54 protein-coding genes and 1 tRNA gene are annotated in these 56,311 nt (G+C 64.1%); 31 read left to right on the top strand and 24 right to left on the bottom strand.

Features of this window, described 5'->3' with window-relative positions:
* The first annotated feature begins 126 nt into the window (after positions 1-126).
* The 4 genes from QCE49_RS08515 to ftsB all read left to right on the top strand — a co-directional run bounded on the left by QCE49_RS08515 (position 127) and on the right by ftsB (position 4,860).
* The gene (locus QCE49_RS08515; RefSeq protein WP_008341880.1) at positions 127-1,815 is read left to right on the top strand and encodes a CTP synthase; all 1,689 of its coding nucleotides are present in this window, start codon (positions 127-129) and stop codon (positions 1,813-1,815) included.
* A complete protein-coding gene (gene kdsA, locus QCE49_RS08510) occupies positions 1,812-2,666 on the top strand; it encodes a 3-deoxy-8-phosphooctulonate synthase (protein WP_008341878.1) in 855 nt (284 codons plus the stop codon). Before QCE49_RS08515 ends, kdsA begins: the two co-directional genes overlap by 4 nt.
* Positions 2,667-2,995: 329 nt before the next feature.
* Positions 2,996-4,279 (top strand): phosphopyruvate hydratase, encoded by a 1,284-nt coding sequence (gene eno / locus QCE49_RS08505; protein WP_250458350.1) that lies wholly within the window; start codon positions 2,996-2,998, stop codon positions 4,277-4,279.
* A 113-nt stretch (positions 4,280-4,392) separates the two neighbouring features.
* Complete coding sequence (gene ftsB, locus QCE49_RS08500) at positions 4,393-4,860, top strand: cell division protein FtsB (RefSeq protein ID WP_008341875.1); 468 nt, start codon at positions 4,393-4,395, stop codon at positions 4,858-4,860.
* An 86-nt stretch (positions 4,861-4,946) separates the two neighbouring features.
* Here ftsB and QCE49_RS08495 read toward each other — a convergent pair whose 3' ends face one another.
* From QCE49_RS08495 to QCE49_RS08485, 3 genes are all read right to left on the bottom strand, one after another.
* A complete protein-coding gene (locus QCE49_RS08495) occupies positions 4,947-5,297 on the bottom strand; it encodes a hypothetical protein (RefSeq protein WP_008341874.1) in 351 nt (116 codons plus the stop codon).
* Between the two features lie 164 nt (positions 5,298-5,461).
* Entirely contained in the window at positions 5,462-6,412 is a 951-nt protein-coding gene (gene hslO, locus QCE49_RS08490; RefSeq protein ID WP_008341872.1) for an Hsp33 family molecular chaperone HslO, read from the bottom strand.
* A gap of 50 nt (positions 6,413-6,462) precedes the next feature.
* On the bottom strand, positions 6,463-6,987 hold the full coding sequence (locus QCE49_RS08485) for a gamma carbonic anhydrase family protein (protein WP_250458349.1): 525 nt from the start codon (positions 6,985-6,987) through the stop codon (positions 6,463-6,465).
* A gap of 175 nt (positions 6,988-7,162) precedes the next feature.
* On the opposite strand from QCE49_RS08485, the gene QCE49_RS08480 reads away from it, so the two are divergent.
* The 10 genes from QCE49_RS08480 to QCE49_RS08435 all read left to right on the top strand — a co-directional run bounded on the left by QCE49_RS08480 (position 7,163) and on the right by QCE49_RS08435 (position 16,329).
* On the top strand, positions 7,163-8,002 hold the full coding sequence (locus tag QCE49_RS08480) for a ferritin-like domain-containing protein (protein ID WP_250458348.1): 840 nt from the start codon (positions 7,163-7,165) through the stop codon (positions 8,000-8,002).
* 58 nt (positions 8,003-8,060) lie between these two features.
* Positions 8,061-8,945, top strand: a complete 885-nt coding sequence (locus tag QCE49_RS08475) for an alpha/beta fold hydrolase (RefSeq protein WP_008341868.1) — start codon at positions 8,061-8,063, stop codon at positions 8,943-8,945.
* 85 nt (positions 8,946-9,030) lie between these two features.
* Complete coding sequence (locus QCE49_RS08470; RefSeq protein ID WP_008341867.1) at positions 9,031-9,861, top strand: 3',5'-nucleoside bisphosphate phosphatase; 831 nt, start codon at positions 9,031-9,033, stop codon at positions 9,859-9,861.
* Positions 9,862-10,018: 157 nt separating this feature from the next.
* Positions 10,019-10,648: an L-threonylcarbamoyladenylate synthase gene (locus QCE49_RS08465; RefSeq protein ID WP_008341865.1), complete on the top strand. Its 630-nt coding sequence runs from the start codon at positions 10,019-10,021 to the stop codon at positions 10,646-10,648.
* Positions 10,649-10,778: 130 nt separating this feature from the next.
* Positions 10,779-11,444 carry a site-2 protease family protein gene (locus tag QCE49_RS08460; RefSeq protein ID WP_008341863.1) on the top strand — a complete coding sequence of 222 codons (666 nt, stop codon included), beginning with the start codon at positions 10,779-10,781 and terminating at the stop codon, positions 11,442-11,444.
* A 4-nt stretch (positions 11,445-11,448) separates the two neighbouring features.
* Complete coding sequence (locus QCE49_RS08455; RefSeq protein WP_008341861.1) at positions 11,449-12,651, top strand: tryptophan--tRNA ligase; 1,203 nt, start codon at positions 11,449-11,451, stop codon at positions 12,649-12,651.
* Entirely contained in the window at positions 12,651-13,238 is a 588-nt protein-coding gene (locus QCE49_RS08450) for a bifunctional 2-polyprenyl-6-hydroxyphenol methylase/3-demethylubiquinol 3-O-methyltransferase UbiG (RefSeq protein WP_250458347.1), read from the top strand. Before QCE49_RS08455 ends, QCE49_RS08450 begins: the two co-directional genes overlap by 1 nt.
* Before the next feature lie 63 nt (positions 13,239-13,301).
* A complete protein-coding gene (dapA, locus tag QCE49_RS08445) occupies positions 13,302-14,207 on the top strand; it encodes a 4-hydroxy-tetrahydrodipicolinate synthase (RefSeq protein WP_008341856.1) in 906 nt (301 codons plus the stop codon).
* A 182-nt stretch (positions 14,208-14,389) separates the two neighbouring features.
* On the top strand, positions 14,390-15,532 hold the full coding sequence (gene bamC, locus QCE49_RS08440; RefSeq protein ID WP_008341855.1) for an outer membrane protein assembly factor BamC: 1,143 nt from the start codon (positions 14,390-14,392) through the stop codon (positions 15,530-15,532).
* A gap of 23 nt (positions 15,533-15,555) precedes the next feature.
* Positions 15,556-16,329 carry an MBL fold metallo-hydrolase gene (locus tag QCE49_RS08435; protein ID WP_008341854.1) on the top strand — a complete coding sequence of 258 codons (774 nt, stop codon included), beginning with the start codon at positions 15,556-15,558 and terminating at the stop codon, positions 16,327-16,329.
* Between the two features lie 127 nt (positions 16,330-16,456).
* Here the strand turns inward: QCE49_RS08435 and QCE49_RS08430 are convergent, their stop codons facing one another.
* Positions 16,457-16,711, bottom strand: a complete 255-nt coding sequence (locus QCE49_RS08430) for a hypothetical protein (RefSeq protein ID WP_074168913.1) — start codon at positions 16,709-16,711, stop codon at positions 16,457-16,459.
* A 268-nt stretch (positions 16,712-16,979) separates the two neighbouring features.
* Positions 16,980-18,218 carry a cupin domain-containing protein gene (locus QCE49_RS08425; protein ID WP_033535775.1) on the bottom strand — a complete coding sequence of 413 codons (1,239 nt, stop codon included), beginning with the start codon at positions 18,216-18,218 and terminating at the stop codon, positions 16,980-16,982.
* Between the two features lie 33 nt (positions 18,219-18,251).
* Between QCE49_RS08425 and QCE49_RS08420 the strand changes: the two genes are divergently transcribed.
* Positions 18,252-18,800 carry a peptidylprolyl isomerase gene (locus QCE49_RS08420; protein ID WP_008341850.1) on the top strand — a complete coding sequence of 183 codons (549 nt, stop codon included), beginning with the start codon at positions 18,252-18,254 and terminating at the stop codon, positions 18,798-18,800.
* Between the two features lie 43 nt (positions 18,801-18,843).
* Here QCE49_RS08420 and QCE49_RS08415 read toward each other — a convergent pair whose 3' ends face one another.
* From QCE49_RS08415 to QCE49_RS08395, 5 genes are all read right to left on the bottom strand, one after another.
* Positions 18,844-20,097 (bottom strand): hypothetical protein, encoded by a 1,254-nt coding sequence (locus QCE49_RS08415; protein ID WP_250458346.1) that lies wholly within the window; start codon positions 20,095-20,097, stop codon positions 18,844-18,846.
* Between the two features lie 49 nt (positions 20,098-20,146).
* Positions 20,147-22,840, bottom strand: coding sequence for a DNA mismatch repair protein MutS (gene mutS, locus QCE49_RS08410; RefSeq protein WP_409014100.1), 2,694 nt, complete (start codon positions 22,838-22,840; stop codon positions 20,147-20,149).
* Between the two features lie 222 nt (positions 22,841-23,062).
* A complete protein-coding gene (locus QCE49_RS08405; protein WP_008341847.1) occupies positions 23,063-23,431 on the bottom strand; it encodes a YqjD family protein in 369 nt (122 codons plus the stop codon).
* A 205-nt stretch (positions 23,432-23,636) separates the two neighbouring features.
* Positions 23,637-24,935 carry a lysophospholipid transporter LplT gene (lplT, locus tag QCE49_RS08400; RefSeq protein ID WP_250434900.1) on the bottom strand — a complete coding sequence of 433 codons (1,299 nt, stop codon included), beginning with the start codon at positions 24,933-24,935 and terminating at the stop codon, positions 23,637-23,639.
* A 195-nt stretch (positions 24,936-25,130) separates the two neighbouring features.
* Positions 25,131-25,934, bottom strand: a complete 804-nt coding sequence (locus QCE49_RS08395; RefSeq protein ID WP_250458345.1) for an inositol monophosphatase family protein — start codon at positions 25,932-25,934, stop codon at positions 25,131-25,133.
* Positions 25,935-26,056: 122 nt separating this feature from the next.
* Here QCE49_RS08395 and QCE49_RS08390 point away from each other — a divergent pair, with 122 nt between their 5' ends.
* Together QCE49_RS08390 and cysE are read left to right on the top strand one after the other, a co-directional pair.
* Entirely contained in the window at positions 26,057-26,956 is a 900-nt protein-coding gene (locus tag QCE49_RS08390) for an RNA methyltransferase (RefSeq protein ID WP_250458344.1), read from the top strand.
* 127 nt (positions 26,957-27,083) lie between these two features.
* Entirely contained in the window at positions 27,084-27,890 is an 807-nt protein-coding gene (cysE, locus tag QCE49_RS08385; RefSeq protein WP_250458343.1) for a serine O-acetyltransferase, read from the top strand.
* On the opposite strand, the gene QCE49_RS08380 is transcribed toward cysE, so the two are convergent.
* The 4 genes from QCE49_RS08380 to QCE49_RS08365 form a co-directional block, all read right to left on the bottom strand.
* On the bottom strand, positions 27,887-28,690 hold the full coding sequence (locus QCE49_RS08380) for a UDP-2,3-diacylglucosamine diphosphatase (RefSeq protein WP_175982700.1): 804 nt from the start codon (positions 28,688-28,690) through the stop codon (positions 27,887-27,889). The genes cysE and QCE49_RS08380 overlap by 4 nt on opposite strands.
* 13 nt (positions 28,691-28,703) lie before the next feature.
* Positions 28,704-29,195, bottom strand: a complete 492-nt coding sequence (locus tag QCE49_RS08375) for a peptidylprolyl isomerase (protein ID WP_008341836.1) — start codon at positions 29,193-29,195, stop codon at positions 28,704-28,706.
* Between the two features lie 74 nt (positions 29,196-29,269).
* Entirely contained in the window at positions 29,270-29,851 is a 582-nt protein-coding gene (locus QCE49_RS08370) for a peptidylprolyl isomerase (RefSeq protein WP_008341835.1), read from the bottom strand.
* A 54-nt stretch (positions 29,852-29,905) separates the two neighbouring features.
* The gene (locus tag QCE49_RS08365; RefSeq protein WP_081987188.1) at positions 29,906-30,583 is read right to left on the bottom strand and encodes a tetratricopeptide repeat protein; all 678 of its coding nucleotides are present in this window, start codon (positions 30,581-30,583) and stop codon (positions 29,906-29,908) included.
* Positions 30,584-31,138: 555 nt separating this feature from the next.
* Here QCE49_RS08365 and cysS point away from each other — a divergent pair.
* The 6 genes from cysS to QCE49_RS08335 all read left to right on the top strand — a co-directional run bounded on the left by cysS (position 31,139) and on the right by QCE49_RS08335 (position 38,018).
* Positions 31,139-32,536, top strand: coding sequence for a cysteine--tRNA ligase (gene cysS / locus QCE49_RS08360; protein WP_250458342.1), 1,398 nt, complete (start codon positions 31,139-31,141; stop codon positions 32,534-32,536).
* A gap of 47 nt (positions 32,537-32,583) precedes the next feature.
* Complete coding sequence (locus tag QCE49_RS08355) at positions 32,584-33,603, top strand: endonuclease III domain-containing protein (RefSeq protein ID WP_175982698.1); 1,020 nt, start codon at positions 32,584-32,586, stop codon at positions 33,601-33,603.
* A 119-nt stretch (positions 33,604-33,722) separates the two neighbouring features.
* The gene (locus QCE49_RS08350) at positions 33,723-34,694 is read left to right on the top strand and encodes an acetyl-CoA carboxylase carboxyltransferase subunit alpha (RefSeq protein ID WP_008341830.1); all 972 of its coding nucleotides are present in this window, start codon (positions 33,723-33,725) and stop codon (positions 34,692-34,694) included.
* Positions 34,695-34,737: 43 nt separating this feature from the next.
* On the top strand, positions 34,738-36,165 hold the full coding sequence (gene tilS, locus QCE49_RS08345; RefSeq protein ID WP_034473076.1) for a tRNA lysidine(34) synthetase TilS: 1,428 nt from the start codon (positions 34,738-34,740) through the stop codon (positions 36,163-36,165).
* A gap of 327 nt (positions 36,166-36,492) precedes the next feature.
* Positions 36,493-37,743 carry an aspartate kinase gene (locus tag QCE49_RS08340; protein WP_175982697.1) on the top strand — a complete coding sequence of 417 codons (1,251 nt, stop codon included), beginning with the start codon at positions 36,493-36,495 and terminating at the stop codon, positions 37,741-37,743.
* A 182-nt stretch (positions 37,744-37,925) separates the two neighbouring features.
* A tRNA-Ser gene (locus QCE49_RS08335) sits at positions 37,926-38,018 on the top strand.
* 176 nt (positions 38,019-38,194) lie between these two features.
* On the opposite strand, the gene QCE49_RS08330 is transcribed toward QCE49_RS08335, so the two are convergent.
* The 9 genes from QCE49_RS08330 to QCE49_RS08290 all read right to left on the bottom strand — a co-directional run bounded on the left by QCE49_RS08330 (position 38,195) and on the right by QCE49_RS08290 (position 45,957).
* The gene (locus QCE49_RS08330; protein ID WP_175982696.1) at positions 38,195-38,953 is read right to left on the bottom strand and encodes a M48 family metallopeptidase; all 759 of its coding nucleotides are present in this window, start codon (positions 38,951-38,953) and stop codon (positions 38,195-38,197) included.
* A 169-nt stretch (positions 38,954-39,122) separates the two neighbouring features.
* Positions 39,123-40,058, bottom strand: a complete 936-nt coding sequence (mdcH, locus tag QCE49_RS08325; protein WP_250458341.1) for a malonate decarboxylase subunit epsilon — start codon at positions 40,056-40,058, stop codon at positions 39,123-39,125.
* Positions 40,055-40,696, bottom strand: coding sequence for a malonate decarboxylase holo-ACP synthase (locus QCE49_RS08320; protein ID WP_250458340.1), 642 nt, complete (start codon positions 40,694-40,696; stop codon positions 40,055-40,057). The genes mdcH and QCE49_RS08320 overlap by 4 nt, the downstream gene beginning before the upstream one ends.
* Positions 40,696-41,511 (bottom strand): biotin-independent malonate decarboxylase subunit gamma, encoded by an 816-nt coding sequence (mdcE, locus tag QCE49_RS08315; protein WP_250458339.1) that lies wholly within the window; start codon positions 41,509-41,511, stop codon positions 40,696-40,698. Before mdcE ends, QCE49_RS08320 begins: the two co-directional genes overlap by 1 nt.
* A complete protein-coding gene (locus QCE49_RS08310) occupies positions 41,508-42,350 on the bottom strand; it encodes a biotin-independent malonate decarboxylase subunit beta (RefSeq protein ID WP_250458338.1) in 843 nt (280 codons plus the stop codon). The genes mdcE and QCE49_RS08310 overlap by 4 nt, the downstream gene beginning before the upstream one ends.
* Positions 42,347-42,655, bottom strand: a complete 309-nt coding sequence (locus QCE49_RS08305) for a malonate decarboxylase subunit delta (protein ID WP_250458337.1) — start codon at positions 42,653-42,655, stop codon at positions 42,347-42,349. Before QCE49_RS08305 ends, QCE49_RS08310 begins: the two co-directional genes overlap by 4 nt.
* Positions 42,656-42,668: 13 nt before the next feature.
* Positions 42,669-43,526: a triphosphoribosyl-dephospho-CoA synthase gene (locus tag QCE49_RS08300; protein WP_250458336.1), complete on the bottom strand. Its 858-nt coding sequence runs from the start codon at positions 43,524-43,526 to the stop codon at positions 42,669-42,671.
* Positions 43,526-45,187, bottom strand: a complete 1,662-nt coding sequence (gene mdcA, locus QCE49_RS08295; protein ID WP_175982690.1) for a malonate decarboxylase subunit alpha — start codon at positions 45,185-45,187, stop codon at positions 43,526-43,528. The genes QCE49_RS08300 and mdcA overlap by 1 nt, the downstream gene beginning before the upstream one ends.
* Positions 45,184-45,957 (bottom strand): GntR family transcriptional regulator, encoded by a 774-nt coding sequence (locus QCE49_RS08290; protein ID WP_250458366.1) that lies wholly within the window; start codon positions 45,955-45,957, stop codon positions 45,184-45,186. Before QCE49_RS08290 ends, mdcA begins: the two co-directional genes overlap by 4 nt.
* A 142-nt stretch (positions 45,958-46,099) precedes the next feature.
* Between QCE49_RS08290 and QCE49_RS08285 the strand changes: the two genes are divergently transcribed.
* From QCE49_RS08285 to QCE49_RS08275, 3 genes are all read left to right on the top strand, one after another.
* Positions 46,100-47,413, top strand: coding sequence for an MFS transporter (locus QCE49_RS08285; RefSeq protein WP_244807413.1), 1,314 nt, complete (start codon positions 46,100-46,102; stop codon positions 47,411-47,413).
* Between the two features lie 188 nt (positions 47,414-47,601).
* Positions 47,602-47,952 (top strand): hypothetical protein, encoded by a 351-nt coding sequence (locus tag QCE49_RS08280; protein WP_008341804.1) that lies wholly within the window; start codon positions 47,602-47,604, stop codon positions 47,950-47,952.
* Between the two features lie 265 nt (positions 47,953-48,217).
* Positions 48,218-48,613, top strand: a complete 396-nt coding sequence (locus QCE49_RS08275; RefSeq protein WP_008341803.1) for a hypothetical protein — start codon at positions 48,218-48,220, stop codon at positions 48,611-48,613.
* A gap of 84 nt (positions 48,614-48,697) precedes the next feature.
* Here the strand turns inward: QCE49_RS08275 and fabI are convergent, their stop codons facing one another.
* Positions 48,698-49,495, bottom strand: coding sequence for an enoyl-ACP reductase FabI (fabI, locus tag QCE49_RS08270; RefSeq protein ID WP_008341802.1), 798 nt, complete (start codon positions 49,493-49,495; stop codon positions 48,698-48,700).
* A 240-nt stretch (positions 49,496-49,735) separates the two neighbouring features.
* Between fabI and QCE49_RS08265 the strand changes: the two genes are divergently transcribed.
* From QCE49_RS08265 to QCE49_RS08245, 5 genes are all read left to right on the top strand, one after another.
* On the top strand, positions 49,736-51,601 hold the full coding sequence (locus tag QCE49_RS08265; RefSeq protein WP_250458335.1) for an extracellular solute-binding protein: 1,866 nt from the start codon (positions 49,736-49,738) through the stop codon (positions 51,599-51,601).
* A 12-nt stretch (positions 51,602-51,613) separates the two neighbouring features.
* Entirely contained in the window at positions 51,614-52,654 is a 1,041-nt protein-coding gene (locus QCE49_RS08260; protein WP_008341800.1) for a microcin C ABC transporter permease YejB, read from the top strand.
* 1 nt (position 52,655) lies between these two features.
* Positions 52,656-53,777 (top strand): ABC transporter permease, encoded by a 1,122-nt coding sequence (locus QCE49_RS08255; RefSeq protein WP_008341799.1) that lies wholly within the window; start codon positions 52,656-52,658, stop codon positions 53,775-53,777.
* A complete protein-coding gene (locus QCE49_RS08250) occupies positions 53,774-55,372 on the top strand; it encodes an ABC transporter ATP-binding protein (protein ID WP_250458334.1) in 1,599 nt (532 codons plus the stop codon). The genes QCE49_RS08255 and QCE49_RS08250 overlap by 4 nt, the downstream gene beginning before the upstream one ends.
* Before the next feature lie 147 nt (positions 55,373-55,519).
* Positions 55,520-56,176, top strand: a complete 657-nt coding sequence (locus tag QCE49_RS08245) for a C40 family peptidase (protein WP_008341795.1) — start codon at positions 55,520-55,522, stop codon at positions 56,174-56,176.
* Positions 56,177-56,311 lie beyond the last annotated feature (135 nt).

The following is a 56,311-nucleotide window of genomic DNA, read 5'->3' as shown; positions in this document are numbered from 1 at the left end:
GGCCCGCGTCACGTTCCGCAAAAATGACGCCGAAATGCGCGGATTTGTAGCCAATATCCGCGCCGGGCGCGCTTCGTGGGAACCGGCCTTTACGGTATAATCCGTTTTTCCCGCGAGCATCTAGCGATGACCAAATATGTATTCGTCACCGGCGGCGTAGTTTCGTCCCTTGGCAAGGGTATTGCCGCCGCCTCTCTCGCCGCGATCCTCGAATCGCGCGGTCTCAAAGTCACTCTCCTCAAGCTCGATCCCTACATCAACGTCGACCCCGGCACGATGAGCCCGTTCCAGCACGGGGAAGTGTTCGTGACGGAAGACGGAGCGGAGACCGACCTCGACCTCGGCCATTACGAGCGCTTCATCAGCACGAAGATGCGCAAGGCCAATAACTTCACCACGGGCCAGATCTACGAATCGGTGATCCGCAAGGAACGCCGCGGCGAGTATCTCGGCAAGACGGTGCAGGTCATTCCGCATATCACCAACGAAATCCAGGCATTCGTGGAGCGCGGCGCCGCTGCGGCGACGTGCGGCCAGCCGGACGTGGCGATCGTGGAAATCGGCGGCACGGTGGGCGACATCGAATCGCTGCCGTTCCTCGAAGCCGCGCGTCAGATGAGCCTGCGCATGGGCCGCAACAGCGCGTGCTTCGTGCACCTCACGCTCGTGCCGTTCATCGCGACGGCGGGTGAACTCAAGACGAAGCCCACGCAGCACAGCGTGCAGAAGCTGCGCGAAATCGGTATCTATCCGAACGTGCTCCTGTGCCGCGCCGACCGCCGCATTCCCGACGACGAGCGCGCCAAGATTTCCATGTTCTCGAACGTGCCCGAAGACGCGGTCATTTCCGTTTGGGACGCGGACAGCATCTACAAGATTCCGCAGATGCTCAACGACCAGCACCTCGACGACATCATCTGTGAAGAGCTGAAGCTCGCGCCGCCGCCGGCCGATCTGGCGATGTGGTCGAACCTCGTCGAGAAGCTCGAAAATCCGAAGCACGAAGTGACCATCGGCATGGTCGGCAAGTATGTCGAGCTCACCGAATCGTACAAGTCGCTGATCGAAGCGCTGCGTCACGCGGCCATCCATACGTCGACGAAGGTCAACATCGAGTACATCGATTCCGAGCAGATCGACGCCGAAGGCACCGACGCACTGAAGCACCTCGACGCCGTGCTGGTGCCGGGCGGTTTCGGCCGTCGCGGCACGGAAGGCAAGATCAAGGCGATCCGCTACGCACGCGAATCGAAGACGCCGTATCTCGGCATCTGCCTCGGCATGCAGCTCGCGGTGATCGAGTTCGCGCGCGATGTCGCCGGTCTCGCCGATGCGAATTCCACCGAGTTCGATCAGGACACGGGCAACCCGGTCGTCGCGCTCATCACGGAGTGGTACGACCGCGCGGGCCGCATCGAAAAGCGCAACGAAGAGTCGGATCTCGGCGGCACCATGCGCCTCGGCTCGCAGAAGTGCCCGATCAAGCCGGGAACGATGGCCGAGCGCATCTACGGCAGCGATGTGAACGAGCGTCATCGTCACCGTTATGAAGTCAATAACCGTTTCGTGCCCCAGCTCGAAGCCGGCGGGCTTATCATCAGCGCCCGTACGCCGAGCGAGGATCTGCCCGAGATGATGGAGTTGCCGCAGTCGCTGCACCCGTGGTTCGTCGGCGTGCAGTTCCACCCCGAATTCACGTCGACGCCGCGCGACGGGCATCCGCTCTTCAAGGCATTCGTCGATGCAGCGCGCGCGCACGCCGAAGGCAATGGCGTGAAGGCGCCGGCGAAAGCCACCGCGGGAGCGCAAGCATGAAGCTGTGTCATTTCGAAGCGGGCCTCGACAAGCCGTTCTTCCTGATCGCGGGCACGTGCGTCGTCGAGTCGGAGCAAATGACCATCGACGTCGCCGGCCGGCTGAAGGAAATCACGCAGAAGCTCGGCATTCCGTTCATCTACAAGTCGTCGTTCGACAAGGCGAACCGCAGTTCGGGCAAGTCGTATCGCGGTCCGGGCATGGACGAAGGCCTGCGCATTCTCGGCGAAGTGAAGAAGCAGCTCGGCGTGCCCGTTCTCACGGACGTGCACACCGAGGAAGAAATCGAAGCGGTCGCATCGGTCGTGGACGTGCTGCAAACGCCCGCGTTCCTCTGCCGTCAGACCGACTTCATCCACGCGTGCGCGCGCTCGGGCAAACCGGTCAACATCAAGAAGGGCCAGTTTCTCGCGCCGCACGACATGAAGAACGTGATCGACAAGGCGCGCGACGCCGCGCGTGAAGCGGGTCTGTCGGAAGACCGCTTCATGGCGTGCGAGCGCGGCGTGTCGTTCGGCTATAACAACCTCGTGTCCGACATGCGCTCGCTCGCGATCATGCGCGAAACCAACGCGCCGGTCGTCTTCGATGCCACCCATTCGGTGCAGTTGCCGGGCGGGCAGGGCACGAGCTCGGGCGGTCAGCGCGAATTCGTGCCGGTGCTGGCGCGTGCGGCGGTCGCGACGGGCGTGGCGGGCCTCTTCATGGAGACGCATCCGGACCCGGCCTGCGCGAAGTCCGACGGCCCGAACGCGGTGCCGCTGCATCACATGGAAGCGCTGCTTTCGACGCTCATCACGATCGATCGCGCGGTGAAAAGCGGTTCGTTCCTCGAGAACGACTTCAACTGAGCGTCGGCAGCAAAAAGTAGTACGGCGCGGGCGTCATCATGGGCGCCCGTGTTGCGAGATCAGGCCGTCCGGCGTCATCCGGGCAACGGAGGAGCGTGCAACGCATCGGGGCGGCATCCGCAACCGGCGGATGAGACGCCCGCTCCCCACGAAAGCGATGCGGACCGGATTCGATCCGGTCCCGAAACGACCGCTCTTTGCGCCGGAGCTGAACCCGGCGGTCATCGAATGGGTCTGAGCGAAGCCAGTGAAGCGTGTATCGAAGTGTAAAAACAGGCGGCGCGCTTCGTTGTGACTGACAGAATTCATCGTCATTTCTTGAGGAAACCATGAGTGCTATCGTAGATATCATCGGCCGCGAGATTCTCGATTCGCGAGGCAATCCGACCGTCGAATGCGACGTGTTGCTCGAGTCGGGCACGATGGGCCGCGCGGCGGTGCCTTCGGGCGCATCCACCGGCTCGCGCGAGGCCATCGAATTGCGCGACGGCGAAGCGGGCCGCTACGGCGGCAAGGGCGTGCTTAAGGCCGTCGAACACATCAACACCGAGATTTCCGAAGCCATCATGGGCCTCGACGCCTCGGAACAGGCTTTCCTCGACAAGACCCTGCTCGAACTCGACGGCACCGACAACAAGTCGCGTCTCGGCGCGAACGCGATGCTCGCGGTGTCGATGGCGGTCGCGAAGGCTGCCGCCGAAGAAGCCGGCCTGCCGCTGTACCGCTACTTCGGCGGCTCGGGCGCGATGCAGCTTCCGGTGCCGATGATGAACATCGTCAACGGCGGCGCGCACGCGAACAACAGCCTGGACATCCAGGAATTCATGATCGTCCCGGTGAGCCAGCCGACGTTCCGCGAAGCGCTGCGTTGCGGCGCGGAAGTGTTCCACGCGCTGAAGAAGATCCTGGCCGAGCGCGGCATGAGCACCGCGGTGGGCGACGAAGGCGGCTTCGCGCCGAACTTCGGCAGCAACGACGAGTGCCTGTCGACGATTCTGCAAGCCATCGAGAAGGCCGGTTATCGCGCCGGTGAAGATGTGCTGCTCGCGCTCGACTGCGCGGCGAGCGAGTTCTATCACGACGGCAAGTACCAACTGGCTGGCGAAGGCCTGCAACTGTCGTCGACCGAATTCGCGGATTACCTCGCCACGCTCGCCGACAAGTTCCCGATCGTGTCGATCGAAGACGGCATGCACGAGTCGGACTGGGAAGGCTGGAAGACGCTGACCGACAAGCTCGGCGAGAAGATCCAGCTCGTCGGCGACGATCTCTTCGTCACGAACACGCGCATTCTGAAGGAAGGCATCGAGAAGGGCATCGCGAACTCGATCCTCATCAAGATCAACCAGATCGGCACGCTGACGGAAACCTTCGCGGCGATCGAAATGGCCAAGCGCGCGGGCTACACGGCGGTCATCTCGCACCGCTCGGGCGAGACGGAAGATTCGACCATCGCGGACATCGCGGTCGGCCTGAACGCCGGCCAGATCAAGACCGGCTCGCTGTCGCGCAGCGATCGCATCTCGAAGTACAACCAGTTGCTGCGCATCGAGGAAGATCTCGGCGATATCGCCAGCTACCCGGGCAAGTCGGCGTTTTACAACTTGCGCTAAAGCTTTTGCCGCTTTAGTCGATAAGGACGCTTAGTGGTCTTTGAAGCGTCATCTTTTGAAGCCCGTCGCCCGGGGCAGCTTGCCGCCGGGCGGCGCTTATTTCGGCTACGTGAATGCGGCTCGTAACTGTCGTTCTGGTTCTTTTGCTGGTGCTGATCCAATACCCGCTCTGGTGGGGACATGGCGGCTGGCTGCGCGTGCATGAATTGCAGCAGCAGCTCGCGCAGCAGACGGACAAGAACACGAATCTGAGACTGCGCAACGAGCGCGTCCAGGGCGAAGTGCAGGACCTGCAAAACGGCACCGCCGCCGTGGAAGAGCGCGCGCGCTACGAGATGGGCATGGTGAAGGACAGCGAGGTGTTCGTGCAGTTCGTCTCGCCGAATTCGAACGCGCCCGTCAATTCCGCGAACGTGCCGGGCATGAACGGCTCGACGCGCGGTCAGGTTTCAGCGGCGCCGCTGCGCGTGGTGCCGAATCCCGTGTCGCGCTCGAAGCAGGAGTTGCGCGAGCTGGACAAGAAGGCGCAGAAGGAAAAAGCGGCCGAAGCGAAGAAAAAGCAGCAGGGCGCGGCGCAGTAAGACGCCGGCTGGTTGAGAGAAAAAATGGCGCGGTCACGACCGCGCCATTTTTGTATTTGGCAAACAAAGGTGGATGGCCGCCTCGCCTACCACGAAGTGCCGAATCCGATGCCGGTGCCCCAGTACGGGCCGCCCCAGCCGCCGCTCGAATAGCCGCCGTAGACCGACACCGGCGCGGGCGCGTAGAACTGCGACATCGTCTTCGCGGCGTTGCCAGCCGCGGCTGCCTGCTGCGATTCGTTGAGCGCCTGCTTGTCGATGGCGTTGTAGCGGTCCATCTCCTGCTGCGGCGTGAGCGTCTGTTGCGGCGCAGGCGATGTGTCGGGCAAGCGGCTATAGATCGGCGACGGGCCGGGCGGATCCATCATGCAGCCGGCGACGAGCGCGACCCCGGCCAGACACGGCAGCAATTTCCAGTTGAGCGTTGCGGTTTTCATTTTGCGACCTCCAGCGGGCCGGACATCTGTGCAGGAGTCCCATCATAGCTTGCGGAATCTGTCGTGAGAGCCGGGCCGAAAGCAGGCCGCAAGCGGCGCGCCGTGCTTCGAGCGCCACCGGCGCGCGTGGCGAAACCTCGACTGGACAAGGCTTGCGCGGCGTTTCAGTGGCGCCGGTCCGACGCCGGGCTCACACCTTGTGAGAGTTCGTTTGCGACAAAAAGTTGCGCAACGTCGACGGAGTCGAAGTCATAGCGCTGGTTGCAGAACTCGCAATGCACTTCGACATTGCCGCGCTCCACGATCACGCTGTCGACTTCCTCGCGGCCGAGCATCTTCAGCATGCCGCCGACCTTCTCGCGCGAACATGTGCACTGGAAGCGCGCCGCTGCCGGCTCGAAGTGCTGGACGTTTTCTTGCCAGAAAAGGCGCTTGAACACGGTATCCGGCTCTTCCTTCAGCAATTCCTCGTTCGAAAGCGTGCTGCCGAGATGGCAGACGCGCTGCCACGTATCGGCGTCGTGCTCGCCCGGATGCGGAACGATGCCGCCATCGCCCGGCAGCTTCTGCAGCAGCAGGCCGACGGCGCGGTCGGTATCGGCGGCGAGCCACAAGCGTGTGTCGAGCTGCTCGGAGTGATGCATGTAGTGCTCGAGCACTTCGGCCATCGACTTGAGCGCGCCATGCTCGTCCGACAGCGGCACGATGCCCTGATACGGTTGCTGCCCCGGCTTTTTGTCGGAGGGATCGAGCGTGATGACGCAGCGGCCGCGCCCGTGACGGTTCAGCAGGTCCGGCAGCGACATTTCGCTGTCGAGCTCGCTCTCGCCGCCATCGGCCAGCTTCGCCGTGGCGCGCAGCGACAGGTTGGAATTGCACTGCACGACCAGCATCTTCACGGGACCGTCGCCGTAGATCTGCATGATGAGCGTGCCGTCGAACTTGAGGTTCGCGGACAGCAGCGCGCATGCGGCCATCATTTCGCCGAGCACGTTGCGCACGGCCACGGGATACGAGCGGCGCGCGAGCACTTCCTGCCACGTATGACGCAACGAGACGATCTCGCCGCGCACCGGCGCCGCGTTGAACATGAATTTCTGCAACTGGTCGTTCACAACTCTTCCTTGGGTGTTGAGGCTGCTGCGCCGTCTCGTGCGGCGTCCGTTCAGCCGATACGCACGAGGTGCGCCTTGCAATATTCGCGACGGTCGGCATAACTCGCCGTGGCCGCACGCATGCGGGCGATATCCGCCTCGCCGATTTCCCGCACTGCCTTTGCGGGCGCGCCGAGAATCAGCGTATTGTCCGGAAACACCTTGCCTTCGGTGACGACGGCGCCCGCGCCAACCAGACAGTTGCGGCCGATCACCGCGCCATTCAAGACCACCGCCTGGATTCCGATCAGCGAGCCTTCCTTGATCGTGCAGCCGTGCAGCATTGCCTGATGGCCGACGGTGACATCGCTCTCGATCGTCAGAGGAAAACCCGGATCGGCGTGGAGTACCGCGCCTTCCTGCACGTTGCTGCCGCGTCCGACGACGATCGGCTCGTTGTCGCCGCGCAGCGCCGCGCCGGGCCAGACACTCGCGTTTTCCTCGAGCGTCACCCGGCCGATGATGGTCGCGGTGTCCGCGAGAAACACGCTTTCGTGGATGGTCGGGGCGTCGTCGCCGAGTTTGTAGATGGCCACATTGTCTCCTGAGGCGTGATGTCGTGAAGGTGGGACTACAATGCGCGCCTGCCGGTGAGGCGGCGCACGCGCATTGTTGCGCGTTTTGAGGCGTCCGCCGGGATTACCATTTTAGCTGTTTGCCGTAAGCGTCCGCTGGAACGCAGTGTTCGACGCCCGTTTTCGAGACAGTCCGATGCACGACCTTGTCATTTCCCCGGAAGCCGATGACTGCGCCCGCCGCGCAGCGCTCGCGGTCCTGCGCGAGCGCGATCCCGCGACGAAAGCCGCGCGCGCCCGCGCACTTTTCGATGCGGCGCGCGCCCAGCCGTCGCGGATCGATCCACGAGCCGCGTTCGCGGAACCCGGCGATCTGCCTGGCCGGCCCGAGCGTCCGGCGCTCGTGGAGCCATCGTCGCTGAAGCGTCGCAGCATGCAGTCGGATGCGGGGCGCGCCGTGCTGTTGCACGCGCTCGCGCACATCGAATTCAACGCGATCAATCTCGCGCTCGATGCCGTCTGGCGATTTCCGTCGATGCCGCAGGATTTTTATCTCGACTGGTTGAAGGTGGCGGCGGAGGAGGCGCATCACTTTTCGCTGCTGAGCGCGCGCCTCGCCGATTTCGGCCACGCTTACGGCGACTTCCCGGCGCACGATGGGCTGTGGGACATGGCGCAACGCACGCGCGGCGATGTGCTGGCGCGCATGGCGCTCGTGCCGCGGACACTGGAGGCGCGCGGGCTCGACGCGTCGCCGCCGATCAGAAAGCGTCTCGCGCAGGCGGGCGATCACGCGTCCGCGGCGATCCTCGACGTCATCCTGCGCGATGAAATCGGCCATGTGTTGATCGGCAATCGCTGGTTCCGGTTTCTGTGCGACGCGCGAAATCTGGACCCGCACACGACTTACGGACGCCTCGCCGCGCAATATCACGCGCCGAAGCTGCGCGGCCCGTTCAATTTCGAAGCGCGCCGCGACGCCGGTTTCGACGAAGCCGAACTGCGCGCACTCGCCGGCCTCGACGATGCGAAGTAGGGCAGGTTCTTCGTCGCTATAATCGAACGATCATCCTTTTTTACTTCGAGACGACACCATGAAAGATTCGCGCTCCGAATTTGTCGACGCGCGCGGCGTGCGCCTGCACGTACGCCGCTGGGGCTCGCCCGACGCCCCGATGCTCTTCATGCTGCACGGCTGGATGGATATCGGCGCGTCGTTCCAGTTCGTCGTCGATGCACTCGCGGGCGACTGGCAAGTGCTCGCGCCCGATGCGCGCGGCTTCGGGCTCTCCGACTGGCCGGTCGCGCAGAAGGGCGGCGGCCATTACTACTTTCCCGACTATCTCTCCGATCTCGACGTGCTGTTCGACCATTACGCGCCGGGCGGTCAGGTGAACATCGTCGGCCACAGCATGGGCGCGAACGTCGCGCTGCTGTACGCGGGCGTGCGGCCCGCGCGCGTGCGCCGCGTGGTCGATCTCGAAGGCTTCGGATTGCCGGCGGCGCGCGCGTCGCAATCGCCGGGGCGCATTTCCCAATGGCTCGACGATCTGCGCGCGCCGCCCGCGCTGCGCAGCTACGCGAGCCTCGACGAAGTCGCCGACCGGCTGATCCGCACGAATCCGCGTCTGCCGCTCGCGCGTGCGCGCTATCTCGCGCAACACTGGTCCCGCGAGGAAGCGGATGGGCGCTTCCATCTGCTTGCCGATCCGGCGCACAAATTGCGCGGACCGACGCTGTATCGGCTCGACGAGGTGAGCGCGGCGTGGGCGCGCGTGGCGGCGCCCGTGCTGCACGTCGAGGCGAAGGATTCGCCGACGCTCGCGGCTTTCGCGGGCGAGACGCCCATCGCCGAATTCAAGACGCGCTTTCAGGCGTTTCCCGACTGGCGCGAGGAAATCGTCGACGAGGCCGGTCACATGATCCATCACGATCAGCCGGAGCGCGTCGCGGCGCTCGTCGAATCGTTCTGCGCGTGAGCGGCGCAGCACGGAACGAAGGAACTACATAATCGGCTTGTCGCGCCGATACAGTTAGAATGTGAGTGAAGCCCGATAAACGACGATGAACGCCGATCTGCATTGCCATTCCACCGTGTCCGACGGACAGTTTGCGCCCGCCGATGTCGCCGCGCGCGCGCACGCGAACGGCGTCACGCTATGGTCGCTGACGGATCACGATCAGCTCGGCGGGCAGGACGAAGCGAAGAAGGCCGCCGAGGCGCTCGGCATGCGCTATCTGCCCGGCGTCGAGATTTCGGTGACGTGGGCTTCGCGCACGGTGCATATCGTCGGCATGAACGTCGATCCGCATAACGATGCGCTGCGCAAGGGGCTCGAATCGACGCGCAACGGGCGCGCGGCGCGCGGCGTGGCGATCGGCGAGGCGCTCGCGGCGGTCGGCATTCCGGATTGCTACGAAGGCGCGCTGCGCTTCACCGACGATCCCGACATGATCTCGCGCACGCACTTCGCGCGGTATCTGGTGGAGGCGGGGTATGCGCAGTCCACGTCGGATGTGTTCGCGCGCTATCTCGGCGACGGCAAGCCGGGTTTCGTCGGGCATTGCTGGGCGAAGCTCGCGGACGCCGTGAAATGGATCAAGGATGCGGGCGGCGAGCCGATCATCGCGCATCCGGGCCGCTACGACTTCACGCCGGTCGAATTCGCCGCGCTCTTCGATGAATTCATCGAGCTCGGCGGCCGGGCCATCGAAGTCGTGACGGGCAGCCATACGCCCGACCAGTACCGCGAATACGCCGATGTCGCGCGCCGCTATGGGTTCGAGGCATCGCGCGGCTCGGACTTCCACGGCGCGGGCGAAGGGCGCGTCGATCTCGGCCTGCTTCCGCCGTTGCCCGACGATCTCACGCCTGTCTGGGAGCGCTGGCTTTAGCGTTCCCGCGGCGCGCGTCTTTCTGCTCGCGCGCACGGTCTTTGCATCACCTGTGATTTTCCGCACGCGCATCGCGCAGGGCGCGCTCGCGCGCGAGACAAGAAGTCGCGCGCCGCTCGGCCCATCGCGATAACGATCGAAACAATAAGGCGTCGCCATGTCTCAATTCTTTCGCATTCATCCGGATAATCCGCAGCCGCGGCTCATCAATCAGGCCGTGCAGATCATCAAGGACGGCGGTCTCGTCGCGTTGCCGACCGATTCGAGCTACGCGCTCGGCTGCCATCTCGACGACAAGGACGCGGTCGAGCGATTGCGACGCGTGCGCGGCATCGACGACAAGCAGTTGCTCTCCCTGCTCGTGCGCGACCTCTCCGAGCTGTCCAATTTCGCCATGGTCGACAACCAGCAGTATCGGCTGATCAAGTCGGTGACGCCTGGGCCTTACGTTTTCGTGCTGCAGGCGACCAAGGAAGTGCCGCGGCGGCTTTCGCATCCGTCGCGCAAGACGATCGGGCTGCGCGTGCCCGATCACGCGATCACGCTCGCGTTGCTGGAGGCGCTCGGCGAACCGCTGCTTGCATCGACGCTGATCCTGCCGCCCGACACCGAGCCGCTCAACGACGCCGAGGAAATCCGCGAACGCCTCGAAAAACAGATCGAACTCGTGATCGATGCCGGCGCGTGTCCGGCGGAGCCGTCCACGGTAATCGATCTTTCTTCGGGGGAGCCAGTGCTCGTGCGCGCGGGGAGAGGCAGTCTCGAACCGTTCGGGCTCACGGCGTAAGCGCCGCGCAGTAGCGCACACGGGCATAAGTCCCGATTAAGCGTTTGCTCACACCATGGGCGAAATAGTGCGCGCCCGGCGCCGCCGTGCGTGTCTGATCCAACCTGCCTGCTTGTTACAATACCGCCCTATGGATGCTTCCCTGATACAGACCATCGCGGTCTACGCGCTCCCCGTGATTTTCGCGATCACGCTGCACGAGGCCGCGCATGGCTACGCCGCGCGACTGCTCGGCGACAACACGGCCTACGTTCTCGGCCGCGTTTCGATGAACCCGATGCGCCACATCGACCCGATCGGCACGATCGTCATTCCGATCGTCCTTTACTTCGTGACGAGTGGTGCGTTCATGTTCGGCTATGCGAAGCCCGTGCCCGTGGCGTTCGGCAACCTGCGCAATCCGCGCTGGGGCAGCCTGTGGGTCGCGGCGGCCGGGCCGGGCAGCAACTTCGCCCAGGCGATCGTCTGGGGCGTGATCTTCGTGCTGCTGCGGGCCTTTCACATCGACGAGCCGTTCTTCACGGGCATGGCTCAGGCGGGCATCAGCGTGAATCTCGTGCTCGGCGTGCTCAATCTCTTTCCGTTGCCGCCGCTCGACGGCGGCCGTGTCGTCATGGCGCTTCTGCCGGTCCGCGCGTCCATCGCGTTTTCGAAGCTCGAGCCGTACGGCTTCTTCATCGTGATGGCGCTCGTCGTGACCGGCGTGCTGACGCGCTTCTGGCTCGGGCCGCTCGTGAACGTCGGCTATACGGCGGTGTCGGCTATCTTGAATCCCCTCGCTTCACTATTCCCATAACATCATGTTCCCTGACCGTATCTTCTCCGGCATGCGGCCCACCGGGTCGCTGCACCTCGGCCACTATCACGGCGTGCTGAAAAACTGGGTGCGGCTGCAGTCCGAATATCCGTGCTTCTTCGCAGTGGTCGACTGGCACGCGCTCACGACGCACTACGAGACGCCCGAGGTCATCGAGAAAAACGTCTGGGAAGTGCTCATCGACTGGCTGGCGTCCGGCATCGACCCGGCACAGGCGACGCTCTTCATCCAGAGCCGCGTGCCCGAGCACGCCGAACTTTCGCTGCTGCTCGGCATGGGCACGCCGCTCGGCTGGCTCGAACGCGTGCCGACCTACAAGGAGCAGATCGAAAAGCTGCGCGAAAAGGATCTGTCGACGTACGGCTTCCTCGGCTATCCGGTGCTGATGGCGGCGGACATCCTGCTGTATCGCGCGTCGCTCGTGCCGGTGGGCGAGGATCAGGTGCCGCACGTGGAAATGACGCGCGAGATCGCGCGCCGCTTCAACTATCTCTATGGCAAGGAGCCGGATTTCGAGGAGAAGGCGCTCGAAGCGGCCAAGAAACTCGGCGGCAAGCGCTCGAAGCTGTATCACGAGCTGCGCGTCGCGTATCAGCAGGAAGGCGACGACGAAGCGCTCGAACAAGCGCGCGCGATGCTGCAGGAATCGCAAAGCCTGTCGATGAGCGATCGCGAGCGTCTGTTCGGCTATCTCGAAGGCGCGCGCAAGATCATTCTGGTCGAGCCGCAGGTTCTCCTGACCGAAGCGTCGCGCATGCCGGGCCTCGACGGCCAGAAGATGTCGAAGTCGTACGGCAACACCATCGGCTTGCGTGAGGACGCGGCGACCATCGAGCAGAAAGTCCGCAAGATGCCGACCGACCCGGCGCGCGTGCGCCGCACCGATCCGGGCGATCCCGACAAGTGTCCGGTGTGGCAACTGCATCAGGTCTACACCGACGAAAACACGCACGAATGGGTGCAGAAGGGCTGCCGCAGCGCGGGCATCGGCTGTCTGGAGTGCAAGCAGCCGGTGATCGAAGGCATTCTGCGCGAGCAGCAGCCGATGCTGGAACGCGCGCAGAAGTACATGGACGATCCGTCGCTGTTGCGCGCGATCGTCGCGGACGGCTGCGACAAGGCGCGCAAGTTCGCGACCGAAACGATGCGCGACGTGCGCGAGGCCATGGGGCTGTCTTACAACTGATGGAAAGTGCGATCAGTCCGTGGGTCGCGCGCTGGGCGCATTTCGTCGCGCCCGGCGGCGCGGTCCTCGACGTCGCCGCGGGCAGCGGGCGCCACGCGCGCTGGTTCGCGGCGCGCGGTTTTTCCGTGCTGGCGGTCGATCGTGACGCGGACGCGCTCGCGTCGATGGCGGCGCTCGAAGGCATCGAAACGCTTGCCGCCGATCTGGAAAACGGCGCGCCGTGGCCGCTTTCGGGCGATCGAAAGTTCGATGCCGTCGTCGTCACCAACTATCTGCATCGGCCGCTGTTCGGGCACTTCATCGACGCGCTCGCGCCCGGCGGCGTGCTGATCTACGAAACGTTCGCGGCGGGCAACGGCAGTATCGGCAAGCCGTCGAATCCGGCGTTTCTGCTCGAACCCGGCGAACTGCTCGAAGCGGTGCGAGGGCGACTGCGCGTGATCGGCTACGAAGACGGGTTCGTCGATGACCCGCGCCCTGCCTACGTGCAGCGAATCTGTGCGGTTCGCGCACCGCAGTCAGCGGAAAACCCACTCACGATTAGTAACATACCCCCGGGTCCGCCACGTTACGCGCTCGGCGGCTAATCCGCTACAATCGCGTAATATCGCTTTTTGCGATTAAATTCACGATTAAATTCATAGAGTTTCATGACAAACGGAACACACGGCGGCATCCAGATCCGCGGCAGTATCCCTGCCATCGTCACACCGATGCACGAGGACGGTAGTCTCGATCTGCCGGCGTTTCGAAAACTGATCGACTGGCACGTCGAACAAGGCTCGAACGGACTCGTCGTGGTCGGCACCAGTGGCGAGTCGGCCACTTTGTCGGTCGAAGAACACATCCTGATGATCCAGACGGCCGTCGAGCATACGGCCAAGCGCTTTCCGATCATCGCGGGCGCGGGCGGCAATTCGACCGCCGAAGCCATCGAGCTCTCGAAGCAGGCCAAAAAGGTCGGCGCCGACGCCACGCTGCAAGTCGTTCCGTATTACAACAAGCCGACGCAGGAAGGCATGTATCGCCATTTCAAGGCGATCGCCGAAGCCGTCGATCTGCCGGTGCTGCTCTACAACGTGCCGGGCCGCACCGTTGCCGACATGAGCAACGAAACGATCCTGCGCCTCGCGGACGTGCCGGGCATCATCGGCGTCAAGGAAGCGACGGGCAACATCGATCGCGCTGCGCATCTGATCAAGCACGCGCCGGCGCATTTCAGCATCTTCAGCGGCGACGATCCCACGGCGATCGCGCTCATGCTGCTCGGCGGACACGGCAACATCTCGGTGACGGCCAACGTCGCGCCGAAGGAAATGAGCCAGCTCTGCCGCGCCGCGATCGAAGGCGATGCGATCACCGCGCGCCGCATCCATCTGAAGCTGCTGTCGCTGCACAAGCAACTCTTCTGCGAATCGAATCCGATTCCGGCCAAGTGGGCGCTGCAGGCGCTCGGCCGCATGGAAGGCGGCATCCGGCTGCCGCTCACGCCGCTCGACGCGCGCTATCACGACGTGGTGCGTGGCGCGTTGCGCGACGCCGGGCTCCTCGCCTGATCGCATGGGGCGGCGCGCCGAGTCACAAGGAATCGAAAGCCGCGCCGCCGCACGTGATCGAAATGAACCACACCTTCAGTCATCAACCGCCGCTCATTGGCCTCGACATTGGCCTCGCTGAGCCGCTCGCCTAGAGCGGGTTCGGCGCGAGGCAATGCGCATCAGCAGCAAAGAAGGACCTCATGAAACGTTCCGCTCTTCTTACTCGTGCCAAACGCCTGGGCGTGCTGTCGCTCGGCGCCGGTGCGGTCTTCGCGCTCGCGGGTTGCGACACGCTCAACGACTGGCTCGCGCCGGATCGCGTCAACTACAAGGCTGCTGAAACCGCACCCTCGCTGGCCGTTCCGTCCGACCTGACCACGGCCGACATCAGCCAGCGTTATGCCGCGCCGCCCAAGATCAACTCGCTCGGCGGCGCCGCGGAGCGAGCGGTCACGCCGGCCGGCAACGCGACGCTCGGCGTGCCGAACGCGCAGGATCCGTTCGGCATGCACATCGAAAGCGATGGCGATCACCGCTGGCTCGTCGTCGATGGCCGTTCGCCGGACCAGGTCTGGGGACCGCTGAAGGAGTTCTGGGAAGAGAACGGCTTCACGCTCAAGACCGATGCCCCGCAGACGGGCATCATGGCGACGGACTGGGCCGAAAACCGCGCGAACATTCCGAACGACTGGTTCAGGAACAGCGTGGGCAAGCTGCTCGACTTCGCGTACTCGTCGGGTACGCGCGACATGTTCCGCACGCAGGTCGATCGCGCATCCGATGGCTCGACCGACATCTCCGTCACGCACAGCGCGATGGAAGAAGTGCTGACGGGGCAGGACAAGACGTCGTCGCGCTGGGAGGCGCGTCCGCGTAATCCGCAGCTCGAAGCCGCGGTGCTCACGAAGCTGATGCAGAAGTTCGGCCTGACCGAAAAGCAGTCGCAGCAGTTGATGGCGCAAGCGCGTCCGATCGGCGCGAAGGTCGCGGTCGACCCGAGCGCGGGCGGCTCCACGCTCGATCTCGCCGAGCCGTTCGATCGCGCCTGGCTGCGTGTGGGCCTCGCGCTCGATCGCACCAACTTCACGGTCGACAATCGCGATCGCGACAAGGGCATCTATTACGTCCATTTTTCGGACTCCATGGCGGAGCTGAAGAAGGACGGCCTCTTCGGCAAGTTCTTCTCGAGCAACACGCCGAAGCCGACGCGCCAGTTCCTCGTCAACGTGAGGCCGAAGGCCGACTCGGTCACGCAAGTCGGCGTCGTCGATGCGAACGGCCAGCCGGACACGTCGTCCGATGCGCAGCGCATCGTTTCCTTGCTGCACGCGCAGTTGAACTAACGACATCCTGAAGTGAAGACATCGTGAGATTCGCCAGTCTCGGCAGCGGCAGCGAGGGCAATGCATTGCTCGTCGAGGCATCGAGCGGTACGACGACGACGCGCGTGCTGCTCGATTGCGGATTCTCCGGCAAGGAGGTCGAGCGCCGTCTCGCGCGTCTGAACTGCCGTGCCGAAGATCTCGACGCCATCGTCATCACGCATGAGCACACGGACCATATCGGCAGCGCGCTGACGCTGGCGCGCCGCTGGTCGATTCCGCTGTACATGAGCTGGGGCACGGCGCGCGCGATCGGCGCCGATGAAGCCAAGGTCGAATTGAACGTGCTATGGGGCGATGAAAGCGTCGCCATCGGCGATCTGAGCGTGCTGCCGTACACCGTGCCTCACGATGCGCGTGAGCCGCTGCAATACGTGTTCTCCGACGGCGCGAGCCGGCTCGGCGTGTTGACGGATGTCGGCGTATCGACGCCGCATATCACGAGCGTGCTGAGCGGCTGCGACGCGCTCGTGCTCGAATCCAATCACGATGTCGAGATGCTTGCCGCGAGCCGCTATCCGCCGATGCTCAAGGCGCGTATTGGCGGCACGCATGGACACCTGAATAACGAAGCGGCGGCGGCCATTCTCGCGTCGCTGGATCGCTCCAAGCTGCGCCATCTCGTGGCCGCGCATCTGAGTCAGCAAAACAATCTGCCGCACCTCGCGCAGGCGGCGCTTGCGTCCGTGTTGGGCGCGAGTGCGGTGGACGTCGTCGTCGCGACTCAGGCGGAAGGCTTCGACTGGCTCACGCTCTGAATCGAAGACGCCTTGCGCGCCGACCGACGCAGCAAGCAGATACAAAAGCAGATACAAAAAAACCGGCCCAAGGGCCGGTTTTTTCGTTGGCAGACCGCATGAAGCGGCCTGCGGCGTAGCGCTAGCCTTACTGGCTTGCGCCCGATGCCGGAGCGGCAGCCGAAGCGGCAGCGTCCGAAGCTGCGCCAGCAGCCGAAGCTGCGTCGCTTGCAGCGGCCGAAGCGCTCGATGCAGCAGCGTTTGCGTCCGAAGCAGCAGCAGCCGGAGCCGAAGCAGCCGACGTATCGCTTGCAGCGCTCGGAGCAGCCGTTTCGCTAGACTTGTTGCATGCAGCCAGAGCAACAGCAGCCAACAGGGATGCTACGAGGAGGGATTTCTTCATGATCACGTCCTTTTATGGTTAAAGGTAAGCAACAGCGCAAAGTACCGGTAATGTGTGCTCCAACACCGACCTGGGCCGCTGTGGAGACTCACAATTCTTTTTTATGTGAGACTTCCTACGGCTTGGCCGGAAATTATAGGCACTTTCGTAACGACCGTCGATAAATCAGGGGACGATACGTTGTCTTTCTCATACAAATTTTCATATTGCGGAACAGCAAATTTCTAGCATCTGCTGTATTCCGTGAAATCCTGTAAAGGCACGCCCGTCAAGGCAAAGCGCCCAAAAGAATCCAGCCCGCACGATACCATTCGTGTAGCAGCGCTGTCATTGTCGATTCGTCTGTAAGTGTTACAAAGCGTTTCGCCTCCAGAGACCGAGTATCGGCCAATTCAGGGAGCCACTTTTTCAGCTTCGACGACAAGACTTCCGCTTCGCCATTTACGAAATAAGAACGGGCGTTGTAGAGCAAAATGGTCTTTCTATCCAGCCTGACGCCTGTCTTTTTCGCTCGTTCTACAAATTTTTGCTCATTCAGCGCACGGTCGGGTGCATCGAACACGACGTTCGCTTTCGGCTCGCTCAGATAAGTACCCAGAAACTCCGCGATGTCCTTTTCGTTCCAGTTCACGTTCGCAAGTATCGCGCCAACGCGGTCGATCAGCAGCGCGGGCAGCGCCGCCGGATTCGACACCGGCTCCTGCGCCGGATCGCGATACCGCGCGTTGCCGCGAGCACCCTCCGATGCTTCACCGGCGCGCTCGGCGAGGTGATAGAGGAACTGAGCCGTGAGCTCGTGCGACGAGGGCGCGCGAAAGCCTATCGATGCCGTCATGCATTCGCCCTCGGCGATGCCGTCGTGTGCGATATGCGGCGGCAGATAAAGCATGTCGCCCGGCTCCAGCACCCACTCTTCCTCGGGCTCGAAGTGCTGTAAAACTTTCAACGGCAGTCCGGGTTTTAGCGAAAGGTCGCGCTGCGCGCCGATTCGCCAGCGCCGCTTGCCATGGACCTGAAGCAGGAACACGTCGTAAGAGTCGAAGTGCGGTCCGACGCCGCCGCCATCGGTCGCATAGGAGATCATCAGATCGTCGAGGCGCGCGTCCGGAATGAAGCGGAACCGGTTCATCAGCGCGTGTGCGCGGTCGTGATGCAGGTTCACGCCTTGCACGAGCAGCGTCCATTCACGCTTTTTGACCGATGGCAATTCGTCGGGCGCGAACGGTCCGTGCTCCAGATTCCACGCATTGCGAAAATGCGTGATGAGCCGTGCCTCGACGTCGTCGAGATCGGCAAGTTCGAACAGTTCGTCGCGTGCGAGCGGCGCCGCGATATCGGGAATCGCCTGCCGGATCAAGAGCGGTTTCTTCTGCCAGTAACGCCGCATGAACTGTCGCGGCGTACGGTTGCCCAACAGCGGTGTGAGTTCGTCCGGCAAAGGCGCGCGGGCATGCTCGGGAAGGCCGGAAACGGGGGACGGTGTTGCGTATGAGGGCCGCTTGGGCATCGTATAATCGAGGCTTGTATCTTGGAGGATCCAATGAAAATTGCGAAAGACACTGTCGTTTCGGTCGCTTACAAGCTATCGGATGCGCAAGGCAATCTGATCGAGGAGAGCGACGAGCCGATGGTCTATCTGCACGGCGGCTATGATGGCACGTTCCCCAAGATCGAGGAAGCGCTCGACGGTCACGAGGCGGGCTATGAAACGCTCATTCAACTCGAGCCGCAGGATGCATTCGGCGAGTACGATCCCGAGCTCGTGAAGGTCGAAGAGCGCAGCCGTTTTCCGGAGCCGCTGGAAGTCGGCATGCAGTTCGAAGGCACGCCCGAAGACGGCGATGACGATATCGACTCGCTCATCTACACCGTGACCGACGTCGCCGAAGACAAAGTGGTGCTCGACGGCAATCATCCGCTCGCCGGCATGGCGCTGCGTTTCGCGCTGTCGGTGCAGGAAGTGCGCACGGCGACGGACGACGAAATCGAACATCAGCACGCGCACGGCGCGGACGGCCTGCATGTCGTCGATGACGACGAAGACGATGACGACGCACCGCCCAAGGACGCAGGTCCGACGCTGCACTGAGCGCGTCGGCCGATGAAGAAAGCGCAGCTACGGCTGCGCTTTTTTATTGCCCGTTCGTCGCGCCGGTCCCGTTCTGCACGCCCGACGCGGGCACGGGATAGATCGGCGGCAACGACTGCGGCGGCGTGAGGATCGGCGGCAGGTCGGATGCCGGCAGGGGCATCGACGGCGGCGCCGGCAGCGACTCGGGCAGGTCGTTACGCGGCAACGCGGGCGGCGCTGATGCGGGCATCGTCGGCTGAGGCGCGGGGTAAGGAGCCGGATAGGATGCAGCCGGCGTCTCTGGTGGCGCGACCGGTTCACGCGTGCGCGTGTCCTTCACATCGCGCACGCGCAGACGAAACGGCGGATGCCACTGCGCATCGCTCTGCACTTCGAGCCATTGCGATTGCGGCTTCTTGAACGCAATCGCGACGCGCGTGAGATTCGTAACGATCAAGCCCTTGTCGTTGCGCAAAGGTTGATCGATGTGAAAGCCGTTCGGCTCGGGCGCATCCGTGCCGTGAATCACGATCACGGGCCCGCGAAAACTTTCGGCCGCTTTCACGAGGCTGCGTTTCAATTCGAGAAAGCCATCGCGCGGCTGGTTCGTGCGCGAGAAGCGCAGCCACGCGAAGCGCTCACGACGTTCGTAGCGCGAAAAATCGGGATCGCCCTGCAGCAGGATGACGAGCGCGCGCATCTCGGAACGTCGCGCCGATTCCGCCGCGTGTTCGAGCCAGAATGTTGTCGCGACGGCGCGATCCTCGAACTCGCCGTTGCGCCCGCCCGCGGTCAGATAGTGATTGTTCGGACTCGGTGCATTCAGCCCGATGAACGCGACGCCTTGCGCCTGCCAGCGCACGATTTCCCGGAAGGTCCGAAAGCGCGCGACATCGCTTTCGCGCGAGAGCGTAAGCGGGTTCTGCCCGAGCGACCCGGCATCGGCGAAAAAGAGCTGGCGCACGAAGTCGAGCCGCTCGACCGGATCGTAGGCACCCGCATGCGCGAGTCCGCAATCCGCCCAGTCGTGCTGGCCGAGCAGCAGCACGAGCGGCGTGCGCGACGCGTCGAGCAGATCGTGCCGCGACTGATAGACGCTGTCGCGGCACGGTTCGGCGCCGTCCTTCAAATTGCCGTCGTAGACAATGAACGCGATGTTGGGGTCGCGCCCGATCGCGTCGAGCATGCGGCGCACGGGCGCTTCGTCGGCGGGGCGGGAAATGGCGCCGGACAGAACCGCGAAGCCGAGCGGCGCGCTGCCCTCGGCGCGCGCCTGCGCGATCGTGCCGCACGCGAGTGCGGCGCCGATCGCCATGACGCGCGTCAAACGTGTCGCGGCACGCCCAACGCGCGAAGTGTCACGCTCAACGCGAGGCATCCGGCGCAAGCTTCGCCAGTTCATGCAGTTCGTAGAGCAGATCGAGCGCCTCACGCGGCCGCAGATCGTTCGGATCGAGCGCGCGCAGTTTTTCCATCACCGGATGTTCGGGCGCTTCCTTCGCTGGCGCTTCATCTTCATAAGGCGTGTAAGGCTGGCTCGCGAACAGGTCGAATTGCGCGGCGGGCTGGCTGATCGACTGCTGCTCCAAATGCACGAGATGCTTGCGCGCCGCGCGGATCACGGCGCCTGGCACGCCGGCGAGCTGCGCGACCTGCAGACCGTAGCTCTGATTGGCCGGACCTTCGCTCACCGCATGCAGGAACACGATGCCGTGATCGTGCTCCACCGCCGACAGATGCACGTTGGCCGCCTGCGCAAATTCCGCGGGCAACTGCGTGAGCTCGAAGTAATGCGTGGCGAAGAGCGTGTAGCAGGCGTTGTGCGTGAGCAGATGCCGCGCGATCGCCCATGCGAGCGCGAGGCCGTCGAAGGTCGACGTGCCGCGTCCGATCTCATCCATCAAGACAAGGCTCGACGCGGTAGCGTCGTTGAGAATCGCCGCTGCCTCCGTCATCTCGACCATGAAGGTCGAACGTCCGCCCGCGAGATCGTCGGCGGCGCCGATGCGCGTGAAGATGCGATCCAGCGCGCCGAAACGCGCGCGCTTTGCGGGCACGTAACTGCCGACGTGCGCCATCAGCGCGATCAGCGCGGTCTGACGCATGAAGGTCGATTTACCGCCCATGTTCGGGCCGGTGATGAGCAACAGCTTGCGGTCCTGGCTGAGACAACAGTCGTTGGCGATGAACTGCTCGACCTGCGCCTCGACGACCGGATGCCGGCCCTGTTCGATATCGATGCCCGCGTCGGCGCTGAATTCCGGTGCAACCCAGTCGAGCGCGCGGGCGCGTTCGGCAAACGCGCACAGCAGATCGAGTTCCGCGAGCGCGCTTGCGACGCGCTGACAATCCGCGATGAAGGGCAACAGGTTCTGCAAGAGCGCGTCGTACAGCGCGCGTTCGCGGGCGAGGGCGCGTTCCTGCGCGGAAAGCGCCTTGTCTTCGAAAGCCTTCAGTTCGGGCGTAATGTAGCGCTCGGCGTTCTTGAGCGTCTGACGGCGGCGATAGTCGTCGGGCACCTTGTCGGTCTGCCCGCGCGTGACCTCGATATAGAAGCCGTGCACCTTGTTGTACTCGACACGCAGATTCGCGATGCCGGTGCGCGTGCGCTCGCGCGCTTCGAGATCGATCAGGAACTGATCGCAGTTCTCCGAAATATCGCGCAATTCGTCGAGATCGGGATCGTAGCCGCGCGCGATCACACCGCCGTCGCGAATCAGCGCGGCGGGTTCCGCTGCGATGGCGTTCGTCAGCAGATCGAGACATTCGTGCGGCGGTTCAAGCCCGGCGTCGATGCGCTCGAGCGCCGGCGCATGCGTGGCGACTGCGGCGACGAGGGCGCGCAGATCGGGCAGCGCGGCGAAGGTATCGCGCAGGCTCGACAGATCGCGCGGACGCGCCGACAGCAACGCGAGACGGCCCGTGATGCGCTCGATGTCCGAAATCTTGCGTAGCGCGCCGCGCAGCGTGTCGAGGCCGCCGCTCGTGGGCGCGTCGAGCAATGCGCCGATCGCCTGCTGGCGCGCCTGAGCGATCGACGCATCGCGCGGCGGATGATGCAGCCAGTGGCGCAACAGGCGGCTGCCCATCGTCGTACAGCAAGTGTCGAGCAGCGAGAACAGCGTCGGCGATTCGGTGCCGCGCAGTGTTTCGGTGAGTTCGAGATTGCGTCGCGTGGCCGGATCGAGCCCGATGTACTCCGATTCGTATTCGACTTTCAGACTGCGCACGTGGCGCAACTGCTGGCCTTGCGTGGCGGCGGCATAGAGCAGCAGCGCGCCGGCCGCACCGCACGCGCAGGTGAGCGTTTGCGCGCCGAAACCGTCGAGGCTCGCGACATCGAGTTGCTCTCGCAAGCGCTGCGTGCCCGAGCCGACGTCGAAGTGCCACGCCGGCACGCGCGTGGTCGCGCCGGGATGCGTCACGCCGAGCGACGCCTGAACGTCGGTGATCGAATCGGCGATGAGCGTTTCCGCCGGACGAATGCGCTCGAGCGCCGCGCTGACCTGATTCGGCGCGACTTCCGCGAGACGCAATGCGCCGCTCGCGAGATTGAGCCACGCGAGGCCGACGCTCGTCACCACGCCGCGACGGTTGTGCGCGGGGCAGAGCGCCAGCAGATAGACATCGCTCTTATCGGAGAGCAGGGCTGCGTCGGTGAGCGTGCCCGGTGTGACGACGCGCACGACCTTGCGCTCGACCGGACCTTTAGATGTCGCCGGATCGCCGATCTGCTCGCAGATCGCCACCGATTCGCCCAGCTTCACGAGCTTCGCGAGATATTGTTCGCATGCGTGATGCGGCACGCCCGCCATCCTGATCGGATTGCCGCCCGATGCGCCGCGCTGTGTGAGCGTGAGATCGAGCAGACGCGCGGCTTTCTCGGCGTCGTCGAAGAAAAGCTCGTAGAAATCGCCCATCCGGTAGAAAACGAGCGTGCCGGGATGCTCCGCCTTGATGCGCAGATACTGCTGCATCATCGGCGTGTGCTGCGACAGGTCCGCGAGCGGCGCGGCGGTGTCTGGTGAGGTGTCGGGAGTTGCCGTTTGAGTGCCCATCTTGCGTGCTTTGAAGGCCAGAATGACTAAACGGCCGGGCGCAACGTGCGCCGGCCGTCGTTCAGCCGATAGAGCAGGAGTTTAACCTGTCGCGAGATGACGGCGAGTCGGCCGAATGGCCAACGAGATGTGCCTAGTCGATATGCATTGCCCACGCGAACGCCGCCGCCGGCACGGGCGCGATGCCGTGCCGGCGGCGATTTCCGATGACGCCGGAGCGCGTCACGCGCGCCCGGCGAGATATCCGACGAGCAATGCGAGACCCGCCACCGCGCCGAGCGTGTGCCACGGCTTGTCGTGAACGAACTCGTCGGCGTAACCGGCTGCGTCGTTCAGTCTGCCGGTGAGCGCCGTGCCCGCGCCGTTCATCTGCGAACGGGCGGTCTTGAGGCGCGATTGCAGTTCCTTGCGCAGCTTGTCGGCATCGACGTCCCTTGCGCCGGAGATCGAGCTTTCCAGATCATCGAGCAGGCTGCGCAACTGGCTGCTCGCCGAATCGACCGCGTCGCTCGCACCACGCACCGCGCGCTGGCCGACATCGGCTGCGCCATTGATCTTGCTGTCGAGCGTCGAACGTGTGAACAATCCCATTTCCATGCTCCTTTATTGACGTTTGCCGAGGAATGAATATCGCCGGGTCCGTCCGCGATGCGCCATGCGGATGCCCGCGATCGGCCGCGCCGGGCCGAACATGGCGTTACGACCCGACCCCGCCGCCGGCGTTCCTCCCATGGTTTCCTCGTGAGCCGGCGCCGGGGCATGAACCCAGAATACACCGTTCACCGTGGAGCAAGGTTCATTCCTCGACGAGCGCGACGAGATCGGTTTCGCGCTCGTTGTGCGTGTGGCGGCGCATCGCCAGCGCCATCATCAGGCACACGAAGACGCCGAACACGACGATGATCCACTGCACCGGCACCTTCTCCGTCAACAGCAAGGCGTAAGCGCCGAGCATTGCGAGCACGGCGAGATTCTGGTTGAAGTTCTGCACCGCGATGGAATGTCCGGCCGACAGCAGCGTCGCGCCGCGATGCTGCAGGATCGCGTTCATCGGCACGATGAAAAAGCCCGACAGGCCGCCGAGCGCGATCATCAGCGGATAGGCCATCAGGATGTACGCCGGCGCGAAGAGCGGACCGATATGCAGGCCCGCGCCGGCCGGAAAGAGGTCCTTGTTGTAGAACGCCATCGCGACCGCGACCGCGCCGATCAGCACGCCGACCGGCAGCACTTTCAGCGACTGGCGCAGCACGATCCACGCGGACGCCGCCGCCGCGCCGAGCGCGATGCCCACGCCCGTCACGCCCTGCAGCACGGCGGCTTTGGAGAGCGACAGGCCGAGGTTCGCATCGGCCCATTTCAGCACGAGCAATTGCAGCGTGACGGCCGCGCCCCAGAGCAGCGTCGTGACCCACAGCGCGATCTGCGCGAGCTTGTCCTTCCACAGCACCATGAAGCAGCGCGAGAAATCGTGGACGAGCTTCGTCGGTTCGTTCAGCAGATTCGGATAGCGCGCGCCGGTATCGGGAATGAATACGTTGATGACGGCCGCCGACGCGTAGATCACCATCACGGCGAAGAGCGCGGCGTGCGCGGCGCTGCTCACGAACGGCAGATGCGCGTGCTCGACCCAGCGCCCGACGACCTGGCTCACGAGCGCGCCGCCGATCACGGTGCCGAGAATCGTCGAGCCGACCGTCGCCGATTCGAGCCACGCGTTCGCCGCGATCAGCTTTTGCGGCGGCAAGAGCTCGGTGAGAATGCCGTATTTCGCGGGCGAATAGGCCGCCGCGCCGAGGCCGACGACGCCATACGCGATCATCGGATGCACGCCCGCGATCATCATCGCGCAGCCGGCCGCCTTGAGCGCGTTCGACGTGAACATGACGTGGCGCTTCTGGATCGCATCGGCGAATGCGCCGACGAATGGCGCGAGCAGAACATACGAAATCGTGAAGAAGATCTGCAACAGCGGCGTGACCCACGGCGCGGAATGCACGACGGCGAGCATGGCGATCGCCGCGATCAGGAGCGCATTGTCGGCGAGCGACGAAACGAACTGCGCGGCGATGATCGTATAGAAGCCTTTCTTCATGAGCGGGAATGACGTGGGGCGCGGCGCGCGGCGTGAGAGCGGGGCGGGCGGAAGAAAGCGCGCATCGCCGTTGCCGGAACGAGGGCAAAGCTTGCACTGTAACGGAGCCCTGCATTCGGTGCAGAGCAGGCGGCGCGCCCGGGATGCGGAAGAGGTCAAACAAAAGGGGCGCAAGACGCGCCCCTTCGATGCAGCTTATTCGCCGGTCAGGCGCGTGCGCGAGTACATGTCGAGGATCTTGACCATCTGCGCGTAGACCTTCGGATTGGCGGCGACGATTTCGTTTCTGAACAGGTAATCCGATTCGCCGGTGTAGTTGCCGACGAGTCCGCCCGCTTCGGTCACGATGAGGCTGCCCGCCGCCACATCCCACGGATGGATGCCTTGCTCGAAGAAGCCGTCGAGACGGCCGGCCGCGACGTTCGCGAGATCCAGCGCCGCCGCGCCCGGACGGCGCAGCCCTGCGCACGACAGCGTCATTTCGCTGAAGAGGCGCATATAGGCGTTCAGACCCTGGCCGTCGCGGAACGGGAAGCCGGTGCCGATCAGCGCATCCGACAGACGGTCGAGCTTGCCCACGCGAATGCGTCGCTCGTTCAGATACGCGCCGCGGCCGCGCGATGCGGTGAAGAGGTCGTTGCGCGTCGGATCGTAGATGACCGCCTGCTGCACGACGCCCTTGTGCGCGAGCGCGATCGACACGCAGTAGTACGGAAAGCCGTGGATGAAGTTGGTGGTGCCGTCGAGCGGATCGATGATCCACTGAAACTCCGACTCGCGATCCGTCGCGCCGGATTCTTCGGCGAGGATCGAGTGATCGGGATAGGCGGTGTGCAGCGTCTCGATGATCGCGGCTTCGGACGCCTTGTCGACTTCCGTCACGAAGTCGTTGTGCTGTTTCTTGCTGACCTGGAGACGATCCAGATCGAGCGACGCGCGGTTGATGATCTGTCCGGCGCGGCGGGCGGCCTTGACAGCGATATTGAGCATCGGATGCATGAGCGAAATCCTCTGACCGCCCAGCAGCTTCGTGTGGACGGGAAAATTGGCGACAACGACTATGTCGACGAAAGACGAATTGAATAAGAGCGGGGCGTTCGCGCGAAGGTTCTTTGGAAGCCATGCAAGAACCGTTCGCCGCGCGCGAAGGCGCCATTTTACCCGAAAGTGGCCGCGCGGTTCCGGCGCATGGCCAAAGCGCGTTAACATATCGGGTCGCACTTTCTTCAAAATTCAGCACGAACCGCGCCTTGGAACCCAACGAACTTTCCGCGCCCGCCGGCGGCTTCACGTCGACGCGCTTCATCCTGGTCGAGCCGAGTCATCCGGGCAATGTCGGCGCGGCCGCCCGCGCGCTCAAGACGATGGGCTTCGCGCGCCTCGTCCTCGTCGCGCCGCGCGTGACCGACGTCAAGAACGAGCCCGAAGCCATCGCGATGGCCTCCGGCGCCGACGACGTGCTCGCGTCCGCGCATGTCGTCGACACGCTCGCCGATGCGCTCGTCGGCGTGCGCTGGTCGGTCGCGCTGACCGCGCGTATGCGCGAATACGGGCCGCCGCAGATGCCGCCGCGCGCGCTCGCCGAACGCGCGCATGAATTCGTGCGCCACGGCGATATCGCGCTCGTGTTCGGCAACGAGCGCACCGGGCTTTCCAACGCGGACGTCGAAAGATGCAGCGCGCTCGCACATATTCCGGCCAATCCCGCCTACAGCTCGCTCAATCTCGCGCAGGCCGTGCAGGTGCTCACGTATGAACTACGCGTCGCGTTCCAGACGTCCGCGAGCCCGCTTGCCGTGGTGGAATCGGCGGGGCAGAGCGCATCGAGCGATGAAATCGAAGGCATGTACGCGCATCTCGAAGACGCGCTCGTCGCGCTCGATTTTCTCGATCCGGCCAATCCGAAGAAGCTGATGTCGCGCGTGCGGCGGATGTTCGCGCGTTCCGGGCTCGAGCGCGAAGAAGTGAATATTTTGCGCGGCATCGCGAAGCACATCCTCCTTCGGACGAAAAAGGACTGACCGCGCTGGCGTCGGGGGCATCGGGCAGACTGCGCGCGCTCGTCCTACAATCGGCGAAAAACGGCGAACGCCGATAAGCTTTGCGCGATTCGTGCAAAGCACTCGTCCCCCTTTCAGAGACATCGCCATGTTCGACCGACTTCGCGAAGACATCGCCGCCATCCGCGAGCGCGATCCCGCCGCCCGCAGCGCCTGGGAAGTCGTCACCTGTTATCCGGGGCTGCACGCGATCGTCCTGCATCGCATCGCGAACGCGTGCTGGCGCGGACAGTGGCGCTGGCTCGCGCGGTTCGTGTCGCAGATCGCGCGCTTTCTCACCGGCATCGAAATTCATCCGGGCGCGACGCTCGGACGGCGCGTGTTCATCGATCACGGCATGGGCGTCGTGATCGGCGAGACGGCCGAAATCGGCGACGACTGCACGATCTATCAGGGCGTGACGCTCGGCGGCACGTCGCTCACGCGCGGCGCGAAACGTCATCCGACGCTCGGGCGCGGCGTGATCGTCGGTGCGGGCGCGAAGGTGCTCGGCGGCTTCACGGTCGGCGCGGATGCGAAGATCGGCTCGAATGCGGTCGTCGTGAAGCCGGTGCCGGCGGGCGGTACGGCGGTGGGCAATCCGGCGCGCATCGTGATGCCGGCCGTCGCGAAGAAGCCATCCGATGAAACCGCGAAGAGCGGCTTTTGCGCTTACGGCATTACGCCGAACGCGGACGATCCCGTGTCGCTCGCGATCCACGGGCTGATCGATCACGCGTCGACGCAGACGCAGCGCATCGACGACATCGTCGCGGCGCTCGAACGGCTCGGCGCGCGCGTGGAAGCGCTCAACGCCGTCGATGGCGGCGCGCTCGTCGATCTCAAGCGCCTGTGCACGTCGATGGATGGCAAGGCCGCGGACGAGCGCGCCGCGTCGCTCGAACGCGCGAGTTAAAGCGGCAGCGGGCGCACGCCTTCTTCATCGACGCGCAGATAGCCGCCGCGCGGCGGGTCCGCGTCGAGTTCCCAGTCGGGCAGAACCCAGCGCACGCCTGCGACTTCGCGATGCATCGCCGGACGATGCGTGTGGCCGTGAATCAGCGTGTTCGTGCGGCTATTGATGAAGAGTTCCGCGACCGCTTTCTTCGTCACGTCGTACTTCGCCTTGACGCCGGTGGTCACGCGCGCGCCCTCGCTTTTCGAGCGCATGCGCTGGCCGATGCCCAGGCGCGTGTCGAGCGGCAACGCCAGAAAGAGCCGTTGCGCGAGCTTGTTGCGCGCGAACGAGCGAAAGCCTTGATAGGCGCGATCGGCGGTGCACAGGCCATCGCCGTGGGCGAGCACGATGCGCTTGCCGAACGCGGTGATGACGAACGGATCGGGCAGCGGCAGCGCGCCTGCATCTTTCATGAAGCGCTTGCCCAGCAGAAAATCGCGATTGCCGTGCATCACATATAGGCCGATGCCGCGTTCCGAGAGCGTATGCATGAGGCGCGTCATGCGGCGCGCGAAGCTGGCGCGCGGGTCGGTTGGCGGGCCGTCGAGAATGTCGTCGCCGATCCAGAACTCGAACAGGTCGCCGAGGATGAAGACCGAATCGGCGTCGTTCGCCGTGACCTCGATGAAATGCTCGAAGGCCGCAACGGTTTTCGGAATCGCTTCGGAGAGATGCAGATCGCCAATGAAAAACAGCGGGCGCGCGTTTTTCGCTGTGCCCGCTGCTTCGCGATCGAATGAAGTCTTCGTATCGATCATGCAATGACCGTGATCAGACCACGACGGCCTTCTCGATCACCACGTCGTCGACCGGAACGTCCTGGTGGAAGCCCTTCGAGCCGGTCTTCACCTTCTTGATCTTCTCGACCACGTCCATGCCTTCGACGACCTTGCCGAACACGGTGTAGCCCCAGCCTTGCGGCGTCGGCGACGAGTGGTTCAGGAAGTCGTTGTCCTTCACGTTGATGAAGAACTGTGCAGTCGCCGAATGCGGGTCGTTCGTGCGCGCCATCGCGATCGAGCCGTTTTCGTTCTTGAGGCCGTTGTTGGCTTCGTTGTCGATCGGCGCATCGGTCGGCTTCTGCTTCATGCCCGGCTCGAAGCCGCCGCCCTGGATCATGAAGCCATCGATCACGCGATGGAACACGGTGTTGTCGTAATGACCCTTCTTCACGTAGTTGAGGAAGTTCTCGACCGTCTTCGGGGCCTTGTCGGCGTCCAGTTCAATCTTGATGACGCCGTGGTTCGTATGCAGTTCGACCATGATGATGTTCTCTCCATTGTGTTTGATTGAGCCCTGGCGCAGCGCGCGCCAGGTCAGCGACAGGCGCTTACGGATTACTGCGGGACCACGGTGGCCGACTCGATCACGGTCGGCTTTTGCGGCACGTCCTGCATCGGGCCGCGCGTGGTGGTCGGGCTGCCTTCGATCTTCTTCACGACGTCCATGCCCGCGACGACCTTGCCGAACACGGCGTAGCCGTTGCCGTCCGGGCTCGGATAGTCGAGACCCGCATTATCGACGGTATTGATGAAGAACTGCGCGGTGGCCGAATTCGGATCGCTCGTGCGCGCCATCGCGAGCGTGCCGGTGGCGTTCTTCAGACCGTTCTTGCTTTCGAGCGGAATCGGCGCGCGCGTCGGCTTCTCGGCGAAGCTCGTGCTATAGCCGCCGCCCTGGATCATGAAGCCCGGAATCACACGATGAAAGATCGTGCCGCTGTACTGACCGGACTTCACGTAGTCGAGAAAGTTCGCGACCGTCTTCGGCGCTTTCTCCGGATACAGCTCGACCTTGATGTCGCCTTGCGTGGTCTTGAAGAGCACGGTGGGGTGCGCGGCCTGCGCGTTCGGCTGCGCTAACGCAGGCGTGGTCGCGATCAGGGCAGCGCTCGACAGCGCCAACATCAGGAATTTCATGAAGGATCGATCCTCGTGTGGTGAATGCAAACAGTCGGCCGCGAATGCGCCTGCTTATGGCTGCGCTTGCGGCGCGACGTATGGCGTGGCCGGCAGCGGGCTCGTCGGGCCGCCGAACGGCGCGTAATCGTCGGGACCGGGCATCGTCTGCGAGGCGGCTCCGGATGCCGGCGCCCATTCGTCCGCGGCCGGACTTGGCGCAATTGCCGCGCCCGTTCCCGATGCGCCGTCTGCCGCGCCCGCGCGCTTCTTCGGCGGGTTGTAGATGTTCTGAATCGCCGTGATGCGCTGGCGCGTGAGCGGACTCTTCGAGCCGAGCGATTGCGCGCGCTTGTACGACTCGCTCGCGAGACGAAGATAAAGATCGCCCAGGTTGTCATAGGCGAGCGCGTAGCCTGGATTCGCCTTGACCGCGGTTTCCAGCGCGACGCGTGCATCCTCGTAGCGGCCCTTCTTCGCGTAGAGCGCGGCGAGGTTGTTATACGGCTCCGGCAATTCTGGATAGGCTTGCGTGAGCTCGGTGAAGGCGGCGATGGCTTCGTCGTCGCGATTCAGGCGCGCGAGCACGGTGGCGCGCTTGAACTTTGCCTGCACGTCGCGCGGATTGCTCGCGATGCGCGCATCGAGTTGTGTTAGCGCGGCGTTCCAGTCCTTGCCCGCGATGGCCGAATCGATCTGCGGCGTGTCGTCGCGAGTTGCGGTCGAGGTCTGCGCGAGCGCGGCCCCGGACATGCCGACACATGCGAAGCCGAGCGCCGCGATGGCGAGCGTCCGGGAAACGAGCCGGCAAGAGAGTTGCAGAGGCGTGCGCGCGTGGCGATGAGTCACTTGGAATCGAGTCAATGAATGAGGCGGCGAAAGAAGCCGTGGAAGCGGCGAAAGGGACGGCGAGCGCCCGAGCACGCGAAGGCGTGCGAGCACTGGAGAACGAGCGGAAATGCCCGATGCGGCGTCGTGTCCGGCAAGGCTTTCGGCCCGGCCCGGAGCGCGGCTTGCCATGCCCGCCGCGCGGCCGCTTCGAGATTTCATAGGCTCAAGTCCCGGTGTTATACTCCGACCCATTCTAACAAAAGGTCTGCACGTCCCGCGCACGAGTCTTGCGCCTGGATCTCCAGGCGAGCATCTCGCGCCGACTCCAGACTGTCTTTCGCCACTCGTGGCCGTCTCCGTCCTGGTCGCATGACCGTCGTGTTCGCGCTCGCGTGTGGGTCTCTTCGCTCCCGCGCGTATCGCTCACGGCGCTCGCTGCCCGGCACACGGTTGATTCCGGCCCATGCTTCGCCTTCTATGAACTCGCTGCGCATCTACAACACGCTCGCGCGTGACAAGCAAACCTTCACGCCGCTTCGCGCCGGCGAGGTACGCATGTATGTCTGCGGAATCACCGTGTATGACTACTGTCACGTCGGGCACGCGCGCATGTTCGTGGTGTTCGACATCGTTCAGCGATGGCTGCGCGAGATCGGCTACAAGGTGACTTACGTCCGCAACATCACCGACATCGACGACAAGATCATTCGCCGCGCGGTGGAGAACAACGAATCGATCAAGTCGCTCACGCAGCGTTTCATCGAGGCGATGTATGAGGACATGGACGCGCTCGGCGTCGCGCGTGCGGACATCGAGCCGCGCGCGACCGAGTTCGTGCCGCAGATGCTCGGCATGATCGATGCGTTGCACGCCAACGGTTATGCATATCAGGCCAAAGACGGCGACGTGAATTACTCGGTGCGCAAGTTCGCCGACTACGGCAAGCTGTCCGGCAAGTCGATCGAAGACTTGCGCGCCGGCGAGCGCGTCACGGCCAACGACGCCAAGGAAGATCCGCTCGACTTCGTGCTGTGGAAGCAATCGAAGGCGGGCGAGCCGGAAGACACAGGCTGGAACTCGAAGTGGGGCCGCGGGCGTCCCGGCTGGCACATCGAATGTTCCGCGATGGGCTGCACGTTGCTCGGCGAACAGTTCGACATCCACGGTGGCGGCATGGATCTCCAGTTCCCGCATCACGAGAACGAGATCGCGCAAAGCGAAGGCGCAACCGGAAAGCAGTTCGTGAACTACTGGATGCACAACGGCTTCGTGCAGATCGACAGTGAAAAGATGTCGAAGTCGCTCGGCAACTTTTTCACGATCCGCGAAGTTCTTGAAAAATTTGATGCTGAAGTCGTGCGCTTCTTTATTGCGCGGGCACACTATCGGTCGCCGCTGAATTACAGCGACGTGCATATCGACGACGCAAAGAACGCGTTGACGCGCCTATATACGGCGTTGAAGGATGTCGAGCCGGACAATCAGCAACTTGACTGGAGCGAGGCGAACGCGCAGCGTTTCCAGTCTGCGATGAACGACGACTTCAACACGCCGGTGGCCGTGTCGGTGTTGTTCGATCTCGCGAGCGAAGTGAATCGTACGCGCGATGCCGCGCTCGCTCGTCAGCTCAAGGGTCTTGCGGGCGTGCTCGGACTGCTTCAGCGCGAGCCGCGTGCGTTCCTGCAGCGGGCGAGCGGCGCAGGCTCGAGCGAGGGACTCTCGCCGCAAGAGATCGAAGCGAAGATCGCCGAGCGCATCGCCGCGAAGCAGGCGAAGAACTATGCCGAAGCAGACCGGATTCGCGCTGCATTGCTCGAAGCCGGTATTGCGCTTGAAGACAAACCGGGTGGGTCGACCGAATGGCGCCGCGTTTGAGCGCGGCCCTTCGAACCCTCTGATCGACTCACCAGGCAGGAGGCAAGATGGCAACGGCCAGGAAGACGCCGGTCAAGCGACCCGCGTCTGTCAGCGATGCGTCGGGCGCAACGAAGCGCGCGAGCAGCGCACAAACGAAAGTGAACACGCAGAAGATCGATGGCGCAGGTGCGGCGGCCGGCAAGACGGCGAAGCCGGCGCGCAGCGTTGCGCTCAAGGCCGCGAAGCCGGAGACGGCAACGCGCCTGAACGGCGCTGCGCGCGCATCGAAAGCGGGCACGGAAGAAGCCGAAGCGTCGCCCGCGAAGGGCAACGGCCGCGCGGTCGCAGGCGATGGCGCGCGCGCTCAGGCGCTCGTCGCCGAACGCGGCGAAGTGGTGCGCAAGTCGCGCGTCGTCACATCGGATGCCGCGGTGCCCGTGCAGATCGGCGGACTCACGCGCGAAGCCGTTCGTCCCGACTACTGGGACCGCGCGTGCGCAGATTTGATGCGACGCGACCGCATACTCAAGAAGCTGATTCCGAAGTTCGGCGAGATTCATCTCGTCAATCTCGGCGATCCGTTCTCCACGCTCGCGCGTTCCGTTGCCGGCCAGCAGATTTCGGTGAAGGCCGCGCAGGCGATCTGGGAACGGGTGAAGGGCGCATGTCCCGAGGTTCATCCGGCGCACTTCATCAAGCTCGGTCACGAGAAACTGCAGGCGTGCGGCTTATCCAAACGCAAGGCCGAGTACATTCTCGATCTCGCGCAGCATTTCGAATCGGGCGCGCTGCACGTCGACGCATGGACGTCGATGGACGACGAAGCCGTCATCGCCGAGCTCACGCAGATTCGCGGCATCGGCCGATGGACGGCGGAGATGTTCCTCATCTTCAATCTGTCGCGCCCGGACGTCCTGCCGCTCGACGATCTCGGCCTGATTCAGGCGATCAGCGTCAACTACTTCAGCGGCGAGCCGGTGACGCGCAGCGAGGCGCGCGAAGTGGCGGCGAACTGGGAACCGTGGCGCACGGTCGCGACGTGGTACATGTGGCGCAGCCTCAATCCGATTCCGTCAGATCACTAAAATAACCACGCGAAAAGCGCGCGCTATCGTTGCTTTATAATCGATAGTTCACGCGCGAATTTTTGAGGGGCGGACGCGGTTAGAATACGCGCTGCCCGATGTTCCCAGGACTCGAACATATGAAGACCACGTTTCTGGATTTCGAGCAGCCGATCGCTGAACTCGAAGCGAAGATCGAAGAACTCCGCTTCGTTCAGGACGATTCCGCTGTCGATATTTCGGAAGAAATCGAGCGGCTGTCGAAGAAGAGCCAGCAGCTCACGAAGGATCTCTACGCAAACCTGTCGCCGTGGCAGGTTTCGCAGATTGCGCGTCACCCGCAGCGTCCGTACACGCTCGATTACGTCAGCGAGCTTTTCACCGATTTTCATGAATTGCATGGCGACCGCGCATTCGCGGACGACCTCGCGATCGTCGGCGGCTTCGCGCGCTTCAATGGCCAGCCGTGCATGGTGATCGGCCATCAGAAGGGCCGCGACACGAAGGAACGCGCGCTGCGCAACTTCGGCATGCCGCGTCCGGAAGGCTATCGCAAGGCGGAGCGCCTGATGCGTACCGCCGAGAAGTTCAGCTTGCCCATTTTCACGTTCGTCGATACGCCGGGCGCGTACCCGGGCATCGGCGCGGAAGAGCGCGGCCAGTCGGAAGCCATCGGCCGCAATCTCTATGTGATGGCGGAGCTCAAGACGCCGATCATCACGACGATCATCGGTGAAGGCGGCTCGGGCGGCGCGCTGGCAATCGCCGTCGCCGATACCGTGATGATGCTGCAGTTCTCCACGTACTCGGTCATTTCGCCTGAAGGCTGTGCGTCGATCCTGTGGAAGAGCGCGGCGAAGGCGCCGGAAGCGGCCGAAGCGCTCGGCCTCACGGCGCATCGTCTTAAGGCGCTCGGTCTCATCGACAAGATCGTGAACGAGCCGCTCGGCGGCGCGCATCGCGACGCGAAGGGCATGGCCGCGCTCCTGCGCCGCGCACTCGCCGATTCGCTGCGTCAGTTCCAGGGCATGAGCGTCAACGACTTGCGCGAGCGCCGCTTCGAAAAGCTGATGGCGTACGGCAAGTTCAAGGAATCGCTGCCGGGCGCGTAATCCGTTCCCGTCATCTTCGTCATCTCATCCATCACGAACTCTCGTGACATCCGATAACGAAACCCCGGCCGGCCGCCTCGTGTTACAGGCGGTGCGCGCGGCGGTTTCGGACGCGGACCTTTCCCCGGATTCACTTCTCGCGGTCGCATTGAGCGGCGGGCTCGACTCCACCGTGCTGCTCGACGCGGCCGTGAGTTGCTTCGGCGCGCGACGTGTGATCGCGCTGCATGTTCATCACGGTCTGAGTCCGAACGCCAACGCGTGGGCCGCGCATTGCGAGCGCTTTGCGGCGTCGCTCGGCGTGCGGTATGACGCGCGTCATGTCGATGTCGCGCGGACCGGCGGCGAGAGCCTCGAAGCCACGGCGCGCGACGCGCGTTATCGCGCGCTCGACGAGCTCTGCGATCAGCATGGCGCGGCGGCGCTGCTCATCGCGCATCATGCCGACGATCAGGCCGAAACCGTGCTGCTGCAACTGCTGCGCGGCGCGGGCGTCGCGGGCCTCGCGGCGATGGCGCCGCAACGCGCGGACGGCGCCGCGCCGCGTGTGCGTCCGCTGCTGCGCCTGCTGCGCGCGCAACTGGAGCAATACGCGCACGAGCGCGACCTGAGCTGGATCGACGACGAATCCAACGCCGACACGCGCTATTCGCGCAACGCGCTGCGCCATGACGTGCTGCCGATGCTCGCGGTGCATTTTCCCGGCTTTCGCGATGCCCTCGCGCGCACGGCATCGCATGCCGCGGCGGCGCAGCGGCTTTTGGATCAGCTTGCGCGCATCGATCTGGGACACGTTCAGAGCGCCGACGAAGAGGGCGCGCTCGTGCTCGACGCGTTTCTCGCACTCGACGACGAGCGCGCGATCAATCTCATGCGTTTCTGGATCCGCTCGCGCGGTTTGATGGCGGCATCGACGGCGCGCATCGCCGACATGTTGCGTCAGTTGCGCGATGCCGCCGCCGCGCGCGATGGCCACGCGCTGCGCGTCGATCATGCGGGGCACAGCTTGCGCGTGTATCGCAATCTGCTGTTCTGGGAAGCCGGCGACAGCGCCGATGCGCCCGATCTCGATGAAGGCGCGGCCGCGCTCAAAGTCGCGGCGGAACTGCTATGGCAGGGCGAAGAGGTGTGGCGTCTGCCGCAATGGCGCGGCTCGTTCGTGTTCGAGCCCGCTGATTCTTCCGCCGACGATGTCGTCGGGGAGGGCGTGTTGCGCGCCGCGCCGCTCGTCGCGCGTTCGCGTGCGGGCGGCGAGCGCATGCGCGTCGCGGCCGAAGCGCCGAGCCGCACGCTCAAGAACCTCTTTCAGGAGCGCGGCGTGCCGGCCTGGAAGCGCGACGTACCGCTGCTTTTCATCGGCGAGGCGCTGCTGTTCGTGCCGCATGTCGGCGTGAACCGCGAGGCCGCGCCGAGCGCCGCGCACGGACCGCTGCGGCGCATTTCGTGGCGGCCGGATTTGCTGCTCGTGTGAGGCGCTTTGGGCAAACGTTGCGCCGAAGCCGGTAAAATCGCCGTCACCGGTGCCTCATCTTGTAATTTCAGCCTCGATCGGGTACGGTAACTCGTTTTCGCCCAAGCGCGTTTTTGCGCGGCATCTGCGTTCAAAAGACTCGATTTCGCCCGCAACGACGCATCCGCTCGCGTCGCTTATCAATGGCGCGAGCGTGCGAAGGGCGTGCGGCAGCGCCCGCGTATCGTAGCCGGCTTCGACATCCCCTGAAGCGATCGAGCGCGAGTCTCGAGCGTTCTCGCGTCAAAGCGCGTGAAGCGCGGTTTTCTCTCCAGTTCAAGAACGACAATGGCACTCATCGTACACAAATACGGCGGCACTTCGATGGGCTCGGTCGAGCGCATCAAGAACGTCGCCAAGCGCGTCGCCAAATGGCATAAGGCCGGCCACAAGATGGTCGTCGTGCCCTCGGCGATGTCCGGCGAAACCAATCGCCTGCTCGGTCTCGCGAAAGACATCAAGGCCGATCCGGACCCGCGCGAACTCGACATGATTGCCTCCACCGGCGAGCAGGTCAGCGTGGGCTTGCTGGCCATCGCGCTGCACGCGGAAGGCCTCGACGCCGTGAGTTATGCCGGCTGGCAAGTGCCGATCAAGACGGACAGCGCGTTCACGAAGGCGCGTATCAGCGAAATCGACGGCGAACGGGTGCTGAAGGACCTCGACGCGGGCAAGGTCGTGGTCATCACGGGCTTTCAGGGCGTCGATCCGGAAGGCCATATCGCGACGCTCGGACGCGGCGGCTCGGACACGTCGGCGGTTGCGATCGCGGCGGCGATGAAAGCGGACGAATGCCTGATCTACACCGACGTCGACGGCGTCTACACGACCGATCCGCGCGTGGTGGAAGAAGCGCGCCGGCTGGACCGCGTGACCTTCGAGGAAATGCTGGAGATGGCGAGCCTCGGCTCGAAAGTGCTGCAAATCCGCTCGGTGGAATTCGCCGGCAAGTATCAGGTGAAGACGCGTGTGCTCTCCAGCCTGACCGACCCGCTGATGCCGCTCGAAGCCGAAATGCACTCCGGCACCCTGATTACTTTTGAAGAAGACGAGAACATGGAAAAAGCAGTGATTTCTGGCATCGCGTTCCAGCGCGACGAAGCGCGCATCGCGGTCATGGGCGTGCCTGACAAGCCGGGCGTCGCGTATCAGATTCTCGGCCCGGTCGCCGATGCGAACATCGACATCGACATGATCATTCAGAACCAGAGCGTGAACGGCAAGACCGACTTCACGTTCACGGTCGGCCGCGGCGACTATCAGCGCGCGCTCGAAATCCTGAACAACCAGGTGAAGGGCCACGTCCAGGCCGAAACCGTGCTGGGCGACCCGAAGGTGTCGAAGGTGTCGGTGGTGGGCGTCGGCATGCGCTCGCACGTGGGTATTGCGAGCACGATGTTCCGCACGCTGTCGGAAGAGGGCATCAACATCCAGATGATCTCGACGTCCGAAATCAAGATCTCGGTGCTGATCGACGAGAAGTACACCGAACTCGCCGTGCGCGCGCTGCACAAGGCGTTCGAGCTGGATCGCGCGTAAGCGTGTAAGCGTGTGACGGAGATGTGAAGGCTCGCGGGCCTTCACATCGTTGCGGTTCGCTGAACGCGCGATTCCATATTGGCCGTTTCGAAAAAAATCGTCGTGTGAATTTGACCCCGGCCTGCGAACACGCTATTATCTCGATCTCGTTGCACTGCACTCCCGGTGCGGCGAAAAGTTTGGGAGACGTGGCCGAGAGGTCGAAGGCACTCCCCTGCTAAGGGAGCATCTGGCTAAAAACTGGATCGAGGGTTCGAATCCCTCCGTCTCCGCCAGTTGTCGTAGAAAGGCCCCGCAAGGTTAAAAACTTGCGGGGCTTTTTCTTTTTGCCGCGTTAGTCGACGAAGTGCATTGCGACGAAGTGCATTGCGACGAAGTGCATCGCTTCGTCATCCTTCTGAATCGTCGCCGAAGAGAACGCGAGCGTCGCCGCTCGCGCTCAGTCACATCCTTACTTCCCTGACGCGATCCGGTCCTCGATATGCTTCGCGCGCGCCGGCGACGACGGATGCGAACTCAGCATGCTCGACTTGCCGCCATCGATGGTCGCGAGCTTCTGGAACGCCGTGACCAGTCCCTTCGGGTCGTAGCCCTTCTTCTTCTGCGTATCGAAGGAGTAATCGTCAGCGGCCGATTCCTGCGTTTGCGAGAACTGCGCGTTGACGAATTTTTCCGACAGATCGCCGAGCTGCGACGCCGACAGGCTTCCGACCATACCGCCCGCCGCCGAAGCCACCGTGCGCGCCGCCGACGTCGCGTACGCCACCTGCATCGCTTTCTTCGTATGGCCGAGCGCGACGTGCCCCATTTCGTGCCCGACGACACCGCGCACTTCGTCATCGTTCATCAGGTCCATGAGGCCGCTGTAGACGCGCACGCAGCCGTTCGCCATCGCCCACGCGTTGACGTCCTTCGTCAGATAGACCTTGTAATTGACCGGCACGCCGTTGATGTTGTCGCCGAGCTGCTTCGAAATCTTGTTCAAGCGCTGGGTGTACGGGCTGTTGGCCGCCGCGACTTTGTTTTCCTTGTCGAGTTCGGCACAGGACTTGTCGGACAGCGTGCGGACATCGGAGTCGCTCAGCGACAGCGCCTGAGTCGCCATTTGCCCGGATTGCATCAATTGGTTCGGATCCATGCTGCTCATGCTGCTGCACGACGCAAGTGTGAACACAGCGGAGGCCGCCAGCGCGATGCGGAAGATCGTCATAGTTTTACCTTTCGAATGTTGTTGTGATCGTCGTTCTGCGCAGATTGCGCGAACGCAGCGAAATGCTAATGACAGTCGATTCGTAAGCTATTCGAAAATTCCGATTTTGTCGGCAAAAAAGATGAAAACACTAGTGGAAACCGTGCATCAGTCGCGCACGGAACGCGAATCAATCGGTCGCGCGCCTGCAGGCGGCGCGCACGCGTGCGGCGACGGATGCGGCGGGTGCGGCGTCCATCGCGATCGAAGCCGCGTCGGGCAAGGCTTCGGCGGCAAGCTGCGTGAGCGTCTGTCCCGGCGGCATCTCGACGAACACCTTCGCGCCGAGTTCGGCGAGCGCGATCGTCGATTCGTGCCAGCGCACCGGATAGCGCAGATTGGCGGCGAGGTCTTCGCGAATGGCGTCGGCGCGACGCAGCACGCGCGCGCCGCGATTGCCGATGTAGGCGATGCGCGGCGCCTCGATCCGCACCTTGCTCGCCGCTTCGCCGAGCCGTTGCGCGGCGCTTTCCAGCAGCACGCAATGCGAGGGCACGCTCACGCACAGCCGTTCGGCGCGCCGCGCGCCGCGCGACAGGGCGATGTCGCGGACTTGCGCGAGCGCGGCGTCGCTGCCCGAAAGGACGATTTGACGCGGCGCGTTCAGATTGCCGATGTAGGCGTCGGCGCCGCAATCGGCGATCGCGCGGGCGATCTCGCTTTCGTTGAGCCCGAGCACGGCGAGCATGCCGTAGCCGCTCGGATACGCGTCTTCCATCAGCCTGGCGCGCAGGCGCACGAGTTCGAGCGCATCGTCGAAACAAATCGCGCCGCACACGACCGCCGCGCCGAACGCCCCGACCGACAAGCCCGCGACGGCTTCCGGCTCGACGCCTTCCTCCGCGAGCGCGCGCGCCGCGGCCACGCCCGCGACGACGAGCGAAATCTGCACGGCGACGGTCGATTTGAGCGCGTCGGCGCTGTCGAGATCGCGGACGTCCGCGCCGAGCACATCAGATGCTTCGTCGAGCGTGCGGACGATCGCCGGATGCGGCTCGCCGCCGCCGAGCCGATGCAGAAAGCCCGGCGCTTGCGCGCCCTGTCCGGGAAAGAGATACGCGATCATGCCGCTGCCCACGGATTCGCGACGAGGCGCGGGCCGTCGGCGTGCCGCAGCATGACGCGTAGTCCGACGCGCGCGAACTCCGCGAGCGAGAAAGCCGCGTCGCATGTTTCGATCTGCACGTCGATGCGCGTGTCTTCCTTCTGCGCCGCTTGCGAGAGCGCATCGAAGAGCGCCGATGCGTCTTCGCGGGGCAAGGGCGTCGGCGCGCGCACGACGATATCGAGGTCGCTGTCGCGCGTGATCGCCGGCATCGCGCACGCGAGCTCGAAGCCCGCGCTGCCGGCCGGGCCCCATTCGAGACCGCATCCGTCGATGATCGGCGCGACCGCGCGCAACAACGCGAACGCGGGCAGGTCGCGACGCGCCGGATCGGGCTCGCGCGTGCGCAGCGCTTCGGGCGTGAGCATCGCGTCGATGTGACGCGTCTCGATCCACGCGCCGAAGCGTTCGCCGCGCGCCATTCCGCGCACGCCGACGGGAATCGCAGCGCCGATGCGCGGTGCGCGCCGCACGACGACGAACGGCGCGCGCGCGAGCGACGCGGCGACCCACGCGGGCGCGTCGTCAAAGGCGGGCGTCCCGGGCGCGATCCGCAGCAAATCGTGCGGACGCGGCGCGCGCTCCATCACGCGGTCCATCAAACGCTCCACTGCTCGCGCATGCGCCTGCGCACTTCGATCGATGCGGCGCGCGTGCGTTTCGCATCGGCGGAAGCGAGCCGGTTCGACAGATCGCGCGGACCGTTGCGCGCATCCTTCACCGCCGCCGCGAGCGATGCCTTCACGCGCTCGATGTCGGCGGAAGAGGGCGCGTCGGCGTCGACGCCTTCGATCAGTTCGTGCAGCAAGCCGAGCTTCGCGTAGGCGCTCATCTTGTACGACATCGGCAGGACCGCGTCGCCGAGCGCGTCGAGGCTTTCGACGCTGCGCCGCGTAACGCGCGCGGCGGCTTCCTTGCCCATCGCGTGGACGGCCGTGCCGGGCGCGTCGAGCGCGACGATGCGATTCGCCTGATAGCCGTGCGCGAGATACGCGCCCGACATCGCCGGTCCGACGATCAGCGCGATCACCGGATGACCCGCGAGCCGCGCGCTCGCGTAGGCATCGACGGCGGCGGCGCACGCGAGATGAATGCCGAGCAGTTCTTCGCGACGTCCGTACGCCTGGCTCTTCACATCGACGACGGCGACGATGGCGCGCTTCACCCCGGCATCGCCATCGGCGTCGATCGTTTCGCGCACGGCGCGTGCGAGCAGCCAGCCCTGTTCGAGGCCGACGACGTTATCGGTCGCGCGCGGGAAGCGGTTCTGCGGATCGGGCACGACGGCAAAGAAGCTCGCGCGTTCGCCATCGAGAGCGCCTTCGCGCACGCGGATCGGCCCGCGCTCCGATTGCGTCGACGCAGAAGTCAGCGCGTCGAGCCAGCGCTCGCCGCGGGAAAGTATGCCGGTCATGATGCGCCCCACAGTTTGCGCAAGGTGTCGGGATCGATGGCGTCGGGGTTCACGTCGGCAAGCCGCGCGATGAAGCCATCCACGTTCTCCGTGCGATGCCGCGGCGGCACGCCGCGCCTGAACGCCGCGAGCACGGCGTCGCGCACCTGCTCGGTATCGTCTTCGACGAGCGTGTCCGCAAGACCGACCGCGACGCGTTCCTCGCCGCCGATCATCGACCAGATGAGGCGCCGGTCGCCCGAATCGAGTTCCTCGATGCCCGCTTCCTGCTCGATCACCTCCGGCCCGTTCATGCCGAGGCGCGCCTGCCGCGTCATCACCAGCTCGGTACAGAGCGCGGCCGCGAGCGACATGCCGCCGAAGCAGCCGACCATCCCGCCGATCACCCCGACGACAGGCACATGAGCCCGCAGCGCGACGATCGCCGCCTGAATTTCGGCGATGGCCGCGAGCCCGAGATTCGCTTCCTGCAGACGCACGCCGCCGGTTTCGAACAGCACGACGGGACGGATCGAGCGCCCGGCTTCGAACTCGCTCAAGGCCATTTCGAGCGCGGCGGCGATCTTCGCGCCGGATACTTCGCCGATGCTGCCGCCCTGAAACGCCGGCTCGATCGCGGCGATCACCGCCGGTTCGCCGCCGAGCATGCCGCGTGCGATGACCGCGCCGTCATCCGCCTGGCAGACGATGTTCTGCATCGCGAGCCACGGCGATTCGATGCGGTCGAACGGGCCGAGCAGTTCGCGGAACGTGCCTTGGTCGAGCAGCGCGTGCGCGCGTTCGCGCGCCGTCATTTCGATGAAGCTGTGCCGCGCGAGAAACGTGTCGTGCGCGTTCATGGCGTGTCTCCTTCGCTTTCGCTTGCTTCGACGGCTTCGTTGAGTCGCAGCATGACGACGCCGGGCGTCGCGCCGAAATCGTTCAGTTCGATTTTCGCCGCGCCGTCGTAGCGCTGGAAGAAGCGGTCGAGCACGCTTTTCCAGACATGGGCGTAGCCATCGACGCTCGTGCGGATCACCACTTCCGCGTTCGCACTTTGTGACGGCGAAAGCAGCACTTCGAGATCGCCCGAGCCGACGACGCCCACGTGCGCGCGGCGCGTGACGGGCCGTTTGGCCGGATATTCGTATCGCATGTTTTCCATCGTTCGTTCCTCTTCAGGGCAAGCGCCTGAGACTGTCGAGAAAGAGTGTCGCCGCGAGCAGGTCGGCCGCGCCGCCGGGCGATGCGTTCAGCTTCATCAGTTCTTCGTGAAGCGCCTCGAGCGCGCGACGGCCCGCGACGCTCGCCGCTCCGCCGCAAGCGATCACATCGCGCGCGCCGCGATGCGCTGCTTCGAGCGCGGGCATTCCGCCGCGATGCAGAAGACACGTATCGTCGAGCGACGCGATGATCGCGACGAGCGCATCGAGCCGCGCGTCGGATTCGGCGAGTCCGCTTGCGCGCGCGGCGTCCAGCGCGGGCAGGCCGACGAGCCGCGCGTGAGGAAAACCATCGCGCGCTTCGCCGCGTGCGCCCGCCACGCGATAGCGTTCGCTGACGCGCGCACCGTGGCTCTTCGTTGCCGTTAGCGGCGCGTAGCGATCGTCGAAACGGGCGATCTTCGCCGCCGAGAAGCAGATCGCGCCGCTGTCGTCGGGCGCGTGCATCGACGCGCCCGCGCACAGCAAACCGATGATCCAGATCGCGCCGCGATGCGCGTTGCTGCCATCGGTTGCGCGCACCATCGCGGATTCGCCTTCGCGGCCGATGCGCGCCAGTTGCTCGCGCAAGATCTGCGACGGCTCCGCGTGCGACGCCGCGCGCGCGATCGCGAGAAACGTCGGATGCAGGGCGCGAGCGGAACGCAGCATCGTGTCCAGATCGAGATCGCGATGCGCGCCGCTGCCGCGTTCATCGACGAGCGCGGGCTTCGGCGTGAGGCGCGCCTCGGCGATCAGCGCATCGACGGCGCATTGCGCGATGAGCGACGGCGACGCGACCGCGCGCGCAAGATCGCGAAGAGCCGGCTTCATCACCAGCTCCGGAAGCGCGCGGGCGGCGCGTACAAGCCGCCCGACCACGCGACGAGATCGTCGATGCTGCGCGCCGCGAGCAGCGAGCGCTTGGCTTCGCCGCGCCGCACGCCCAGATCTTCCGGATACGCGACGATGCCGCGCCGTCTCAATTCCGCCGTCTTCGCGGGATCGGCGCGCATGCCGATCGGCGTCACGCCCGCGACCGCCGCGAGCGCGGCGCGGCGCTCGTCGACGCCTTCGGCCGCGTGCAGATACGCGATGCCTTCTTCCGTCACGACGTGCGTGACATCGTCGCCGTAGATCATCACGGGCGCGATCGGCATGCCGCTTTTCTCGCCGACGGCAATCGCGTCGAGCGCATCGACGATGGTCGGCTCGCCGCCTTTCTTGTACGTCTCGGCCGTCTGCACGACGAGCTTGTGCCCGCGCGCGATCTTCGGATTCGGGCCGTCGTCCTTCAGGAGCTTCAGCCACGCTTCGCTCGAATGACGCCGGCCGCGCGGATCGTGTCCCATGTTCGGCGCGCCGCCGAAGCCCGCGAGCCGCCCGAGCGTGACCGTCGACGAATTCGCGTCGGCGTCCATCTGCAAGGTCGAGCCGATGAAGAGATCGACACCGTATTGCCCCGCGAGCTGGCAGAACACGCGATTCGAGCGCAGGCTGCCGTCGCGGCCGGTGAAGAACACATCGGAGCGCGCCGCGATGTAGTCCTCCATGCCGACTTCGCTGCCGAAGCAATGCACGCTGTCCACCCAGCCGGATTCGATCGCGGGAATCAGCGTCGGATGCGGATTGAGCGCCCAGTTCGTGCAGATCTTTCCTTTGAGGCCGAGCTTCTCGCCGTATGTCGGCAACAGCAGTTCGATCGCGGCCGTATCGAAGCCGATGCCGTGATTGAGCGCCTTGACGCCATAGCGCTCGTAGATGCCGCGGATCGTCATCATCGCCATGAGAATCTGCAATTCGCCGATGTGACGCGGATCGCGCGTGAAAAGCGGCTCCACGGCGAACGGACGATCGGCCTCGACGACGACATCGACCCACGAGCCGGGAATATCGACGCGCGGCAGTTCGTCGACGATTTCGTTCACCTGCGCGACCACGATGCCATGCCGGAACGCGGTGGCTTCGACGATCGTCGGCGTGTCCTCGGTGTTGGCGCCCGTGTACAGATTGCCGTGCCGGTCCGCCTGCACCGCGCACACGAGCGCGACCTGCGGCGTCAAGTCGATGAACATGCGCGCATACAGTTCGATGTACGTATAGATCGCGCCGATCTCCAGCATGCCGTCTTCGAGCAGTTGCGCGACGCGCAGGCTTTGCGGCCCGGCGAACGCGAAATCGACCTTGTGCGCGATGCCTTGCTCGAAGAGCGCGAGATGCTCGGGACGGCTGATGCTCGAGATCAGCAGATGGATGTCGTGCACGCGGTCCGGATCGAGCTTCGCGAATGCGCGCGAGAGAAAGTCCGCCTGCTTCTGATTGTTGCCTTCGAGCGCGACACGGTCGCCGGTGACGATGAGCGCACTCAACGCATCGACGATGTGCGCGGCATCGAGCACGGAGCCGTTCATCCACGGCTCGATCAGCTTAAGACGCCGCGCTTTTTCCTGCGCGCGCGTGTTCCAGTTGCGGGTTTTAGCGATGACGTCGTTCATTGGTCAGCCTTGACGGAATTCGATCGGGAAGATGCGCGGCGTTTCTTCTTCTTGACGTGGCTCGAGTGCGCGAGCGCCTGGGCATCGGCGAGAAAGCGGTAGAGCAGGTCGCCCGTCGCGAGCAGATGGCGCGCGACGAGCGTCTGCGCCTGTTCGATATCGCGCGCGGCGAGGGCATCGAAGATCGCGCGGTGCTCGGCATCGGATGAATCCTTGTGGATCGGCAGACCGAGCTTCAGCCGCAAATAGCGTTCGCCGCGCCGATGCATCTGGCCGATCAGCTCCATCAGCCGAGGACGGTCGGCGGGCCCGTAGAGCGCCATGTGGAACTGCTCGTTGCGCACGACGTAGAGCGTCGGATCGGGCTCGTTCTCGGCGGCTTCGAGCAGGCGTTTTGCGTCGGCAAGCGTTTCGGGCGTGTGATGCGCGATCGCAATGCCGATCGCGAGACTTTCGAGCGATGCGCGAATCTCGTAGATCTCGCGCGCCTCGTCGGCCGATTGCAGACTGACGGCCGCGCCGCGATTCGGCTCGATTGTCACCCAGCCTTCGCTTTCGAGCTGGCGGAACGCTTCTCGCACCGGAATGGCGCTGACCGAAAACTGCCGGGCGATCGCGTCCTGCCGCAGCGGCTCGCCCGGCAACAGCGAGCCATCGACGATGGCGGCGCGCAGCGCATCCGCGATGAAGCGCGACGTGCTCTGGCGCGGTTCGAACTGCGCGTCGCGAAATGAGGCCGGAGTCGATCCGGCTGAGAGATCTGTCGGCATGGCTAGGTGAAAGTGCGGACTTGTCGTGTGTCGATGTTCAAATATTATATATAAAAATGCACACCGTACTTCGGTGCTTTCCCTAGACGCCATAACAAACATTTTTAACCGGCGCGTCGCTAATTCCTTTGGAGACATGGCCATGCCCAGCACGCTGGATCGACAGATAAGCGCCACGCGCGCCACGAAGACACCGCTCAACCGGTCGCAGATCACCGGTTTCTGGGGTGCGTGGGCCGGCTGGACGCTCGACGGAATGGATTCGTTCATCTACGCGCTCGTGCTCGCGCCGGCGCTCACCGAATTGCTGCCGCGTTCGGGCTATGCGGCGACGCCGGCGAACATCGGGCTTGCGGGCTCGATTCTCTTCGCGCTCTTTCTCGTCGGATGGGGACTGTCGTTCATCTGGGGACCGCTCGCCGACCGTTTCGGACGCACGAAAGTGCTCGCGGCGACCATCTTCACGTTCGCGATCTTCACCGGCCTCGCGGCGACCGCGCATAACGTGTGGGAGCTCGGCTTCTATCGGTTTTGCGCGGGCGTGGGGATCGGCGGTGAATGGGCGCTCGCGGGCACGTATGTCGCGGAAGCCTGGCCGGAAGACCGCCGGAAGATGGGCGCGGGTTATCTGCAGACCGGCTACTACGCGGGCTTCTTCCTCGCCGCCGCGCTCAATTACACGATCGGCGCGACGTTCGGCTGGCGCGCGATGTTTCTCGTCGGCCTGTTTCCGGTCGTCGTGTCGATCATGGTGCTCCTGCGCGTGAAGGAAACCGACAAGTGGGAACGCGCCGAAACCGCTCATCCGCACGTCAAGCACGAGAGTTCGCTGAAGGCGATCTTCAATGCGCAATATCGCAAGCGGACGATCGTCGCGGCCGTGCTGCTGACGGTGGCGATCATCGGCTTGTGGGCGGGCGCGGTGTATGAACCGTCGGCGGTCGTTCAGCTCGCGACGAAGGCGGGCATGGACAAGCACGATGCCGCGCGCATGGCGTCGATCGCGACGGGGCTGCTTTCGATCGGCACGATCGTCGGCTGTCTCGCGCTGCCGCCGATGGCCGAAAAGATCGGCCGCAGAAAGACGCTCGCGGTGTATTTCGTCGGCATGGCAGCGTCGATCGCGCTCGCGTTCGGCTGGGCGTTCTATCTGCCGAACGGGCTGGTGCCGTTCATCGCGCTGCTCGTCGTGCTGGGCTTTTTCGGCGGCAACTTCGCGCTCTTCTCGCTGTGGCTGCCCGAGCAGTTCGAAACCCGCGTGCGTGCGACGGCCTTCGCGTTCTGCACGTCGGTCGGGCGCTTCTTCGGCGCGATCGTGAACTTCGGCATCGGCGCGATGGTGCTCAACATGAAGACGCTCGGCGTGCCGATTGCCATTACCGCGATTGCGTTCCTCATCGGTCTCGCGGTGATCCCGCTCGCGCCGGAAACGAAAGGCCAGGAACTGCCGAACTGATCTTCGCTGCGCCTCTCACGAACGGCGATCTTCGCGATGCGAGGGCCGCCGTTTTTTCATCTGCACGAGCTTACTTTTCGTAAGTTTTTCCTCGGTAATAGCAGGTTACGAAGTCGAACACTCGATGCGGCATCCGTCCGATATAGTCCGGTCAACACAACAAACAACCCATCGGGGTGGGGCTTTACATGAACAAGGTATCGAAGGCTTCCGTGCTGGCTGGCGCCGTGATGTTCGGCGGTCTGATGGTGTCCGGCGCGGCCAATGCGGGTGTGTCCGTGGGCGTGAACATCGGGGTGCCCGCGCCCGTGTACGTCGCGCCCGAGCCGGTCTATGCGCCGCCTCCGCCGCCCGTCGTGTACGCGCCGCCTCCGGCGCCGGTCTACGTGCAGCCGGCCATCGTGGTCGGCTGGCATGGCGATCGTTACTGGGATGGCCGTCGCTACTGGGATCGCGACGATTACTATCGCCACTACGATCATGGCCGCGGCCACGATCACGACGGCCATGACCACGGCCGTCACAACGGCTGGCGTTGATCGTCCCGCGCCGCCCGGCGTCCGTCGCCGAAAGCCACTCGTTCGTCACGGGTGGCTTTTTTCTTGCCGCTTGAACGTGGAAGGGCGAATTCCCAGTAAAACAACAACGCCGCGAATTCTCACCCGCGCGATGTAACAAAAGGTAAGGTTTCTCCAGACGTAAAGCGCGAGCAGGCAATAACTTACAAAGCTGAAATATTGCGTCGAAAGGTTTTCGTTATATTTGAGCGCAAGCGAACAAGTACAAAGCGAGGTCCGGTTGCATATGAAAAAGAAGTTCTCGGGACGAATCGTGGCCGGTGTGCTGACCATGGCGGCGCTGAGCGCGACGGGCATCGCGCGCGCGGCGGATGTTCATGTCGGCGTGAATATCGGCATTCCGGCGCCGGTCTACGTCGCGCCGACGCCGGTCTATGCACCGCCTCCGCCGCCCGTCGTCTACCAGCCCGCGCCGATGTACGCGCCGCCGGTCGTCATCGGCTGGCATGGCAGCCGGTACTGGGACGGCCGACGCTATTGGAGCCGCAACGACTACTATCGTCATTACGGGCACGGCCGTCCGCCGCCTCCGCCGCGCCCGCATGGTCCGCCGCCGGGGCACGGTTACGGACATGGCAACGGGCACGGCAACGGACATGGCGGCCCGCACGGCTATCGTTGAGGCAGGGCGCGGTCATCGCGGCAAATAAAAAGCGCCGCTCACCTGAAGTGAGCGGCGCTTCGTTTTGAAGCTGCGAACGGGCGCTTATTCCGCGTCGCCGCCCATTCCGCCGACGACCGCATGGAATCCGGCATCGACGTGGACGACTTCCGCGCTCATGCCGCTCGACAGATCCGACAGCAGGAACGCGGCGACATTGCCCACTTGCTCGATCGTCACATTGCGCTTGAGCGGCGCATTCTGTTCGACGAAGTTCAGAATCTTGCCGAAGCTCTTGATGCCGCTCGCCGCGAGCGTCTTGATCGGGCCGGCCGAGATGGCGTTGACGCGTACGCCCTTGGCGCCGAGCGACTGCGACGCCGCCATGTAACGCACGCTCGCCTCGAGCGATGCCTTCGCGAGGCCCATCGTGTTGTAGTTCGGCAGCGCGCGCTCGGCGCCGAGATACGACAGCGTGAGCAGCGACGAGCCGTCTTTCAGCATCGGCAGCGCGGCTTTCGCGAGCGCGGGGAAGCTATAGGCGGAGATGTCGTGCGCAACGCGGAAGTTCTCGCGCGTCATGCCGTCGAGGAAATCGCCCGCGATCGCCTCGCGCGGCGCGAAGCCGATGGAGTGCACGAGGCCGTCGAGCGAGTCCCAGCGTTCTTTCAGCGACGCGAACAGCGCATCGATTTGCGCGTCGTCGGCGACGTCGCACGGATAGACCATGTCGCTGCCGAACTCGGTCGCGAACTCGGTGATGCGCTCCTTGAAGCGCTCGCCGACATACGTGAACGCCAGTTCCGCGCCTTCGCGCTTGCAGGCCGCGGCGATGCCGTAAGCGATCGAGCGGTTGGACAGCAGGCCCGTCAGCAGAATTCGTTTTCCAGCGAGAAAGCCCATGAATGCTCCTTCTTTGATGTCAGTGTCGCGGCGCGCACCGGTTGTCCGATGCCGCGCGGGGTCGTGCGTGGCGCGATCGGCCAGTCGACAACCCTTGGGTCGCAGGCCGAGCGGTGCGTGATTTTGGGTAGAATTCTCTCACATCGCAATGCCTCGCCTTAAGATTCCCGCGGCTCGCGCTTCGGGTTTCCGGCCGGGTCACTCCATCGCGTCACACACTCAAATCGCGCCCAGAGGCACATGACGATCCGTTTATGCAGCGCCTCACGCTTGGTCCTGACCTGGTCGCTGGCCGCATCGGCGGCATGGCTCGCGAGTCCGGCTTACGCGGTGCATGCCATCGCGCAATACGGCGATCCGAAATACCCGGCCGGTTTCAAGCACTTCGATTACGTGAATCCCGACGCGCCGCGCGACGGCACGCTCGTCCTCGCGAACCCGAACCGGCTGACGAGCTTCGACAAGTTCAATCCGTTCACGTTGCGCGGCAATCCCGCGCCCGGTCTTTCGCTGATGTTCGAGAGCCTGACGACAGGCAGTTCCGACGAAGTATCGACCGCTTACGGCCTGCTCGCCGATGACATTTCCGTCGCGCCCGATGGCATGTCGACCACCTTCCACATCAATCCGAAAGCGCGCTTTTCCAACGGCGATCCGGTCACGGCGGAAGACGTGAAGTTCTCGTTCGAGACGCTCAAGAGTCCGCTTGCCGCGCCGCAGTTCTCCGTGTACTTCGGGCAGATCGCGCGCGCGGTGATCGTCGATCCGCAGACGATCCGCTTCGAGTTCAAGATCGCGACGCGCGAGATGCCGCTGCTCGCGGGCGGCATTCCGGTGTTTTCGCGCAAGTGGGGCATGAAGCCGGACGGCACGCGCATTCCGTTCGACAAGATCGCGTTCCAGAAGCCCATCGGCAGCGGGCCGTATCTGATCGATCGTTACGACAACGGCCGCACGATCTCGTACCGGCGCAATCCGGATTACTGGGGCGCGGCGCTGCCGGTGCGTGTCGGCACGTTCAATTTCGCGCGCATCGACTACAAGCTTTACGGCGATCCGACCGCGCGCCTCGAAGCGTTCAAGGCGGGCGAGTACGACGTGCTGGTCGAGTACGTCGCGCGCAGTTGGGTGCGGCGCGATATCGGCAAACGCTTCGACAGCGGCGAGCTCATCAAGCGCGAGTTCCCGCACCACAACGGCACCGGGATGCAGGGCTTCTTCATGAACACGCGCAAGCCGCTCTTCAAGGACGTGCGCGTGCGTCAGGCGCTCGATCTCGCGCTCGATTTCGAGTGGCTCAACCGGCAACTGTTCTTCAATCAGTACAGGCGCATCGACAGCTTTTTCGTCAACACGGATCTGCAGGCGAAGGGATTGCCGAGCGAAGGCGAACTCGCGATATTGAACCCGCTGAAGAAGCAGCTCGATCCTTCCGTGTTCGGCGAGATGCCGCGTCAGCCGGACACCGATCCGCCCGGCTCGCTGCGCGCCAATCTCATCAAGGCGCGCGAATTGCTCGCTCGGGCCGGCTGGACGTATCGCGACGGCGCGCTGCGCAACGCGAAGGGCGAGCCGTTCGTCTTCGAGATTCTCGACGACACCGGCGGCGGCGCGTCGATGGAGCCGGTCGCGGCCGCGTTCGGGCGCAATCTGCAGAAGCTCGGCATCACGATGAACTTTCGCACCGTCGATTACGCGTTGATCCAGAAACGTCTCGATGCGTTCGACTTCGACATGACGAGCGTTCGCATGCCCGACGTGCAGGTGCCGGGCACCGAGCAGGTTTCGCGCTTCGGCAGCAAGTCCGCGGACGAGCAGGGCTCCGACAATCTCGCAGGCGTGAAGTCGCCGGCCGTCGATGCGATCCTGCAGAAAGTGATCTCCGCGCAGACGCGCGAGCAACTGGTGGACGCGACGCACGCGCTCGATCGCGTGCTGATGAACGGCTACTATGTGGTGCCGCACTGGTACTCGGCGACGCATCGCGTGGCGTATCGGAATACGCTGGCGTACCCGTCGACGCTGCCGCTGTATTACGGCGCGGAAGAGTGGGTCATATCGACGTGGTGGGCCAAATCCGGGCCCGCCGCGCACGCGGCGAAGTAACGAGGACGCGCCATGTGGAGCTACATCCTTAAACGCATTCTCTTGATGATCCCGACGCTCATCGGCGTGTTGACGCTCACGTTCGTCGTGATCCAGTTCGTGCCGGGCGGTCCGGTCGAACAGGCGGTGCACGACTTGCGGCGCGGACAGTCCGAAGGCGGCGGCGGCTTCGGGCTGCGCACGCATACGGGCGTCGATGCACAGCAGGTCGAGCAACTGAAGAAGCTCTACGGCTTCGACAAACCGCCGCTGCAACGCTACTTTCTGATGCTCGGCAAGTTCGCGCGCTTCGATCTCGGCGAGAGTTATTTCAGGCATCAGAGCGTCTGGTCGCTGATCGTGTCGAAGCTGCCGGTGTCGATCAGCATCGGCTTGTGGACCTTCTTCATCACGTATCTGATATCGGTGCCGCTCGGCATCGCCAAAGCCGTGAAGAACGGCTCGAAGTTCGATGTCGCGACGAGTCTCATCGTGCTCGTCGGCTTTGCGATTCCGGGCTTCGTGCTCGGCGTGCTGCTGCTCGTGCTGTTCGGCGGCGGCACGTTCTGGCAACTGTTTCCGCTGCGCAATCTCACGTCCGACAACTGGGCGACGCTCTCGCTCGGCGGCAAGATTCTCGATTATCTGTGGCACATCACGTTGCCGGTCGTGGCGTCGGTGGTGGGCAGCTTCGCCGTCGTCACGATGCTCACGAAGAACGCGTTCCTCGACGAAATCCGCAAGCAATATGTGCTGACCGCGCGCGCCAAAGGCTTGAGTGAGCGGCGCGTGCTGTGGAAGCACGTATTCCGCAACGCGCTCTTGCCGCTGATCGTCGGTTTTCCGGCGGCGTTCATCGGCGCGTTCTTTACGGGCAGCCTGCTGATCGAGACGCTCTTTTCGCTCGACGGCCTCGGGCTGCTCTCGTACGAATCCGTCGTGCGGCGCGACTATCCGGTCGTGCTCGGCACGCTTTATCTCTTCACGCTGATCGGCCTCGCGACGAAGCTCATCTCGGACCTCTGTTACGTCTGGGTCGATCCACGCATTCAATTCGAACAACTGGAGCGCTGATTTGAATCGAGCCGCTTCACCGGAATCGTCACGGCGCGGTGCCAACGGCAGCGATGCGCAACCGCTGCGCGGCGCGGCATCGGTGCCGCCAGGACGGCGCGTATGGCTGCGCTTCAAGCGAAACAGGCTCGGATACTGGAGCCTGATCGTGTTCATCGCGGCGTTCGTCATCAGTCTCGCGGGGCCGCTGTGGTCGAACGACAAGCCGCTCGTCGTGCGCTATCAGGGCCACTTTTACTTTCCGCTCGTGAAGACGTATGCGGAGACGACCTTCGGCGGCGACTTTCCGACGCCCGCCGATTATCTCGATCCGTTCGTGCGCGATCGCTTCAGCGCGCCCGGCAACTTCGCGATCTATCCGCCGAATCACTACTACTACGACACGCTCAACTATTTTTCGAAGGGCTCGAACCCGGCGCCGCCGTCGCGCGAGAACTGGCTCGGCACCGACGATCGCGGCCGCGACGTGTTCGCGCGCCTCGTCTACGGCTTTCGCGTGTCGGTGCTGTTCGCGCTCGTGCTGACGGCGATCGGCACCGTGCTCGGTGTCGTCGCGGGCGCGGTGCAGGGCTACTTCGGCGGCAGGATCGATATCACCGGGCAACGCCTGATCGAAATCTGGAGCGCGTTGCCGGAGCTTTATCTGCTGATCATCTTCGCGTCGATATTCGAGCCGAGTCTCATTCTTTTGATCATCCTGCTGTCGCTGTTCGGATGGATCGGCCTGTCGGATTACGTGCGCGCGGAGTTTCTGCGCAATCGCACGCAGGACTATGTCCGCGCCGCGCGCGCGATGGGTTTGTCGAACTGGCAGATCATCTGGCGGCACGTCTTGCCCAATAGCCTGACGCCCGTCATCACGTTCCTGCCGTTTCGCATGAGCGGAGCGATTCTCGCGCTCACGAGCCTCGATTTCCTCGGCCTCGGCGTGCCGTCGCCGACGCCGTCGCTCGGCGAGTTGCTCGCGCAGGGCAAGGCCAATCTCGACGCGTGGTGGATTTCGCTGTCGACGTTCGGCGTGCTCGTCGCGACGCTGCTCCTGCTGACCTTCATGGGCGACGCCTTGCGCAACGCGCTCGATACGCGTATTTCCGATGCCGTGAAAGCCGGAGGCGGGCAGTGACGGAGCCGCTACTTTCGATCGAAGACTTGCGCGTGCGCTTCGGCGACACGCTCGCGGTCGATGGCGTCAATCTCGACATTCGCGCGGGCGAGCGTGTGGCGCTCGTCGGCGAATCGGGCTCGGGCAAGAGCGTGACGGCGCTGTCGGTGTTGCGCCTCGTGCACGAGGCCGAAGTGAGCGGATCGATCCGCTTCAACGGCGAGGAATTGCTGTCGAAAAGCGAGCGCGCGATCCGAGGTCTGCGCGGTTCCGACATCGCGATGATCTTTCAGGAGCCGATGACCGCGCTCAATCCGCTCTACACGGTCGGGGACCAGATCGGCGAGACGATCCGCCTGCACGACGGCACGAGCCCGCGCGAGGCGAGAAAACGCGCAATCGCGCTGCTCGCGCGTACCGGGATCACCGAGCCGGAAAGGCGCGTGGACAGTTATCCGCATCAGCTTTCGGGCGGACAGCGTCAGCGCGTGATGATCGCGATGGCGCTCGCCTGCCGGCCGCGGCTTCTGCTCGCCGACGAGCCGACCACCGCGCTCGATGTGACGATCCGCGCGCAGATCGTCGAGTTGCTGCTCGAACTTCAGCGCGATGAAGCCGAAAAGCGCGGCATGGCGGTGCTGCTCATCACGCACGACCTGAATCTCGTGCGGCGCTTCGCCGAGCGCGTCGCGGTGATGGAGAAGGGCGTGCTCGTCGAAAGCGGCACGGTGGAGGCCATTTTCGCGTCGCCGCAGCATCCGTACACGAAGCGGCTCATCGAGAGCAAGCCGAAGCGCAGCGTGCTGCCGGTGCTGCCCATCGCCCCGGTGCTGCTCGATGCGAAGGATGTGTCCGTCGATTACCCGACGCGTCTGCCGGGTTTCGCGGGCTGGTTCCGGCGCGGCCGCTTCAAGGCCGTCGACGACGTCACGCTGACGGTGCGCCAGGGCGAGACGCTCGGCATCGTCGGCGAATCGGGGTCGGGGAAATCGACGCTCGCGATGGCGCTACTCGGCCTGCAGCGCATCTCGAACGGCGCGGTGGAGTTCCAGGGGCGCGCAATCGGTGATTTTCGCGGACGCGAAAAAACCGTGCTGCGCTCGAACTTGCAAGTGGTGTTTCAGGACCCGTTCAGCTCGCTCTCGCCGCGGCAGACGGTGGAGCGCATCGTCGGAGAAGGGCTCGCGCTGCATCGACCGGAACTCGATGCCGCCGCTCGACGGGCGAAAGTGATCGCCGTGCTGCGCGAAGTCGGCATGGAGCGCGCGGCGCTCGATCGCTATCCGCACGAATTCTCCGGCGGGCAGCGCCAGCGCATTGCGATCGCGCGCGCGCTCGTGCTCGAACCGAGCATCCTGATCCTGGACGAGCCGACCAGCGCGCTCGATGTTTCCATTCAAACTCAAGTGCTTGCGCTTCTGGCCGATATTCAGAAGAAGCACAATCTTGGTTACGTTTTCATTAGCCATGACCTGCAGGTGATCGGCGCGATGGCTCATCGCGTCGCGGTCATGCGGAATGGTTTTGTCGTGGAGTCGGGGGAAGTAGAGAAGATTTTTTCGAACCCTTCTGACGAATACACAAGAAAGCTTCTGAAAGCATCGCTAGTTTCCTAAAAATCTTTCTTTTTCGCCAATTGGGTGCGCGTCTCAATTGAATTTTTCTATTTCTTTTGACAGTTAAATACTTTATGGCTAGTATCCCTCCAAACTTTCACGTATCTCCCTGATTTAGCAGCTTTTAATTGTAAAACCTACCGACCGATGCAGCCACTAACGATGACTCAGACATGTGCGCGCGCCGCCGCGAGCATGTTAATCGGCCTTCTGATGACAACAACTTCCGGCGCGTTCGCCGACGAAGTCAGCAGTAGCAGCCAAAATGCCAACAACGGCATTTTCTCTAGCAAATCCAGCGATGCAGCAAGCGCAGACGCCGCCAGCAATCCGGGCGGCGCGAAGTCGTTTCTGTCGGGCGTGGCGAGCAAGGCGGGCGACGTCGTCGTCGGCGCGCTCAACATGATCGGCGTGCGTTATCGCTGGGGCGGCAACACGCCGGATTCCGGTCTCGATTGCAGCGGCTTTGTCCGCTACGTTTTCCAGGACACGCTCGGCATGACCTTGCCGCGCCGCGCCGAGGAAATGAGCCGGGTCGGCGAGAAAGTGACCGTCTCCGACCTGAAGCCGGGCGACCTCGTGTTCTTTAATACGATGCGCCGCTCGTTCTCCCACGTCGGCATCTATATCGGCGACAACAAGTTCGTGCATTCGCCGTCGACCGGCAGCACGATCCGTGTCGACGACATGGAAGACGGCTATTGGGAAAAGCGTTTTCAGGGCGCGCGTCGCATCGAGAACGCGCAAGTCGGCGACGGCGCGGAACTGCGCCAGCGCGTGAGCGCGTCGATCGGCGGTTACTGATCGTCTGTCGGCATCGAAAAAAGCCTGCCTCCTTTGTGAACTGCACCCCAAAAGTTGGACACCCGTTCAACGATTTGGGGTGTTTTTTCATGAGCAAGTACAGCGCACGACTCAAGAGCAGAGTCGTTCAAGACT

This window comes from Caballeronia sp. LZ008 (assembly GCF_031451435.1).
Classification (GTDB): domain Bacteria; phylum Pseudomonadota; class Gammaproteobacteria; order Burkholderiales; family Burkholderiaceae; genus Caballeronia; species Caballeronia zhejiangensis.
The sequence above is the reverse complement of the archived record's forward strand: the minus strand, read 5'-3'. Positions and strand labels throughout refer to the sequence as shown.

Excerpts from the sequence above, each read along its gene's own strand:
- QCE49_RS08290 (WP_250458366.1), bottom strand. The coding sequence starts at position 45,957 with ATGCCGACAGATCTCTCAGCCGGATCGACTCCGGCCTCATTTCGCGAC.
- mdcH (WP_250458341.1), bottom strand. The coding sequence starts at position 40,058 with ATGATCGCGTATCTCTTTCCCGGACAGGGCGCGCAAGCGCCGGGCTTT.
- QCE49_RS08480 (WP_250458348.1), top strand. The coding sequence starts at position 7,163 with ATGCACGACCTTGTCATTTCCCCGGAAGCCGATGACTGCGCCCGCCGC.
- bamC (WP_008341855.1), top strand. The coding sequence starts at position 14,390 with ATGAAACGTTCCGCTCTTCTTACTCGTGCCAAACGCCTGGGCGTGCTG.
- QCE49_RS08330 (WP_175982696.1), bottom strand. The coding sequence starts at position 38,953 with ATGACGATCTTCCGCATCGCGCTGGCGGCCTCCGCTGTGTTCACACTT.
- cysS (WP_250458342.1), top strand. The coding sequence starts at position 31,139 with ATGAACTCGCTGCGCATCTACAACACGCTCGCGCGTGACAAGCAAACC.
- QCE49_RS08450 (WP_250458347.1), top strand. The coding sequence starts at position 12,651 with ATGGAAAGTGCGATCAGTCCGTGGGTCGCGCGCTGGGCGCATTTCGTC.
- QCE49_RS08515 (WP_008341880.1), top strand. The coding sequence starts at position 127 with ATGACCAAATATGTATTCGTCACCGGCGGCGTAGTTTCGTCCCTTGGC.
- QCE49_RS08465 (WP_008341865.1), top strand. The coding sequence starts at position 10,019 with ATGTCTCAATTCTTTCGCATTCATCCGGATAATCCGCAGCCGCGGCTC.
- QCE49_RS08390 (WP_250458344.1), top strand. The coding sequence starts at position 26,057 with ATGCAAGAACCGTTCGCCGCGCGCGAAGGCGCCATTTTACCCGAAAGT.
- QCE49_RS08265 (WP_250458335.1), top strand. The coding sequence starts at position 49,736 with ATGACGATCCGTTTATGCAGCGCCTCACGCTTGGTCCTGACCTGGTCG.
- QCE49_RS08260 (WP_008341800.1), top strand. The coding sequence starts at position 51,614 with ATGTGGAGCTACATCCTTAAACGCATTCTCTTGATGATCCCGACGCTC.
- QCE49_RS08340 (WP_175982697.1), top strand. The coding sequence starts at position 36,493 with ATGGCACTCATCGTACACAAATACGGCGGCACTTCGATGGGCTCGGTC.
- QCE49_RS08320 (WP_250458340.1), bottom strand. The coding sequence starts at position 40,696 with ATGGACCGCGTGATGGAGCGCGCGCCGCGTCCGCACGATTTGCTGCGG.
- QCE49_RS08245 (WP_008341795.1), top strand. The coding sequence starts at position 55,520 with ATGCAGCCACTAACGATGACTCAGACATGTGCGCGCGCCGCCGCGAGC.
- QCE49_RS08300 (WP_250458336.1), bottom strand. The coding sequence starts at position 43,526 with ATGAAGCCGGCTCTTCGCGATCTTGCGCGCGCGGTCGCGTCGCCGTCG.
- cysE (WP_250458343.1), top strand. The coding sequence starts at position 27,084 with ATGTTCGACCGACTTCGCGAAGACATCGCCGCCATCCGCGAGCGCGAT.
- QCE49_RS08310 (WP_250458338.1), bottom strand. The coding sequence starts at position 42,350 with ATGAACGCGCACGACACGTTTCTCGCGCGGCACAGCTTCATCGAAATG.
- QCE49_RS08275 (WP_008341803.1), top strand. The coding sequence starts at position 48,218 with ATGAAAAAGAAGTTCTCGGGACGAATCGTGGCCGGTGTGCTGACCATG.
- QCE49_RS08420 (WP_008341850.1), top strand. The coding sequence starts at position 18,252 with ATGAAAATTGCGAAAGACACTGTCGTTTCGGTCGCTTACAAGCTATCG.
- dapA (WP_008341856.1), top strand. The coding sequence starts at position 13,302 with ATGACAAACGGAACACACGGCGGCATCCAGATCCGCGGCAGTATCCCT.
- QCE49_RS08475 (WP_008341868.1), top strand. The coding sequence starts at position 8,061 with ATGAAAGATTCGCGCTCCGAATTTGTCGACGCGCGCGGCGTGCGCCTG.
- QCE49_RS08495 (WP_008341874.1), bottom strand. The coding sequence starts at position 5,297 with ATGAAAACCGCAACGCTCAACTGGAAATTGCTGCCGTGTCTGGCCGGG.
- QCE49_RS08380 (WP_175982700.1), bottom strand. The coding sequence starts at position 28,690 with ATGATCGATACGAAGACTTCATTCGATCGCGAAGCAGCGGGCACAGCG.
- lplT (WP_250434900.1), bottom strand. The coding sequence starts at position 24,935 with ATGAAGAAAGGCTTCTATACGATCATCGCCGCGCAGTTCGTTTCGTCG.
- mdcE (WP_250458339.1), bottom strand. The coding sequence starts at position 41,511 with ATGACCGGCATACTTTCCCGCGGCGAGCGCTGGCTCGACGCGCTGACT.
- QCE49_RS08305 (WP_250458337.1), bottom strand. The coding sequence starts at position 42,655 with ATGGAAAACATGCGATACGAATATCCGGCCAAACGGCCCGTCACGCGC.
- QCE49_RS08455 (WP_008341861.1), top strand. The coding sequence starts at position 11,449 with ATGTTCCCTGACCGTATCTTCTCCGGCATGCGGCCCACCGGGTCGCTG.
- QCE49_RS08430 (WP_074168913.1), bottom strand. The coding sequence starts at position 16,711 with ATGAAGAAATCCCTCCTCGTAGCATCCCTGTTGGCTGCTGTTGCTCTG.
- mutS (WP_409014100.1), bottom strand. The coding sequence starts at position 22,840 with ATGGGCACTCAAACGGCAACTCCCGACACCTCACCAGACACCGCCGCG.
- QCE49_RS08460 (WP_008341863.1), top strand. The coding sequence starts at position 10,779 with ATGGATGCTTCCCTGATACAGACCATCGCGGTCTACGCGCTCCCCGTG.
- QCE49_RS08280 (WP_008341804.1), top strand. The coding sequence starts at position 47,602 with ATGAACAAGGTATCGAAGGCTTCCGTGCTGGCTGGCGCCGTGATGTTC.
- kdsA (WP_008341878.1), top strand. The coding sequence starts at position 1,812 with ATGAAGCTGTGTCATTTCGAAGCGGGCCTCGACAAGCCGTTCTTCCTG.
- mdcA (WP_175982690.1), bottom strand. The coding sequence starts at position 45,187 with ATGAACGACGTCATCGCTAAAACCCGCAACTGGAACACGCGCGCGCAG.
- QCE49_RS08365 (WP_081987188.1), bottom strand. The coding sequence starts at position 30,583 with ATGTCCGGGGCCGCGCTCGCGCAGACCTCGACCGCAACTCGCGACGAC.
- QCE49_RS08470 (WP_008341867.1), top strand. The coding sequence starts at position 9,031 with ATGAACGCCGATCTGCATTGCCATTCCACCGTGTCCGACGGACAGTTT.
- fabI (WP_008341802.1), bottom strand. The coding sequence starts at position 49,495 with ATGGGCTTTCTCGCTGGAAAACGAATTCTGCTGACGGGCCTGCTGTCC.
- QCE49_RS08405 (WP_008341847.1), bottom strand. The coding sequence starts at position 23,431 with ATGGGATTGTTCACACGTTCGACGCTCGACAGCAAGATCAATGGCGCA.
- QCE49_RS08350 (WP_008341830.1), top strand. The coding sequence starts at position 33,723 with ATGAAGACCACGTTTCTGGATTTCGAGCAGCCGATCGCTGAACTCGAA.
- ftsB (WP_008341875.1), top strand. The coding sequence starts at position 4,393 with ATGCGGCTCGTAACTGTCGTTCTGGTTCTTTTGCTGGTGCTGATCCAA.
- QCE49_RS08395 (WP_250458345.1), bottom strand. The coding sequence starts at position 25,934 with ATGCATCCGATGCTCAATATCGCTGTCAAGGCCGCCCGCCGCGCCGGA.
- QCE49_RS08370 (WP_008341835.1), bottom strand. The coding sequence starts at position 29,851 with ATGAAATTCCTGATGTTGGCGCTGTCGAGCGCTGCCCTGATCGCGACC.
- eno (WP_250458350.1), top strand. The coding sequence starts at position 2,996 with ATGAGTGCTATCGTAGATATCATCGGCCGCGAGATTCTCGATTCGCGA.
- QCE49_RS08375 (WP_008341836.1), bottom strand. The coding sequence starts at position 29,195 with ATGGTCGAACTGCATACGAACCACGGCGTCATCAAGATTGAACTGGAC.
- QCE49_RS08285 (WP_244807413.1), top strand. The coding sequence starts at position 46,100 with ATGCCCAGCACGCTGGATCGACAGATAAGCGCCACGCGCGCCACGAAG.
- QCE49_RS08425 (WP_033535775.1), bottom strand. The coding sequence starts at position 18,218 with ATGCCCAAGCGGCCCTCATACGCAACACCGTCCCCCGTTTCCGGCCTT.
- QCE49_RS08355 (WP_175982698.1), top strand. The coding sequence starts at position 32,584 with ATGGCAACGGCCAGGAAGACGCCGGTCAAGCGACCCGCGTCTGTCAGC.
- QCE49_RS08415 (WP_250458346.1), bottom strand. The coding sequence starts at position 20,097 with ATGGCGATCGGCGCCGCACTCGCGTGCGGCACGATCGCGCAGGCGCGC.